The 53,736-nt window shown below is 70.4% G+C and carries 51 protein-coding genes, 1 tRNA gene, 1 rRNA gene and 1 pseudogene (1 of these 54 cut by a window edge); 43 read left to right on the forward strand and 11 right to left on the reverse strand.

What is annotated here, in order from left to right:
* The 7 genes from hisB to scpB form a co-directional block, all read left to right on the forward strand.
* A protein-coding gene (gene hisB, locus ACIPJ2_RS13935) for an imidazoleglycerol-phosphate dehydratase HisB (protein WP_402729305.1) crosses the window boundary here: on the forward strand, positions 1–77 show its 3' portion. The gene continues 526 nt to the left of window position 1, outside the view; only the last 77 of its 603 coding nucleotides appear in the window; its start codon lies beyond the left edge, outside the window; it ends in the stop codon at positions 75–77.
* Positions 74–709, forward strand: coding sequence for an imidazole glycerol phosphate synthase subunit HisH (gene hisH / locus ACIPJ2_RS13940; protein ID WP_281267461.1), 636 nt, complete (start codon positions 74–76; stop codon positions 707–709). Before hisB ends, hisH begins: the two co-directional genes overlap by 4 nt.
* Before the next feature lie 114 nt (positions 710–823).
* Positions 824–1,570, forward strand: coding sequence for a bifunctional 1-(5-phosphoribosyl)-5-((5-phosphoribosylamino)methylideneamino)imidazole-4-carboxamide isomerase/phosphoribosylanthranilate isomerase PriA (gene priA, locus ACIPJ2_RS13945; protein ID WP_402729306.1), 747 nt, complete (start codon positions 824–826; stop codon positions 1,568–1,570).
* A gap of 3 nt (positions 1,571–1,573) precedes the next feature.
* Positions 1,574–2,386, forward strand: a complete 813-nt coding sequence (locus tag ACIPJ2_RS13950) for an SseB family protein (RefSeq protein ID WP_402729307.1) — start codon at positions 1,574–1,576, stop codon at positions 2,384–2,386.
* A gap of 50 nt (positions 2,387–2,436) precedes the next feature.
* Positions 2,437–3,315, forward strand: coding sequence for a ParA family protein (locus ACIPJ2_RS13955; protein ID WP_281267464.1), 879 nt, complete (start codon positions 2,437–2,439; stop codon positions 3,313–3,315).
* On the forward strand, positions 3,299–4,123 hold the full coding sequence (locus tag ACIPJ2_RS13960; RefSeq protein WP_281267465.1) for a ScpA family protein: 825 nt from the start codon (positions 3,299–3,301) through the stop codon (positions 4,121–4,123). The genes ACIPJ2_RS13955 and ACIPJ2_RS13960 overlap by 17 nt, the downstream gene beginning before the upstream one ends.
* Entirely contained in the window at positions 4,113–4,856 is a 744-nt protein-coding gene (scpB, locus tag ACIPJ2_RS13965) for an SMC-Scp complex subunit ScpB (RefSeq protein WP_402729308.1), read from the forward strand. The genes ACIPJ2_RS13960 and scpB overlap by 11 nt, the downstream gene beginning before the upstream one ends.
* Here the strand turns inward: scpB and ACIPJ2_RS13970 are convergent.
* Positions 4,783–5,916 carry a hypothetical protein gene (locus ACIPJ2_RS13970; protein WP_402729309.1) on the reverse strand — a complete coding sequence of 378 codons (1,134 nt, stop codon included), beginning with the start codon at positions 5,914–5,916 and terminating at the stop codon, positions 4,783–4,785. The genes scpB and ACIPJ2_RS13970 overlap by 74 nt on opposite strands.
* A gap of 165 nt (positions 5,917–6,081) precedes the next feature.
* Here ACIPJ2_RS13970 and ACIPJ2_RS13975 point away from each other — a divergent pair, with 165 nt between their 5' ends.
* Positions 6,082–6,855, forward strand: a complete 774-nt coding sequence (locus ACIPJ2_RS13975; RefSeq protein ID WP_281267562.1) for a pseudouridine synthase — start codon at positions 6,082–6,084, stop codon at positions 6,853–6,855.
* A gap of 10 nt (positions 6,856–6,865) precedes the next feature.
* Here the strand turns inward: ACIPJ2_RS13975 and ACIPJ2_RS13980 are convergent, their stop codons facing one another.
* Positions 6,866–8,125 (reverse strand): FAD-dependent oxidoreductase, encoded by a 1,260-nt coding sequence (locus tag ACIPJ2_RS13980; RefSeq protein ID WP_402729310.1) that lies wholly within the window; start codon positions 8,123–8,125, stop codon positions 6,866–6,868.
* A gap of 87 nt (positions 8,126–8,212) precedes the next feature.
* Between ACIPJ2_RS13980 and ACIPJ2_RS13985 the strand changes: the two genes are divergently transcribed.
* The 19 genes and pseudogenes from ACIPJ2_RS13985 to ACIPJ2_RS14075 all read left to right on the forward strand — a co-directional run bounded on the left by ACIPJ2_RS13985 (position 8,213) and on the right by ACIPJ2_RS14075 (position 26,469).
* The gene (locus ACIPJ2_RS13985) at positions 8,213–8,818 is read left to right on the forward strand and encodes a TetR/AcrR family transcriptional regulator (protein WP_402729311.1); all 606 of its coding nucleotides are present in this window, start codon (positions 8,213–8,215) and stop codon (positions 8,816–8,818) included.
* Positions 8,815–9,939 (forward strand): prephenate dehydrogenase, encoded by a 1,125-nt coding sequence (locus ACIPJ2_RS13990; protein WP_402729312.1) that lies wholly within the window; start codon positions 8,815–8,817, stop codon positions 9,937–9,939. Before ACIPJ2_RS13985 ends, ACIPJ2_RS13990 begins: the two co-directional genes overlap by 4 nt.
* A gap of 152 nt (positions 9,940–10,091) precedes the next feature.
* Positions 10,092–10,787 carry a (d)CMP kinase gene (gene cmk / locus ACIPJ2_RS13995; RefSeq protein WP_402729351.1) on the forward strand — a complete coding sequence of 232 codons (696 nt, stop codon included), beginning with the start codon at positions 10,092–10,094 and terminating at the stop codon, positions 10,785–10,787.
* Positions 10,788–10,845: 58 nt separating this feature from the next.
* Entirely contained in the window at positions 10,846–12,372 is a 1,527-nt protein-coding gene (gene der, locus ACIPJ2_RS14000; protein ID WP_402729313.1) for a ribosome biogenesis GTPase Der, read from the forward strand.
* A 40-nt stretch (positions 12,373–12,412) separates the two neighbouring features.
* Positions 12,413–12,958 (forward strand): hypothetical protein, encoded by a 546-nt coding sequence (locus ACIPJ2_RS14005; RefSeq protein WP_402729314.1) that lies wholly within the window; start codon positions 12,413–12,415, stop codon positions 12,956–12,958.
* A 121-nt stretch (positions 12,959–13,079) separates the two neighbouring features.
* Positions 13,080–13,604, forward strand: a complete 525-nt coding sequence (locus ACIPJ2_RS14010; RefSeq protein WP_402729315.1) for a hypothetical protein — start codon at positions 13,080–13,082, stop codon at positions 13,602–13,604.
* Positions 13,605–13,613: 9 nt separating this feature from the next.
* On the forward strand, positions 13,614–13,940 hold the full coding sequence (locus tag ACIPJ2_RS14015) for a hypothetical protein (RefSeq protein WP_402729316.1): 327 nt from the start codon (positions 13,614–13,616) through the stop codon (positions 13,938–13,940).
* 65 nt (positions 13,941–14,005) lie between these two features.
* Positions 14,006–14,881 (forward strand): oxidoreductase, encoded by an 876-nt coding sequence (locus ACIPJ2_RS14020; RefSeq protein WP_402729317.1) that lies wholly within the window; start codon positions 14,006–14,008, stop codon positions 14,879–14,881.
* Between the two features lie 61 nt (positions 14,882–14,942).
* Positions 14,943–19,463: pseudogene (locus tag ACIPJ2_RS14025) on the forward strand (FtsK/SpoIIIE domain-containing protein).
* 2 nt (positions 19,464–19,465) lie between these two features.
* Positions 19,466–19,762: a WXG100 family type VII secretion target gene (locus tag ACIPJ2_RS14030; protein WP_071270879.1), complete on the forward strand. Its 297-nt coding sequence runs from the start codon at positions 19,466–19,468 to the stop codon at positions 19,760–19,762.
* Between the two features lie 74 nt (positions 19,763–19,836).
* The gene (locus ACIPJ2_RS14035; protein ID WP_402729318.1) at positions 19,837–20,127 is read left to right on the forward strand and encodes a hypothetical protein; all 291 of its coding nucleotides are present in this window, start codon (positions 19,837–19,839) and stop codon (positions 20,125–20,127) included.
* Positions 20,124–21,923, forward strand: coding sequence for a WXG100 family type VII secretion target (locus tag ACIPJ2_RS14040; RefSeq protein ID WP_402729319.1), 1,800 nt, complete (start codon positions 20,124–20,126; stop codon positions 21,921–21,923). The genes ACIPJ2_RS14035 and ACIPJ2_RS14040 overlap by 4 nt, the downstream gene beginning before the upstream one ends.
* Positions 21,924–21,985: 62 nt before the next feature.
* Positions 21,986–22,447 carry a hypothetical protein gene (locus tag ACIPJ2_RS14045; RefSeq protein ID WP_402729320.1) on the forward strand — a complete coding sequence of 154 codons (462 nt, stop codon included), beginning with the start codon at positions 21,986–21,988 and terminating at the stop codon, positions 22,445–22,447.
* 339 nt (positions 22,448–22,786) lie between these two features.
* On the forward strand, positions 22,787–23,215 hold the full coding sequence (locus ACIPJ2_RS14050) for a hypothetical protein (RefSeq protein ID WP_402729321.1): 429 nt from the start codon (positions 22,787–22,789) through the stop codon (positions 23,213–23,215).
* 111 nt (positions 23,216–23,326) lie between these two features.
* Entirely contained in the window at positions 23,327–23,833 is a 507-nt protein-coding gene (locus tag ACIPJ2_RS14055; RefSeq protein WP_402729322.1) for a hypothetical protein, read from the forward strand.
* Positions 23,834–24,051: 218 nt separating this feature from the next.
* On the forward strand, positions 24,052–24,411 hold the full coding sequence (locus tag ACIPJ2_RS14060; RefSeq protein WP_402729323.1) for a hypothetical protein: 360 nt from the start codon (positions 24,052–24,054) through the stop codon (positions 24,409–24,411).
* A 69-nt stretch (positions 24,412–24,480) separates the two neighbouring features.
* On the forward strand, positions 24,481–24,969 hold the full coding sequence (locus tag ACIPJ2_RS14065; RefSeq protein ID WP_402729324.1) for a hypothetical protein: 489 nt from the start codon (positions 24,481–24,483) through the stop codon (positions 24,967–24,969).
* Positions 24,970–25,001: 32 nt separating this feature from the next.
* Positions 25,002–25,301, forward strand: coding sequence for a hypothetical protein (locus ACIPJ2_RS14070; RefSeq protein ID WP_402729325.1), 300 nt, complete (start codon positions 25,002–25,004; stop codon positions 25,299–25,301).
* 37 nt (positions 25,302–25,338) lie between these two features.
* Positions 25,339–26,469: a 5-methyltetrahydropteroyltriglutamate--homocysteine S-methyltransferase gene (locus ACIPJ2_RS14075; protein WP_402729326.1), complete on the forward strand. Its 1,131-nt coding sequence runs from the start codon at positions 25,339–25,341 to the stop codon at positions 26,467–26,469.
* A 54-nt stretch (positions 26,470–26,523) separates the two neighbouring features.
* On the opposite strand, the gene ACIPJ2_RS14080 is transcribed toward ACIPJ2_RS14075, so the two are convergent.
* Positions 26,524–28,671 carry a RecQ family ATP-dependent DNA helicase gene (locus ACIPJ2_RS14080; protein ID WP_402729327.1) on the reverse strand — a complete coding sequence of 716 codons (2,148 nt, stop codon included), beginning with the start codon at positions 28,669–28,671 and terminating at the stop codon, positions 26,524–26,526.
* Positions 28,672–28,737: 66 nt separating this feature from the next.
* Positions 28,738–30,210 (reverse strand): hypothetical protein, encoded by a 1,473-nt coding sequence (locus ACIPJ2_RS14085; protein WP_402729328.1) that lies wholly within the window; start codon positions 30,208–30,210, stop codon positions 28,738–28,740.
* Between the two features lie 294 nt (positions 30,211–30,504).
* Between ACIPJ2_RS14085 and ACIPJ2_RS14090 the strand changes: the two genes are divergently transcribed.
* Positions 30,505–30,578 (forward strand) — tRNA-Pro (locus tag ACIPJ2_RS14090).
* A 109-nt stretch (positions 30,579–30,687) separates the two neighbouring features.
* Here ACIPJ2_RS14090 and ACIPJ2_RS14095 read toward each other — a convergent pair.
* Together ACIPJ2_RS14095 and ACIPJ2_RS14100 are read right to left on the reverse strand one after the other, a co-directional pair.
* Positions 30,688–31,368 (reverse strand): response regulator, encoded by a 681-nt coding sequence (locus ACIPJ2_RS14095; RefSeq protein ID WP_402729329.1) that lies wholly within the window; start codon positions 31,366–31,368, stop codon positions 30,688–30,690.
* Complete coding sequence (locus ACIPJ2_RS14100) at positions 31,365–33,023, reverse strand: ATP-binding protein (protein WP_402729330.1); 1,659 nt, start codon at positions 33,021–33,023, stop codon at positions 31,365–31,367. Before ACIPJ2_RS14100 ends, ACIPJ2_RS14095 begins: the two co-directional genes overlap by 4 nt.
* Positions 33,024–33,204: 181 nt before the next feature.
* Here ACIPJ2_RS14100 and ACIPJ2_RS14105 point away from each other — a divergent pair, with 181 nt between their 5' ends.
* Both ACIPJ2_RS14105 and argG read left to right on the forward strand, forming a co-directional pair.
* The gene (locus tag ACIPJ2_RS14105) at positions 33,205–34,629 is read left to right on the forward strand and encodes a cation:dicarboxylate symporter family transporter (RefSeq protein ID WP_402729331.1); all 1,425 of its coding nucleotides are present in this window, start codon (positions 33,205–33,207) and stop codon (positions 34,627–34,629) included.
* 136 nt (positions 34,630–34,765) lie between these two features.
* The gene (argG, locus tag ACIPJ2_RS14110; protein WP_402729332.1) at positions 34,766–36,208 is read left to right on the forward strand and encodes an argininosuccinate synthase; all 1,443 of its coding nucleotides are present in this window, start codon (positions 34,766–34,768) and stop codon (positions 36,206–36,208) included.
* 157 nt (positions 36,209–36,365) lie between these two features.
* Here the strand turns inward: argG and ACIPJ2_RS14115 are convergent, their stop codons facing one another.
* On the reverse strand, positions 36,366–37,067 hold the full coding sequence (locus ACIPJ2_RS14115; protein WP_402729333.1) for an alpha/beta hydrolase: 702 nt from the start codon (positions 37,065–37,067) through the stop codon (positions 36,366–36,368).
* An 18-nt stretch (positions 37,068–37,085) separates the two neighbouring features.
* A complete protein-coding gene (locus ACIPJ2_RS14120; RefSeq protein WP_402729334.1) occupies positions 37,086–38,303 on the reverse strand; it encodes an FAD-dependent monooxygenase in 1,218 nt (405 codons plus the stop codon).
* A 151-nt stretch (positions 38,304–38,454) separates the two neighbouring features.
* Here ACIPJ2_RS14120 and ACIPJ2_RS14125 point away from each other — a divergent pair, with 151 nt between their 5' ends.
* Genes ACIPJ2_RS14125 through ACIPJ2_RS14135 form a run of 3 tightly spaced genes read left to right on the forward strand, consistent with a single transcriptional unit; the run spans position 38,455 to position 40,392 of the window.
* The gene (locus ACIPJ2_RS14125; protein ID WP_402729335.1) at positions 38,455–39,372 is read left to right on the forward strand and encodes a helix-turn-helix domain-containing protein; all 918 of its coding nucleotides are present in this window, start codon (positions 38,455–38,457) and stop codon (positions 39,370–39,372) included.
* The gene (locus tag ACIPJ2_RS14130) at positions 39,329–39,730 is read left to right on the forward strand and encodes a cupin domain-containing protein (protein WP_402729336.1); all 402 of its coding nucleotides are present in this window, start codon (positions 39,329–39,331) and stop codon (positions 39,728–39,730) included. Before ACIPJ2_RS14125 ends, ACIPJ2_RS14130 begins: the two co-directional genes overlap by 44 nt.
* Positions 39,727–40,392, forward strand: coding sequence for an SDR family NAD(P)-dependent oxidoreductase (locus ACIPJ2_RS14135; protein WP_402729337.1), 666 nt, complete (start codon positions 39,727–39,729; stop codon positions 40,390–40,392). Before ACIPJ2_RS14130 ends, ACIPJ2_RS14135 begins: the two co-directional genes overlap by 4 nt.
* Before the next feature lie 43 nt (positions 40,393–40,435).
* Here ACIPJ2_RS14135 and ACIPJ2_RS14140 read toward each other — a convergent pair whose 3' ends face one another.
* Together ACIPJ2_RS14140 and ACIPJ2_RS14145 are read right to left on the reverse strand one after the other, a co-directional pair.
* Complete coding sequence (locus tag ACIPJ2_RS14140; RefSeq protein ID WP_402729338.1) at positions 40,436–41,116, reverse strand: class I SAM-dependent methyltransferase; 681 nt, start codon at positions 41,114–41,116, stop codon at positions 40,436–40,438.
* Between the two features lie 66 nt (positions 41,117–41,182).
* On the reverse strand, positions 41,183–41,929 hold the full coding sequence (locus tag ACIPJ2_RS14145; RefSeq protein WP_281267500.1) for a FadR/GntR family transcriptional regulator: 747 nt from the start codon (positions 41,927–41,929) through the stop codon (positions 41,183–41,185).
* Between the two features lie 161 nt (positions 41,930–42,090).
* On the opposite strand from ACIPJ2_RS14145, the gene ACIPJ2_RS14150 reads away from it, so the two are divergent.
* Genes ACIPJ2_RS14150 through ACIPJ2_RS14175 form a run of 6 tightly spaced genes read left to right on the forward strand, consistent with a single transcriptional unit; the run spans position 42,091 to position 48,232 of the window.
* Positions 42,091–43,485, forward strand: coding sequence for an MFS transporter (locus tag ACIPJ2_RS14150; protein ID WP_402729339.1), 1,395 nt, complete (start codon positions 42,091–42,093; stop codon positions 43,483–43,485).
* Positions 43,482–45,194 carry a dihydroxyacetone kinase family protein gene (locus ACIPJ2_RS14155; RefSeq protein ID WP_402729340.1) on the forward strand — a complete coding sequence of 571 codons (1,713 nt, stop codon included), beginning with the start codon at positions 43,482–43,484 and terminating at the stop codon, positions 45,192–45,194. The genes ACIPJ2_RS14150 and ACIPJ2_RS14155 overlap by 4 nt, the downstream gene beginning before the upstream one ends.
* A 29-nt stretch (positions 45,195–45,223) precedes the next feature.
* On the forward strand, positions 45,224–45,706 hold the full coding sequence (locus tag ACIPJ2_RS14160) for a ribose-5-phosphate isomerase (RefSeq protein ID WP_281267503.1): 483 nt from the start codon (positions 45,224–45,226) through the stop codon (positions 45,704–45,706).
* Positions 45,706–46,494 (forward strand): triose-phosphate isomerase family protein, encoded by a 789-nt coding sequence (locus ACIPJ2_RS14165; protein ID WP_402729341.1) that lies wholly within the window; start codon positions 45,706–45,708, stop codon positions 46,492–46,494. Before ACIPJ2_RS14160 ends, ACIPJ2_RS14165 begins: the two co-directional genes overlap by 1 nt.
* Positions 46,491–47,321, forward strand: a complete 831-nt coding sequence (locus tag ACIPJ2_RS14170; RefSeq protein WP_402729342.1) for a sugar phosphate isomerase/epimerase family protein — start codon at positions 46,491–46,493, stop codon at positions 47,319–47,321. Before ACIPJ2_RS14165 ends, ACIPJ2_RS14170 begins: the two co-directional genes overlap by 4 nt.
* Positions 47,318–48,232: a phosphogluconate dehydrogenase C-terminal domain-containing protein gene (locus tag ACIPJ2_RS14175; protein WP_281267506.1), complete on the forward strand. Its 915-nt coding sequence runs from the start codon at positions 47,318–47,320 to the stop codon at positions 48,230–48,232. Before ACIPJ2_RS14170 ends, ACIPJ2_RS14175 begins: the two co-directional genes overlap by 4 nt.
* Here the strand turns inward: ACIPJ2_RS14175 and ACIPJ2_RS14180 are convergent.
* Positions 48,222–49,784 carry a PLP-dependent aminotransferase family protein gene (locus ACIPJ2_RS14180; protein ID WP_402729343.1) on the reverse strand — a complete coding sequence of 521 codons (1,563 nt, stop codon included), beginning with the start codon at positions 49,782–49,784 and terminating at the stop codon, positions 48,222–48,224. The genes ACIPJ2_RS14175 and ACIPJ2_RS14180 overlap by 11 nt on opposite strands.
* Positions 49,785–49,806: 22 nt before the next feature.
* Here ACIPJ2_RS14180 and ACIPJ2_RS14185 point away from each other — a divergent pair, with 22 nt between their 5' ends.
* The 4 genes from ACIPJ2_RS14185 to ACIPJ2_RS14200 all read left to right on the forward strand — a co-directional run.
* Complete coding sequence (locus ACIPJ2_RS14185) at positions 49,807–50,547, forward strand: pyridoxamine 5'-phosphate oxidase family protein (protein WP_402729344.1); 741 nt, start codon at positions 49,807–49,809, stop codon at positions 50,545–50,547.
* 182 nt (positions 50,548–50,729) lie between these two features.
* Positions 50,730–51,659 (forward strand): NlpC/P60 family protein, encoded by a 930-nt coding sequence (locus ACIPJ2_RS14190; RefSeq protein WP_281267508.1) that lies wholly within the window; start codon positions 50,730–50,732, stop codon positions 51,657–51,659.
* A gap of 41 nt (positions 51,660–51,700) precedes the next feature.
* On the forward strand, positions 51,701–52,933 hold the full coding sequence (rlmN, locus tag ACIPJ2_RS14195; RefSeq protein WP_281267509.1) for a 23S rRNA (adenine(2503)-C(2))-methyltransferase RlmN: 1,233 nt from the start codon (positions 51,701–51,703) through the stop codon (positions 52,931–52,933).
* A 711-nt stretch (positions 52,934–53,644) separates the two neighbouring features.
* Positions 53,645–53,736, forward strand: a 16S ribosomal RNA gene (locus tag ACIPJ2_RS14200); the annotation flags it as partial.

Genomic DNA, 53,736 nt, shown 5'->3' on the forward strand with positions numbered 1-53,736 from the left:
TCGCGCGGGCGATGCGCCGTGCGGTCGAGCTCGACCCGCGCGTCGACGGCATCCCCTCGACCAAGGGCGCACTGTGACCGCGAAGCCGAACGTCGTCGTCCTCGACTACGGGTCGGGGAACGTGCACTCCGCGGCGAAGGCGCTCGAGCGTGCCGGCGCCGAGGTCACGCTGACTGCCGACAAGCGCACGGCGCTCGACGCCGACGGACTGCTCGTCCCCGGCGTGGGCGCGTTCGCGGCCGTCATCGACCAGCTCGAAGGCGTCCAGGGCGGCGAGATCGTCGACCACCGGCTCGCGGGTGGCCGTCCGGTCCTCGGGATATGCGTCGGCATGCAGGTGCTCTTCTCCCGCGGGGTGGAGCGCGGCGCTGATGTCGAAGGCCTCGCGCAGTGGCCCGGCACCGTCGAGCAGCTCGACGCCGAGGTCCTGCCGCACATGGGCTGGAACACGATCGACGCCCCGGCGGACTCCGTGCTGTTCGACGGCCTCCGCGACGAGCGGTTCTACTTCGTGCACTCGTACGGCGTCACCGACTTCCCGCTCGAGGCGTACGGTCCGTTCCGCGCGCCGAAGCTCACGTGGGCCGAGCACGGTCAGCGGTTCATCGCCGCCGTGGAGAACGGGCCCCTCACCGCGACCCAGTTCCACCCCGAGAAGTCCGGCGAGCCGGGCATCCAGATGCTCCGCAACTGGGTGAACTCGCTCTGACCCGCGCCGCCCTGGGTCCGACCACGGTCCAGGTGAGGAGCGTGCCGGACCCGCACCGAGCCTCCCGTCCGGCCATGTGCCGGTACCGCACCCCGCAACGAAACCGACAGGACCATGACCGACCTGACCTCGACCCCGCCCCTCGTCCTGCTGCCCGCCGTCGACGTCGTCGACGGCCAGGCGGTCCGCCTGACCCAGGGCGAAGCCGGCAGTGAGACCTCGTACGGTGACCCGGTGAGCGCTGCCCGGACCTGGCGCGAGCAGGGTGCCGAGTGGATCCACCTGGTGGACCTGGACGCGGCGTTCGGTCGCGGCGACAACCGCAAGGTGATCGCGCACGCGATCAAGGAGGTCCACGGCGTCTCGGTCGAGCTCTCCGGTGGCATCCGCGACGACGCGTCGCTCGAAGCCGCGCTCGCGACCGGCGCTGCACGCGTCAACCTCGGGACCGCCGCGCTCGAGAACCCCGCGTGGGCCGCGCGGGTGATCGGGGAGTACGGCGAGCAGATCGCGGTCGGGCTCGACGTCCGTGGCACCACCCTGGCCAGCCGCGGTTGGACCGAGGACGCCGGCGACCTGTGGGAGGTCCTCGACCGCCTCGAGGACGCCGGGTGTGCCCGCTACGTCGTGACGGACGTCACGAAGGACGGCACGCTGCAGGGGCCGAACGTCGAGCTGCTGCGCCAGGTCTGCGACCGTACGGACCAGCCCGTCGTGGCGTCCGGCGGCATCTCGACCCTCGACGACCTCGTCGCGCTGCGAGAACTCGTGCCGCACGGACTCGAGGGCGCGATCATCGGCAAGGCCCTGTACTCCGGCGCGTTCACGCTGCCGGCCGCGCTCGACATCGCGTCGGAGTAGCGGATGGTGGGCATCTCGAACGGGCGCGGCGGCGGGCCGGAGGACGGGGCGACACCCCACGACCACGCGGCGGACTCCGCCGGGTTCCCGTGGGCCGGTCGGACGTTCGACAGCCACGACGACGCGTTCGCCGACGACGACGGACTCGCCGACCCGGCCGTGCTCGCCGCGATCGCCGCGCTGCCCGCAGGCTCGTCGCAGGCCGACGTCGTCTCCGCGTTGCGAACGGCTCGCCTGCTGATCCCGCTGGTAGCCGAGGCCGGCGAGGTCGGGGAGACCCCGGACGGCCGGCTCGTCGACAAGACGCAGGAGCTCTCGATCGTCACCGTCGCCGGGCCGGACGGCCGAACCGTCATGCCCGCGTTCACCTCGGTGGCGGCGATGCGGGCCTGGGATGCCACGGCACGGCCGATCCCGGTCGAGTCCCGCCGGGTCGCGATGGCCGCCGCGAGCGAGGACACGCAGCTCGTGGTGCTCGACCCGACGTCAGCGAGCGAGTTCGTCCTCCGTCGGCCGGCGGTCTGGGCGATCGGGCAGGACCTGCCGTGGACACCGTGCTTCGAGGACCCGGGTGTCGCGGCCGCCTTCGCCGCCTCGGTGGACGGCGAGCAGAGCGTCGCCCGCGTCGAGCTCGAGCCGGGCGACCCGCTCGGCCGCTTCGCCGGCCCGGAACTGACCGTGGGGCTGGCACTGCACCCGGGGCTCGACCGCGCGCAGGTCGGTGAGCTCGTCGGGCGTCTGCAGCAGCGGTGGGCGGGCGACCCCGTCATCGCGGAGCGGGTCGACAGCATGCGAGTCGCGTTGCGGGCGGCCTGAGCCCGGCGGTGCGGCCCGGCTCCGGTCGCCCGCGCTTGTACGATGGCCCGGTGAGCACCAACCCGACGACACAGCCCGGCACCGGCGAGACCACGTACGGTCCGACCGGCCGGCCCGTTCGGGAGTTCCCCGTTCCGGAGGAACTCGATGGTCACGGGCCCGCACGCATCATCGCCCTCTGCAACCAGAAGGGCGGCGTCGGCAAGACCACGACGTCGATCAACCTCGGTGCCGCGCTGGCGGAGTACGGCCGCAAGGTCCTCGCCGTCGACTTCGACCCGCAGGGTGCCCTGTCCGCAGGGCTCGGTGTCCGCACGCACGACATCCCCACCGTGTACGACCTGCTGATGGGCTCCATCAAGGACCCGAACCAGGTCATCCAGCCGACGAACACGCCGTACCTCGACGTCATCCCGGCGAACATCGACCTGTCCGCGGCCGAGGTCCACCTCGTCAACGAGGTCGCCCGGGAGCAGATCCTCGCGAGCGTCCTGCGCAAGGTCGCGGGGGACTACGACGTCATCCTCGTCGACTGCCAGCCCTCGCTCGGCCTGCTCACCGTCAACGCCCTCACCGCCGCGCACGGCGTGCTGATCCCGCTGGAGTGCGAGTTCTTCGCCCTCCGCGGTGTCGCGCTGCTCATCGAGACGATCGACAAGGTGCGCGACCGGCTGAACCCCGCCCTGAAGCTCGACGGCATCCTCGCCACCATGTACGACTCGCGGACGCTGCACTCGCGCGAGGTCATGGAACGCGTCGTCGACACCTTCGACGAGAGCGTGCTCGACACGGTGATCGGCCGCACCGTGAAGTTCCCGGACGCCACGGTGTCGGCCCGCCCGATCACCCAGACCGCTCCGGACCACGCTGCGGCGCACGCCTACCGGCAGCTCGCACGAGAGCTCGTCCAGCGTGGCGCCGTCGCCTGACGCCACCGACGGGTCGGGCTTCCGCGTCCGGCTGCGGAACTTCGACGGCCCGTTCGACCTGCTGCTGTCGCTCATCACGAAGCACGAGCTGGACATCACCGAGGTGTCCCTCGGCGTCGTCACGGGGGAGTTCATCGCTTACGTCCGGCTGGCGGAGTCCGCGGACGAGCTCGACGAGGCGAGCGAGTTCCTCGTCGTCGCCGCGACCCTGCTCGACCTGAAGATCGCCGGGCTGCTGCCCCAGGGCGAGCTCGTCGACGCCGAGGACGTCGCACTCCTCGAAGCGCGTGACCTCCTCTTCGCCCGACTCCTGCAGTACCGGGCGTTCAAACAGGCCGCCGACTGGTTCGGTGCGCGCTGGAACACCGAGTCGCGCCGGCACGTCCGCAGCGTCCGGCTCGAGGAACGCTTCCGCGCCCGCACGCCGGAGCTCGTGTGGACGCTGTCGGTGCAGGACTTCGCGGCACTCGCCGCGCTGGCGTTCGCTCCGCGGGAGATCCCGACCGTCGGCCTCGACCACCTGCACGCGCCGCTGGTCAGCATCCGGGAGCAGGCAGCCGTCGTCGTCTCGATCCTCCGCACGCGCGCCGGATCGGGCGATCCGGACGTCTCGTTCCGGGAACTGGTCGCCGGCGTCGACATGACGGGTATCGTGGTGGCTCGCTTCCTCGCGATCCTCGAGCTCTACCGGAACGCGTCGATCACCTTCGAGCAGGACGAACCGCTCGGGGAGCTCACCCTGCGGTGGACCGCGGAGCACTGGACCGACGAGAGCCTCGCCAATCTTGGAGCCGACTATGACGGATGACGTCCACGACGTCTCGAGTGCCGAACCCGGCGGTGCGGACGAGGTCGCCGACGCCCGGGCGATCGAGCAGTCGATCCGTTCCGGTGCCGCCGGTGCGCCCGTGTCGGACGCGCCGGTCGGGTCCGATGCACCGGTCGGATCCGATGTGCCGGTGCGGTCCGACGCGCCGGTCGACCGGCAGCTCGAGGCGATCCTGATGATCGCGGACGAACCACAGTCCCTCGTGTCCCTCGGAGCGGCCGTGGGCGCGCCAGTCCCCGTCGTCCGCCAGGCCATCGAGCGCCTCGTTGCGGACTTCGACGGCGTCGACGGCACCGTCCGCCGCGGGTTCGAACTGCGCGAGGTCGGCGGTGGTTGGCGCTTCTACGTCCGAGCCGACCTGGACGCCGTCGTCGAACAGTTCGTCGAGGCCGAGCGCCCGTCGCGGTTGTCGCAGGCCGCGCTCGAGACGCTGGCCGTCGTCGCCTACAAGCAACCGATCACCCGCTCCCAGATCGCTTCGATCCGGGCCGTCAACGTCGACGGGGTCGTCAGGACGCTGGTGGCCCGCGGGCTCATCGAGGAGTCGTTCACCGACTCCGAGACCGGTGCCATCAACTACGTCACGTCCGGGTTGCTCCTGCAGCAGCTCGGCATCAACTCGCTCGACGAACTCCCGCTCATCTCGCCCCTCCTGGAGGACGGCGCCGACGGCTTCGAGCAGAACGAAGGGATCCCCGATGGCCGCGTATGAGGACGGACGACACGGCGGCGCCGGTCGCGGGGGTGCGGGTCGCGGAGACGCCGGCCGCTCCGGCGGTGGACGTACTGGAGGCTCGGGTCGCCCGGGCGGGTCGGGTCGCGACGGGGACCGGTACTCCGGTCGTCCCGGTGGTGCGGACCGCGGGTACGGCGACCGTTCCGGCGGTCGCTCGGGTGCGCCGGGCCAGCGCGACGACCGTGGGTACGGCCGCCGCGACGACGACCGCGGAGCGCCTCGCCGGGACGACCGTGCTGGTGACCGTGGGTACGGCCGTCGTGACGACGACCGTGGGTACCGTCCGCGTCAGGATGACCGCGGGGCGCCCCGGCGGGACGACCGTGGTGGTCCGCATCGCGATGACCGTGGCGCTGCGGGCGGTGGGTACGGCCGTCGTGACGACGATCGTGGGTACCGTCCGCGTCAGGACGACCGTGGCGGTCCGCGCCGTGATGACCGTGGCGCTGGGAGCGGTGGGTACGGCCGCCGTGACGACGATCGTGGGTACCGTCCGCGTCAGGATGACCGAGGTGGTCCGCGCCGCGATGACCGTGGTGGTCCCCGTCGGGACGACCGTGGTGGTCCGCGTCGCGATGACCGTGGCGCTGCGGGCGGTGGGTACGGCCGTCGTGACGACGATCGTGGGTACCGTCCGCGTCAGGACGACCGTGGTGGTCCGCGCCGCGATGACCGTGGCGCCGGTGACCGTGCGTACGGCCGCCGTGACGACGATCGCGCGTACCGTCCGCGTCAGGACGACCGTGGTGGACCCGGTCGTGACGACCGCGGTGCCTCCCGTCGTGACGACCGCGGGTACGGCCGTCGAGACGACCGGCCCCAGGGCGGTCGTGACGATCGACCGCAGGGCGGCCGCGACGACCGCGGGTACGGCCGTCGCGACGACGACCGCCGCGGCGCGCCGACCGGAGACCGTCGGACGGATCGCCCTCGGTGGAGCAACGCCGACCGTGACCAGCGCGACCAGCGCAATCGCCGGGACGACCGCGGCCGCGATCGCCGCGAAGACGACGGGCAGGCCAGCCGCGTCTGGCACAACGGTCGACGCTACGTCGGCGGGACCGCGACCGTCCGGAACCGTGCGACGACGCCACGACCAGCGGGGGAGCGCGACGCCGCGGGGACCCCGGTGGAGGGCACGCCGGAACGCCCGATCATCCCCGAGTGGGACGCAGCCGAGGGTGCGTCGACGCCGGCCGACCTGCAGCCGGACGGTGAGCGCCTCCAGAAGGTCATCGCTGCGGCCGGTGTCGCGTCGCGACGGGTCGCCGAGAACCTGATCGCCGAGGGGCGTGTCACCGTGAACGGTGCCGTCGTCGAGGCTCTCGGGCGTCGGGTCGACCCGGAGACGGACGCGATCGCGGTCGACGGTGTGCCCGTGCAGGTCGACACCTCGCGCCGCTACGTCCTGCTGAACAAGCCGACGGGCGTCGTGTCGAGCATGCTCGACGAACGCGGCCGTGCTGACCTGTCGCAGTTCGTCGAGAAGTTCGAGGAGCGCCTGTTCAACGTCGGGCGACTCGACGCCGAGACCTCGGGCCTGCTGCTGCTCACGAACGACGGTGCACTCGCCCACGTGCTCGCGCACCCCTCGTTCGGCGTGACCAAGACCTACATCGCGAAGGTCGCCGGCAACGTCAACCCCGCCACGGTCCAGCTGCTGCTCGACGGCATCGACCTGGAGGACGGCCCGATCGCCGCCGACAAGGTCCGCCTGCTCGAGTCGTCGCGCGGGGAGTCCCTGGTCGAACTGACGCTGCACTCGGGCCGCAACCGCATCGTCCGCCGCATGTTCGATGCGGTCGGTCACCCGGTCAACGAGCTGGTCCGCCGCTCGTTCGGGCCGCTGCACCTGGGGAGCCTGCCGAGTGGCCGGACCCGCGAGCTGAGCAACGTCGAGCTCGGCAAGTTGCTCGGCATCGCGCGCGGTGCGAGTGCGCCGACGGGGCCGGACTCCGCGGAGACCAGCGACTGATCGCCGGGGCTCAAGAACGCTGCGCCGCACGGTAGGCCTCGGCCCCCGCGCGCCAGCGTTCCGCCTCGACGTCGAAGTCCGGCACGTCGTCGAGATCAGGGCCGCCGGCGGCGAAGTGCTCGACGATCGCCTCGTTCGCACTCCGTCCGATCGATGCACCGCGGTCGATCACGACGCGCTCGGCGGAACGGATCGCCCGGTCCACGTCGGTGCCGTCCCGGAGCGCACCGACGATCGCCCGAGCCAGCTCGGCCGCGTCGAGCAGTGCGAGGTTCACCCCGTTGCCCCCGAACGGCGACATGACGTGGGCGGCGTCGCCGAGCAGGGTCACCCCGGCCACGTGGCGCCACTCCGTCGGCGTCGGGAGCGCCATGATCGGGCGGTTCGCGAGCGAGCCCTCGCTGTCGACGACCACGCGGAGCAGCTCGGGGGAGAAGTCCCGGAACCGCACCAGCAGCTCGTCACGCACCCGCTCGGTGTCCGTCGCCTGCGTGGCGTTCGCGTCGAGCGCCGGGCTCTCGGCCAGCACACCGCCGCGCCCGTCCGCCGTGCCGAGGCCGGCCGCGGCGAGCCAGTCGAGGTCCACGCGCATCCCCAGGTAGCCCCGGACCACGTCGTCGCTGTTGCGCTGCAGGACCATCGTCCGACCGTCACCGTTCGCCCAGAGGTGCCCGTCGCCGACGAGTCGGGCGATCTCCGGGTGTGCCGTGGAGACCGCCGTGAAGAGGACCTCGACGAAGCTGACGCCGGTGTAGTGGGGGAGCGTGTCCGTCAGTGCCGCCCGGACCCGTGACCACGCGCCGTCGGCACCGATGACGAGGTCCGCGCGTTCGACGGCGCCGTCCGCGAAGACGAGCTCGTGCGGCGGACCCGGCACGACCTCGGTCAGCTTCCGGCCCCACCGGATGGTCCCGGGCGCCAGCGACTCGGCGAGCATCGTCCGGAGCTGGGCACGGTCGATCTCGGGCGCAGCGAACTCGTCCGGTGACGCGACGTGCTCCATCAGCAGGGTGCCGTCCGGGGCGACCATGCGCTTCGACTGCCCCTCCGGCCGAGCGAGGGCGGCGAACTCGTCGACGAGCCCGGCGTCCTCGATCGCGATCTGGCCGCTATCGGCATGCAGGTCGAGCGTGCCGCCCTGGTTCCTGGACGCGAGCGACGCGTCGGCGTCGTACACGGTGACCCGCAGCCCTGCGAGCTGCAGCACCCGGGCGCTGAGCAGTCCACCCGGACCGGCTCCGATGATCGCGATGCTCGGTTGGTCGTCCATGGTCCATCCCTTCCTCGTTGCCGAACGATCGTTCGGTCAGCACGACGATAGCTACCGAACGATCGTTCGGCAAGTAGGATGGCGACCATGAGCAACGCGACCTCGACCCGCCGCCCCGGCAGCGAGACGCGCGCGGAGATCCTCCGCGTCGCGCTGGAGCTCTTCACCAGCCGCGGGTACGAAGGCACCTCCATCCGAGACATCGCCGAGGCGCTCGGCGTCACGAAGTCGTCGCTCTACTACCACTTCGCCAGCAAGGAGGCGATCATCCGTGCGCTGCTGGACGATCGCCGCGGTGAGCTCGACGCCCTGCTCGCCTGGATCGACGAGCAGCCGCCGGGCCCGGACCTGCTGCGCCGGACCGCCCTGCGCTGGGTCGACTCGACCTCGCCCGGCCGGATCCGCGGGATGCGGTTCGCGCACGCCAACCGGCCGATGATGCAGAAGTTCGCGGACGAGGGCGGCGACATCCGTTCGTGGTTCGACGAGGTCGTCGATCGGCTCGTCCCGGCGGAGGCCCCCTGGACCGAGCGGCTCCGCGCGCGCATGGCGTTCGACACCGTGAGTGCGGCACTGTTCGCCGCGCTGGGAACCCGCGCGTCGGAGGAAGAGGTCCTCGCGACCGCCCGTGCCGCGACGATCGCACTCACCGATCCGGAACGACCGGGACCGGTCGGTAGGGTTGCCAGGTGACCCAGACGCCCCACCCCGGCACGACACCGGAGCCCGACCGCCGGCTCCGCGGACCCGTGCGCGTGGTCGGCGCCGGCCTGCTCGGCGCATCGATCGGCCTCGGTCTCCGGCAGAAGGGCGTGGAGGTCATCCTCGACGACGTCTCACCAGCAGCGCTCGCGCTCGCCGTGGACTACGGCGCCGGCCGTCGCCCGGCCGACGGGGATGCTCCCGAACTCGTCGTCGTCGCGGTCCCGCCGGACGTCACCGCACAGGTCGTCGAGCGGGAGCTCACCGCCTACCCCGACGCGGTCGTCACCGACGTGGCGAGCGTGAAGTCGGTGCCGCTCGAGCGTCTCCGTGCCGCCGGCGCCGACGTCACGCGGTACGTCGGGTCGCACCCGATGGCCGGTCGGGAGCGCAGCGGCCCGACCGCGGCGCGCGCCGACCTGTTCATCGGTCGCCCGTGGGTGATCGCCGGCCACGACGACATCACGCACCGCCGGGCGGCCGTGGTCGAAGCCCTCGCCCTCGACCTCGAGGCGACGGTCGTCCCGATGGAGCCCGAGCCGCACGACCAGGCCGTGGCGATCATGTCGCACGTCCCGCAACTCGTCTCGACGCTGATGGCGTCCCGACTCCGCAGCGCTCCCGAGTCGGCGCTCGGACTGGCCGGCGGAGGCGTCCGCGACGTCACCCGGGTCGCGGCGAGCGATCCAGGGCTCTGGGTCCAGATCATCGGGGCGAACGCGGCGCACATCCGGCCGGTCCTGAGCGACCTGCGGGACGAGCTGACGAAGGTCATCGATGCCCTCGCCGACCCCGACGCACCCGGTGCTCCGCGCACGATCGCCGAGACCATGGCGTCGGGGAACCGCGGCGTCGAGCGACTCCCGGGCAAGCACGGCACCACCAAGCGCTTCGCCCAGGTCGTCGTCCTGGTGGACGACCGACCCGGGCAGATCGCCGAACTCCTCACGACCATCGGCGAGATCGGCATCAACCTCGAGGACATGCGCCTCGAGCACTCACCCGGAGCACCGATCGGCATCGTCGAGGCGTCGGTCGTGCCCGAGCAGGAACAGCGACTCGTCGACGAACTCGAGAGCCGCGGATGGAGGATCGCAGCAGCATGGGCCTGAACGACCAGAACGAGTCCGGCGTGACCGGTGGGCCCGACGGCCCCGACACCGGGCTCCCCACGCCCGTCGATCAGCCCGGCCCGGTGACCGGTGGCGACATCGGCGGCGCCGACGGCCAGGGCAGTGGCGAACCGGGCCTGACCCGCGACCCGATGCCGGCCGGTCTCGCGGACGGCGCGTACGTCGCGAAGTTCGTGATCGCGGTGGACGGTCCGGCCGGCAGCGGCAAGTCCAGCGTCTCCCGGGCAGCCGCTCGCGCGCTCGGGTTCGGCTACCAGGACACCGGCGCCGCCTACCGCGCGCTGGCGTGGCACGCCCTGCAGCAGGAGGTCGACCTCGACGACGCCGCGGCGATCCTGACGAGCTGGGACACGTTCGACTACGAGATCGGCACCGACCCGGACGCGTACTTCGTCCGCGTGGCAGGCACCGACGTGACCGATGCGATCCGCACCCCGGAGGTGACGGCGGCGGTGGCGCACATCGCGAAGCTCCCCGACGTCCGGAAGCGCCTCGTGCAGCTGTTCCGGAACGTGATGCGCAAGACCGATGCGAAGGGGATCATCACCGAGGGGCGGGACATCACGACGGTGGTCGCGCCCGACGCCGACGTCCGGATCCTCCTGACCGCCGACGAGCAGGTTAGAATGGCCCGACGCTCGGCGGAGGTCACGACCCAGTCGGCCGCCGAGACCTCGGCTGCACTCGCCCGACGTGACGCAGCCGATGCGAAGGTCGTCGACTTCATGAACGCCGCAGACGGCGTGACGACGCTCGACTCCACCGATCTCGACTTCGACCAGACCGTGCAGGCGGTCGTCGACCTGGCCCGCGCGGCCGGACACTGACACCGGCCCGACGGGCCCGAACACACGCGGCCGACCGGCCGCCGGCAAGGAACCCACCATGGCGCAGCTGGACAACGGACCAGAGCACGACGACTTCCCGGAGTACGACGACGCCCTCGGCGAGCGTCTTGCGGGCCTCGACGAGTCGGAAGCGGAGCAGCGGGCGACCGCACTCCGCGCCGGCCTCGAGGACTACGACCTCGACGAGGAAGACGTCGCGCTCCTCGACTCCGCGCAGTTCGGCGAGGACGGCGTCGCGTACCTGCCGGCACTCCCGGTGCTCGCGATCGTCGGTCGTCCGAACGTCGGCAAGTCCGCGCTCGTGAACCGCATCATCGGTCGCCGCGAAGCCGTCGTGCAGGACGTCCCCGGCGTCACGCGCGACCGTGTGAGCTACAAGGCCGAGTGGAACGACAAGCGGTTCACCCTGGTGGACACCGGCGGGTGGGAGCCCGACGCGAAGGGCATCAACGCCTCGGTCGCGCTCCAGGCAGAAGTCGCGATCGACCTCGCCGACGCCGTGCTGTTCGTCGTCGACGTCACGGTCGGCATCACCGCGACCGACGAGCACGTCGTGAAGATGCTGCGCGGCACCGACAAGCCGGTGATCGTCGTGGCGAACAAGTCCGACGACGACCGCCGCGACCTCGACGCCTACGAGCTCTGGAACCTCGGGCTCGGCGAGCCGCACCCGGTCTCCGCACTCCACGGTCGTGGCGTCGCGGACCTCCTCGACCTCATCATCACCACCCTCCCCGACGTCTCGGCGGTCTCGAAGCAGGAGATCGGCGGCCCGCGTCGCGTGGCGATCCTCGGACGCCCGAACGTCGGCAAGAGCTCGCTGCTCAACAAGGCGGCCGGTGAAGAGCGCGTCGTCGTGAACGAGCTCGCCGGCACCACCCGCGACCCCGTGGACGAGCAGGTCGAGCTCGGCGGCCGTGTCTGGCGCTTCGTCGACACCGCCGGCATCCGCAAGCGCGTGCACCTCCAGCAGGGCGCGGACTTCTACGCCTCGCTCCGCACGACGGCCGCGCTCGAGAAGGCCGAGGTCGCCGTGGTCGTCCTCGACGTCACCGAGCCGGTGTCCGTCCAGGACCTCCGCATCATCGACCTCGTGCTCGAGTCCGGTCGCGCACTGGTCCTCGCGTACAACAAGTGGGACCTGCTCGACGACGAGCGTCGTCGGTACCTCGAGCGTGAGATCGAACAGGACCTCGCGCACGTGGCCTGGGCGCCGCGCGTGAACATCTCGGCCCGCACCGGCCGGCACCTCGAGAAGCTCGTCCCGGCCCTCGAGACCGCGCTCGAGTCGTGGGACACCCGCATCCCGACGGGCAAGGTCAACGCCTTCATCGCCGAGCTCGTCCAGGAGCACCCGCACCCCGTCCGTGGCGGACGCCAGCCGCGCATCCTCTTCGGCACCCAGGCCGCGAGCCAGCCGCCGACGTTCGTGCTCTTCACGACCCAGTTCCTCGACCCGCAGTACCGCCGGTTCATCACCAGGCGTCTGCGCGAGGTCTGGGGCTTCGCTGGAACGCCGATCACCGTGAACATGCGCGTCCGCGAGCGCCGGAAGCGCACCTGATCCCTCCCCGGAACGGCATGCACGGGCGTAGGCTCCGTGCATGTCACCCGGGCACGGGCCCACGCCGAACGGCTGGGCAGCGATCGGCGCGGCCGGCGTGATCGTCGCCGCGGCGGTCTTCTTCTGGCTGCTCGCTCCGGCCCCGACGGCGCACACGGCCGTCGAGCGTGCGCCGACGAACGTCGTCGCGACCGTGCCACCGCACCAGGAGCCCTGGTACCGCACCGGGCTGCCGGTGGATGGTGACATCATCCCGATCGGCGTCAACACGACGGGCCACGTCACGGTGACGAGGTCGGGCGAGCGTGCGCTGCGCGTCACGATCACGGACTTCCGGACCGACCTCGCGACCGCAGACGTCCGGGTGCAGCTGACCGGCGGCGACGTGGTGGGCACCGGGCAGGAAGCACGATGGGTCCCGGACGGTGACCCCGTCGAGGTCGGCACGATCCCGCACGGCGCGACGTCCGCGGTCATCGACCTGCGCGTCCCGCAGATCCTGCCGCCCCAGGTGCACTCGCTCGTGATCCTCGACTGGAACACGACCACCATCCTGGGTGGTGCCGAGCTGCTGCCAGCCGGCTGATGCCGTGGACCCGGCCACGCGGGTCGCGCGGGGTGCGCGCCGGTCGCGTTCCGAGCCTCCCGGCTGGTCGGACGGGAGGCTCGTGGCACGTGATCCGCGCCGGATACGGCACCATGGACGGGTGACGCAGCAATCCATCGCGGACCGGGCCGACCGGCTCTGGTGTCGTCTCCGGCTCGACCGCCTGGCCGGCGGCCGACAGGCCGACTACGTGATCCGTGAGGACATGCTCGCGCACCCCGCGACCGTGCGGTCGTTCCGGTGGATCCGCTGGTTGCTCGTCGCCGAGACGGTGGTGGGTCTCGCCGCGATCGTCGTGGCGATCCTGCTCACGCGGGCCGGCGAGACGATCCCGTGGGCCGTGTGGTTCCGGGCGACCGTGGTGCTCCTCATCACGCTGACGCTGTACGTGTTCGCCTGGCGTGCGCAGCTCGGGTACTACTGGGCGTACCAGCGGCTGCGGTTGTTCAGCAGGATCTTCCCGATCGTGACGCTCATCATCGCGGCGATCCCCGGGCTCTACCCGTTCTGGATGGTGATCGAGCAGATCGTCTTCTCGGTGTTCATGATCGGCATCGGTGACGTGCTCACATCCGACCACATGCGCTCGGCCTTCCCGAAGCCCGCGAAGCGTGCGGCTCCGTAGGATCGCGTCATGACGATGTTCGGCGGGGTGCGGTTCGACCCGGAGGACCTGCCCCGGTTCGCCGGTGACCTGTTCGACCACGTGGCTGCGGGCGGGACGGCCCCCGATGTGGACGGCGCACCGTTCGCCGACGCGGTCGGGGTCCTCGCCGGGTCCGGTGGCGGTGCGGTCGACACCGACGTGTTCGACGCGGCGGAGTTGCTCGGGTACCTGCTCGCCGTGGTCCACGCGGAGACGTCGTTGCCCGACGCCGTGTTCGTCGAGCCTGTGGACGCCCGCGAGCGGCGTTCTCGTGTGGAGGAAGCGGTTCGCCGGATCGTCGGGTACCGCTCCTAGGACCCCGGGTCCCAGGGACCATCGGGGCCTGTCACCGATCCCGGTCCAGGAGGATCGTGGACGACATGACGAACACCACCCTCCCCGGCGGCACGTACCGTCTCGCCGACGACCTCGAACTCACCCGTGTCGGGTACGGCGCGATGCAGCTGGCCGGACCCGGGGCGTTCGGCCCGCCCGCCGACCACGACGAGGCGATCCGTGTGCTGCGCGAGGTCGTCGAGCTCGGCATCACGCACATCGACACGTCGGACTACTACGGTCCGTTCGTGACGAACGGCCTCATCCGCGAGGCGCTCGCGCCCTACCCGGACGACCTGCGCATCGTGACGAAGGTCGGCGCCCGACGCGACGACCAGGGTGGGTGGCCCGAGGCGCGGGAACCGCACGAGCTCGTCGAGCAGGTACACGACAACCTCCGGAACCTCGGCGTCGAGCGACTCGACGTGGTGAACCTGCGCATGGGTGGCATGGAAGGCCCACAGCCCGGATCGATCGCTCCCCAGTTCGAGGCGCTCGCCGAGCTCCAGCAGCAGGGGCTCATCAACCACCTGGGGCTCTCGACGGTGAACGCCGAACAGCTCGCGGAGGCGCAGGGCATCGCACCGGTCGTGTGCGTGCAGAACCTGTACAACGTCGCGCACCGTGAGGACGACCCCTTCGTCGACCTCACCGCTGCCCAGGGGATCGCCTTCGTGCCGTACTTCCCGCTCGGCGGGTTCTCGCCGATCCAGTCGGGGGCGCTCGATGCGGTCGCAGCCCGTCTCGAGGTGTCGCGCCTGACCGTCGCGCTGTCGTGGCTGCTGCAGCGGTCGCCGAACATGCTCCTGATCCCGGGGACGTCGTCGGTCGCGCACCTGCGCGACAACGTCGCGTCGGCGGGCTTCGCGCTGCCGGCCGACGCGGTGGCTGAGCTGGACGCGATCGGCACCGCCGCGTAGACGCGCCGCTCGTCGCGCCGCCTCCCTAAGATGGTCGCGGGGGTGACGTGTGAAACTCAAGATGACCATCGGCGGCACGGCCGGGGGCGATCGCGACGTCGTCGTGACGGCGGACGTGACCGCGACGATCGGGAGCCTCGCGAACCGGTTGGCGACCGGCAGTCCGGCCGGGGTGCACCCGCTCACGCTGCGCGTGCAGTTCCCGGACCGTCCGCAGGCGCGGCTCCTCAACCCGTCGGCGACGGTGCACGAGTCCTCGCTGCGGTCCGGCTGCCGGGTGGAGGTCGTGCCGGTCACCGAGCGGCGGCGTGGGGACGACGTGGAGGACGCACCCGCCGCCGTCGTGCAGGTGCTCGCCGGTCCGGAGGCCGGACACGAGTACACGCTCTCGCGCGGCGTGAACCTCATCGGACGCGACGCGATGGCGCAGGTGTACCTCGCCGGGGACGACGAGGTCTCCCGCCGCCACGCGTCGGTCACGGTCGGCGAGACGATCGAGGTCGTCGACCTCAACTCGGCGAACGGCGTCTCCGTCGACGGTCGGCTCGTCGCACGGGCCTTCGTCGAGCCGTCGTCCGAGGTGCAGGTGGGGGAGTCCCGGCTCCGCATCGTGCCGCTCGCGTCCAGTGGACTCCCGACGCTCCCCGGCGCCACCGAGACACCGTCGGAGTTCTCGCGGTCCCCGCGGGTGGACCCGGCGTACCGGGGCCGGTCGTTCACGCTGCCGGAGATCCCCGTCCCCGGCGAGAAGCCACGGCTCCCGATCATCGCGATCATCGCGCCGATCGTGCTGGGCGCCGTGCTGTTCCTCGTCACGAAGCAGCCGTACACGCTCATCTTCATCGCGCTGTCCCCGGTGATCATGATCGGGACGTGGATCGACCAGCGCGTGCAGGTCAAGCGGCGGAAGCGCGACGAACGGCAGCGCTTCGAGGACTCGCTCGCGGACGTCCGCTCGCGGCTCGCGGCGGAGCGGGCGCGCGAGATCGACGCCCGGGTGGCCGAATCGCCCGCTCCCGCCGTCGTGACGGCGGCGATGCGGACGCGGTCCGAGCTGCTGTGGACGCGCAAACCCGAGCACACCACCTTCCTCGAGGTCCGGTTCGGCGCAGGGACCCAGCCGTCGCGCGCATCGATCACGCTGCCGTCGAAGAACACCGGCAGCGTCGACGACTGGAACCGCGCAGAAGCACTCGCCGACGAGTACGCCACCGTCGGTCCCGTCCCGGTCATCGAGACGTTCGAACGAGCCGGTGCGATCGGCGTCGCCGGGACCGGGCTCGCCGCCGACGATGTCGCCCGTTCGCTCGTCGTGCAGCTCGTCGGCCTGCACAGCCCGGCCGACCTCGTCGTCACGGCCTTCGCCGGCGGCACCACGACCGAACAGTGGGGGTGGTTGAAGTGGCTGCCGCACGTCGACTCCGCGTACAGCCCGCTCCGCTCCGGCGGGCTCGTCAGCGACTTCGCGGGCGCGTCGACGCTGCTCGCGGAACTCGAGGGGCTCGTCGCCACCCGTCGTGACGCCGGCGCGGGTCGCGGCGAGCAGGTGCGGTCGCGTCTGGACGAGGGGCACGCGCTCGACGAGGAGCACGGCGAATCCGTCGACCGGCTGCCGGCGACCCCCGCGGTGCTCGTCATCGTCACCGCGGAGGCCCCGGCCGACCGGGCTCGACTGGTGGCGCTCGCCGAGGAGGGCGCGGACTTCGGCGTCTTCGTGCTGTGGCTCGCCCCGACGCAGCAGGCGCTACCGGTGGTGTGCCGGACGTACATCTCCCTCGACCGCTCCACCGGGACCGCGACCGTCGGGTTCGTGCGGTCCGGCCAGGCGGTCGTGCTCGACGAGCTCGACCGCGTCGACGTGATCGAGGCCGCGACCGTCGCCAGGGCCATCGCACCCGTCCAGGACACCGGTGCCCGCGTGCTCGACGAGACCGACCTGCCGCACAGCGTCGCGTTCGTCGACCTGTACGAGGGCGACCTCGCCGGCGACCCGGTGGCCGTCGTCAGCCGCTGGGCGAAGAACGACAGCATCACCGCGGACTGGGTGCCTGGAGCCGGTCGCGAAGCCGGCGGGATCCGGGCGGTCATCGGGCAGGGGCCGAGCGAGCCGCTCGCGCTCGACCTCCGCATCCAGGGTCCGCACGCGCTCGTCGGCGGGACCACCGGTTCCGGCAAGAGCGAGTTCCTGCAGACGTGGATCATGGGGATCGCGGCCGAGTAGGCGCCGGACCGCGTGACGTTCCTGCTCGTCGACTACAAGGGCGGTGCGGCGTTCGCCGAGTGCGTCGGGCTGCCGCACACCGTCGGACTCGTCACCGACCTCAACCCGCACCTGGTCCGCCGCGCGCTGACGTCGTTGCGTGCGGAGCTGCGGTACCGCGAGCACCTGCTCAACGAGCGGGGTGCGAAGGACCTCGTCACGCTCGAGCAGCGCGGCGATCCTGCGGCTCCGCCGTCGCTCGTGATCGTCATCGACGAGTTCGCCGCCCTCGCCTCCGAGATCCCCGAGTTCATCGACGGGGTCATCGACGTCGCACAGCGTGGTCGTTCGCTGGGGCTCCACCTCGTGATGGCCACGCAGCGGCCGAGCGGGGTCATCAAGGACTCCCTGCGCGCGAACACGAACCTCCGCATCGCCCTGCGCGTCGCCGACGAGGTGGACAGCGCCGACGTCCTCGGTGTGCCCGACGCGGCGTGGTTCGATCCGGGCACCCCCGGCCGCGCTGCGGCGAAGACCGGACCGGGGCGTGTCCTGGACTTCCAGACGGCGTACCTCGGTGGACGGTCGGACGACGTCGTGCACGAGCCCGACATCGACGTGCAGGACTTCCCGTTCGGGCCGGGCACGATGTGGCCGAGTGCCGCACGCGCTCCGCGGGACACCGCTCGCGCGAAGGACATCGAGCGGCTCGCCGGCACCATCGCGGCCGCGGCGGATCGACGCTCGCTCGCGATCCCGCGGAAGCCGTGGCTCGACCAGCTCGGCGAGAGCGTCGACCTCGGCGCGGTCGGGCGATCCGACGGAGCGTCGCTCGTCATCGGCACGCTCGACGTCCCGGAACACCAGCAGCAGACCGCCTACGCCGTCGACCTCGACGTCGTCGGCAACGTCGCCGTCCTCGGGACCGGTGGCTCCGGCAAGTCCACGGTGCTCCGCGCCGTCGCCATCGCGGCGTCCTCGGTGGCCGACGAGCACCCCGTGCAGGTCTACGGACTCGACTTCGGCGGCGGCGGGCTCTCGATGCTCGACGCCCTGCCCACCGTCGGGTCCGTGATCAGCGGGCCGGACGACGAACGCATCACGCGCCTCCTGGTCGATCTGGAGGCGACCATCTCGGACCGTTCGCGGCGGTTCGCAGCGGCCCGAGCCTCCTCCCTGACCGAGTACCGGGCCGTCACCGGCGAGGCGGAGCCGCGCATCCTGGTGCTCGTCGACGGGATGGGCGCGTTCCGGAACGAGTACGAGTTCCGACCGGGCACGCTGCAGCTGTTCGACCAGGTGCTCGCGATCGCCTCCACCGGGCGGGCGCTCGGCGTGCACCTCGTGATGTCGGCCGACCGTGTCGGGGCCTTCCCCACGAACCTGCAGGCGAACATCGGCGAACGGATCGTGCTGCGGCTCGCGAGCGACATCGAGTACAACGCGGCCGACGTGGCCGCGGACGTGCTCGAGGACGCCGTCCCCGGGCGTGGACTCGTGGGATCGCACGAGGTGCAGATCGCCGTCCCGAGCGGCTCTGCCGATCTCGTCGTGCAGGCCGCTTCGGTGGAGTCCCTGGCCGGTTCCCTGGTGGCGCGCGGCGTCCCGGCGACACCGGCGGTCCGACGGCTGCCCGCCTCCGTCGGGATCTCCTCGCTTCCCGTGTCGGTCGATGGACGTCCGACGATCGGTGTGGCCGACGACACGCTGTCGGCCGTCGGCATCCCCACCGACGGGCTGTTCGTCGTCACCGGGCCGTTCGGGTCCGGACGGAGCACGACGATGCGAACGCTCATCGGGTCGGTCACGGCGACGTACCCGGACCGTCCCGCGTACCTCGTCGTCGGGCGTCGGAGCGCGCTCCGGGACGCCACTGACTGGGCCGCGGTCGCGAGTGACTCCGACTCGGCCGACGCGCTTGCCAGCCAGCTGGCGTCGTCGCTCGAAGCAGGAGGGACGATCGACCCGTCGCCGTTCATCGTGATCGAGAACGTCGGCGACTTCGAGGGGCTGCCAGCCGAGTCGCAGGTCGCGCGGTTGATCAAGGCCGCTCGACGCGCAGGGGTGTTCGTCCTCGCGGAGGCCGACACCGTCACCGCGCCGAGCGCCTGGCAGCTGTTCGGGGAGCTCAAGACCGCCCGCGCGGGCATCGCCCTGCAGCCGGAGGAGACGGACGGGCTGACGTTGTTCCGGACCGCCTTCCCGCGCTGCACGCGGTCGGACTTCCCGCTCGGGCGGGGGTTCATGGTCGACTCCGGGCGGGTCACCCGGGTGCAGGTCGCGTTGCCTGTTTCCCATCGCATGGGTGAGGAATTCTCCTCCTCTGGTAGCGTGCCAGATGTCGCCGGAGGGGCTGGCGACGAAAACCGAACGAGGGGATGACCATGCCGAACATCAACGTGTCCTACCAGGAGCTCAACGGCAACGCGGACCGGCTGCTTGCTGGTCGCGACGAGATCAACGCGACGCTGTCGAAGCTGCAGGCGCAGATCGCATCGCTGACGCAGGCGGGGTTCCAGACGGACCGGTCGTCGGGGGCGTACAACGACGCGTACCAGCGCTTCACCTCCGGTGCGCAGAACACCATCGGTGGGCTGAACGACCTGGCGCAGTTCCTGCGCACCACGGCGACCACGCTGGGTGACGTGGACCAGCAGCTGGCGTCGAAGCTGGGTCGCTGAGCCGGTCCGATCACAACGACACGGTCGGTACCGCTGGGGCGGTGCCGACCGTGGATTCGTCACGGGGGTGACAGGTGAGCGGAGAGCTCAAGGTCGTCTACGCCGCACTGGATGCGGCGTCGGCGAAGGTGACGGCTGCGGCCGATGACATCCAGATCGGCTCACGAATCCGGCAGGGGGCCGGAAATGCCGAACTGGGATCGGACGCCGTGGCGTCGGCGCTGTCGAACGCGACGGCGCAGCAGGTGCAGCGGTCGGATCTCGTCGCGGAGAACGTGCGAGTTGCGGCAAAGTTCCCGCTGCAGGCCAAGCAGTCCTACCAGGCACAGGACTCTGCGCTGGCCGGAGCGGCGGCGAAGCAGTGACCTGGACACACGATGATCCGAGCCAGGGCAGTCCGGCCGCGATCCAGGGGCTGGCGCAGCTCCGGAGCGCGCGTGCGGGCAAGATCCGCGACGCTCAGCAGTCGCTGCAGGGTGTGGGGTCGGGTTCTGGGGCAGAGTGGAAGGCGATGAGCCAGACCGCGTTCGCCTCGAAGCTGTCCGCGGATGCTGCGGACATCGAGTTGCTCGCGACGGGACTCGAGGCGCAGGCATCCGCTCTGAAGACGTACGCTGGGCAACTGTCCCAGTTGCAGGACCGGCAGCGGGTGCTTGAGCAGCAGCGGTCCAGCGTGCAGATGGACCTCGGTCTCGCGAAGATGAAGCTCAGCATGTCGAATTCCGAGCTGCCGGCACTGCTCAAGGCGGAGACGCCCGATCCCGATGCGACGGCAGCTGCGAAGCGGAAGTCCGCTGCCGCACAGACTGCGGTCGATGATGCGCAGGCAAAGTCCCGCGCGATCGACGCGCAGTGGGAGCAGTTGGTCGCGGATCGGCGGTCGATGGACTCGACTTGTGTTGCTGCGCTACAGTCCAGAGCGGTACTTGGTGGGCTGTCTCAACTGGGCGCCACAACGGCTTCGTCTATTGCTCCCGACGCACTCCTCGGGATACTCGTCGGCCTCTCGACGACTGACCTCAACGTGATGTTGCGACTGTGCCCCGACCTTGCCAAGCGAATTGCCGAGGCGAGCCCTGAGGCAGTGGCCAAATGGTGGTCTGCGCTGGGGGACTCTTCTGCACCGAACGATTTCACCGATGCGCAGCAGTGGTTCATCGCGAGTATGCCGGCCGCGATGGGCGCACTCGATGGACTTGCGCCAGCGGCGCGAGTCGCGGCGAACAAGCTCAACGCTGAACGCCGTCTCAAGGACGATGAAGCCCGACTCGCCGCGATCAACACCTCGATCGCTTTGCTGAGTGGTCACTTGGACACGAGTTCGCTGGTGAAGGAGCGCGACCAGTTGAACGCGGAGATCGGCTACCTGCGAGACGCCACAACTGAGCCGCCGCGCGTGCAGCTGTACCTGTATGACCCCGACAAATCCCGCATCATCGAGATGATCGGCACGTTCGGCCCTGAAACCACGAACGTCGTGACGTACACGCCCGGCACGTTTGCAGACCTCAACGGGTTCTATTCCGGGCAGACTCAAGCCATGGCGCAGTGGTTGGCGTCCCGCCACGCAGACACCGTCGCGTTCGTCTACAAGGACGGCTTGTACCCGGGTGAGACGAATCCGAAGAGCACGATGAACCTCCTCCGCATCGGGGAAGCTAACGATCCGTCCGTCGCTCGCGATGCCGGTCAACGGCTCGCGGACTTCCAGCGTGGATTGAACGCGGGAAGTGACATCGCGCGCGACGCTCGGGCGGCCGCTATCGGACACAGTTGGGGCCTCGCCAACGTCACCTCCTCCGAGGTCGAGGGGGCGCACTACGATACGGTGGTGTCTCTCGCTGGGGCAGGCATGCCTTCGCAATGGGAACCGAGTCCGACGACAAAGTACGTCCATGAGGGTTATCCCGATCTTCTTCTGGAGGCGCAGCTGACCGGAAAGGTCTGGGACGGTCGCATACCGCTCCTCGACGGATCCTTCGAGATTCATATGCATCAGGGACCAAAATCTGTTGTAGATACCCACTCGGTGTTCGGAATTGAAGTGAAGACCCTTGATCAACAAGCGTTGCTGGACAATCACAATCTTGTTGCCGAAGCATCCAAGAACAACCGTGAAGTATTGAACGAGATCAATCAAACCATTTATGGAGATCGGTGAGCCTCGTGAAAACATTCGCGCTTGCTGTCGCAACCGTTCTCCTCCTGACTGGATGTGCCCGAATGAACCCAGACGAAAATCCGGCGCCCGCGGAATCATCCAGCGCCGCGAGCCCAAATACTGAGCAGACGATCAAGGACCGCAAGGCTCAAACTCAGGCGATCGAACGCCAGATCGCCGAGAGCATTCCGGGTCACGGGGATATTCGCCAGTCCTCGAATGGGGCCCTCTTCACTTGCGCTGGGGGAGATCGCCAGTGGGTCGGAGGGGCCGATGTGGTCGTCCAGGGAAAGGTCGACATGGAATCGATCGTCGAGGCTCTCCTCAAGCAGTGGAGCGATCACAATGGGTACGCGGCGAGCCGCGGGTCCGACTCAGCGGGTGTTCCGAGTGTTGAGATCGTTGGCGACGAGGGCGAGGGATATCTCGTCGCTCAGGGCGCAAAGGGGGACGAAGTCGCGCTCACGTCCTCGTCGCGATGCTTCTCAGTGCCGAACGGGTTCAGCGGCGCTGGCTCCTGGTAGCACGCCGCTGGAAGGTTCTGAGGATCGGAGCTCGTGGACGACGTGCGCCACAGCCCGTACAGGTCGGTCCAGAGCACCGAGCAGAAAATGGCGGCAGACAAAGGGGTAACGCAGCGGGCCAGAAGGAGCTGATCAGGACAACCCTTCGGTGAAGTCGTCATCGGACGTCGGGCAGTTTCTCGGGGGCAAGGGCAATCAGACCTGGGTCGATGACTGGGAAGTGGAACGAAAGCAGTGAAAGTACCTCGGGCCGCAATCGCGGTCGTCGCGGCCCTCAGCCTCGCCTGCGTGATGACGGCTGCTGGCTGCAGCCGAAGTGACCCGGGAGGCGAACCGACGATGACAACTTCCTCAACGGCCCAGGTCGGCGAATCACTCGATGTTGCGCGAGCGCAACTCGCTGAGCTGGCCGGTCTGTCCAAGGCGACCATCAAGGTCAACAAGACTGCCTCAGGGTTGCAGACGAATCGGCGGATCTGGTTCGAAGCAACGAGCAGCGCGACGTCCGCGGACGAGCAGGCGAAGCAGATTGAGCAGCTCCTAGAGCTCGGTTGGTCCATCAATGACGTCGATGCGAACAGTGGCGTCAGTGTGCGGCTGCATACATCGCCGCAGGTGGTCGTCGGCGACCTCCTCGACTCGTCGTGGACGGACCTCGAGTACCGATCATCGCCCGAGAGCTTCAAGGAACTCGTCGTCGTCCCGCGCTCGTCGCTCGAAGCAAAGCTGGGAGCATGGCCGGGCGACGTCCCCGACCTCAGTTCGTGAAGCTGCGCGCCTCGTTGATTGACACCGGGCTTCCTACCCAGGGTAAGAAAGTGCCGACCTCGATGTCCGTAAGAGAGGTGTCTGTTCGTGTTCGCTGACCGAAGACGCGCTGTGCGCACTCCCGTCACGATTGTGGTGATTGCGACCACGCTGACGGGCTGCCTCGCGACGACTGCTGGGTACTCGATGATGGCGTCTGCTCTACCCGACGACCCGGTCGCTCGCATCGATGCCGCCAAATCCGCTTCGCAGTCAGCCGAGCAACTCGTCGCGGGCTTTGTGCCGACGAAAGACGTGAAGAGCCTCCGCCAGACGCGCACCGGCAGCTTGCTGACTTGTTCTTCCGGAAAGCAATGGTCCGGTGACACGACGGTGGGTCTCGTCAGTAGACAGGACGGTTCCCGGCTCGTCGATGAGATGTCGCGGCGTGCCGAGGATAGCGGGTTCGATGTAGAGCAAGACAAGACTCGTTCGGGTACCCCGCGGGTAACTCTGACCGCGGACTCCGGCGTCTCCCTGCTTGTTGGGGTGTGGAACGACGAGACGGTGGTTAACATCGACTCGTTTTCGATGTGTTTCTCGCTTCCAGACGACTTCCTGCCAGAACCTAGTTATTGACCGTGATCAACCGCACTAATCCGAGGAGCGCATTGAATTCAGCTCCTTCTGTTCGACATCGACGCCTCGCGTGCATCGGTGCGGCGATCGTTGTCCTGGGGTCTGTCGGAGGGTGCAGCACAATGGAGACACAGGGTCCGACGCCGACGAGTTCAACTCAGTCGTCGCACGGGCGTGCGGGCCAGTCTCTCGAAGCCGCGCGTGGACAGCTTCGAGCCATGTCCGGCCTGACTGACACATCCGTCGACATCGATGAGACGGTGTCGGGGCTGAACACGCACCACCAGGTGCTTGTGACTGCGGCGGTCGACGATCCCGCACAGCTCCCGACGGTGATCAACACGTTGGCGCAACTCGGCTGGTCGGTGAACGACCACGAGCCGGACGCCGGCATCTTCGTCAGGTTGCGACTCTCGCCACAGCCCGTGATCGGAGATATTGCAAAGGAGGAGGGGTGGACCGATGCTGCCTATGCCACGTCGACGGATCGGTTGAAGCAACTGGTGCTCCTGCCGGAAAGCGCGGTCGAGAAGCGCTTCGGAGAATGGCCGGGCTCCGCGCCAGACGCTTCCGGCTGACAGTCTCGACCGTGCAATCGAGTCGGTGCGCACCGTGAGGCCGGCTGCGCTCGTCGGGGAGAGCGATTGATGCGGATCGTCAAGGCAGTCGGCGTCGCATTCGTTGTGGGTGCCCTCGCCGGATGCGCTGCGAACGCTGCGGATCAAGGCGACCCGATGGAACGCCTCGCCGCTGCGAAGCAGTTGACGCAGCGTTCCGAGCGTGCGGCCATAGAACTTCTCCCGAAGGGGGATGTGATCGACATCGAGCAGCTGTCCGAGGGGTCGTTCCTCCGGTGCTCTGGTGGATACGTGTGGAGCGGGAACATCAGAGCGTCCTTGCGTGACGGCATGGATGGTGAGGGTGCACAGGAGAAGCTGGCCGTCCGCGCCGAGGAACGCGGTGATGACGTGCGGGAGGACGAACTGCTGTCGGGGCGCCGTCGATACACGATCACGACGGATGCCGGCGTTCAGATGCTGCTCACCGTGTGGGACCACGGCACCGTGCTGGACATCGACTCGGCCTCACCCTGCATCCGTCTCCCCGATGACTTCAAGCGACCTCGCACCTACTGAGGGGCGGGACGACAACCGCTACGCTGCCGAAGATGGGGACGGAACGGAGCGCTGGCGCTGATCGCAAGAGATGGCGCCATCTCTGGTGGACACTCCCGATCGCGACCGTCGTCGCCTTCCCTCCGTGGGTGCTCGCCGCGTTCGAGTGGGGAGGATTCGGCAGCCGTGAAGTGCTTCCCGCCGTCGCTGCGATCGTCGTCGTCGCCCTTGTGTACTTCGGCGCCGTCACCATCCCGACGAAGCTGACGGCCCGGTCCGGCACCGTCGGCGCTCTCGTCGGGGTCGCTGCAGCCGCGATCGGCGCGCTCGTCATCGTGCTCATCACCCCATGAGCGCAGCGCCGCAGGAGACCGTCGATAGCATCGACTGATGACCTCGCAGCGACCGCCGTACCGTGCCGACATCGTCGGCAGCTTCCTCCGCCCCGCCAGCGTGAAGGACGCCCGTCAGCGTGCTGCCGCGGGCACGATCGACCCGATCGAGCTGCAGTCGGTGGAGGACGAGGCAATTCGCGGCCTGATCGACTCCGAGGTCGAGGCCGGGCTCCAGCTCGCGACCGACGGTGAGTTCCGCCGTGCCTGGTGGCACCTCGACTTCTGGGGTGGCCTGAACGGCGTGGAGGTCGTCGAACTCGACCACGGCATCGCGTTCCAGGGGGTCGAGACCACCCCGAAGGGCATGCGGGTCACCGGCCCGGTGTCCTTCCCAGCCGATCACCCGTTCCTCGCGCACGCCGCGTTCGTGGTCGCCGAGGCATCGCGGCGTGGTGTGACGGCGAAGATGACGATCCCGTCGCCGACCGTGTTCGACTTCCGGCTCGACGCCGACCAGATCCGCACGGACCACTACGCCGACCGCGATGCGATCACCGACGACCTCGTGCAGGCATACCGTGACGCGATCGCCGCGTTCTACGACGCCGGCGTCCGTTACCTGCAGCTCGACGACACGGCGTGGGCGTACGCCTGCTCCGATGTGGAGATGGAGAAGGCACGGGCTCGGGGGATCGAGACCGACGGCATCGCGGAGCGGTTCGCCACGATCATCCGGCGGGTCCTCGACGGTCGGCCCGACGACCTGGTCGTGACGACGCACGTGTGTCGCGGGAACTTCCGGTCGACGTGGATCGCGTCGGGCGGGTACGAGCCGGTGGCGGAGCAGATGCTTGGGCACACGGGCTACGACGGGTTCTTCCTGGAGTACGACAGCGACCGCGCGGGTGGGTTCGAGCCGCTGCGGTTCCTGCCGAAGGGCGACCAGGTCGTCGTCCTCGGGCTGATCACCTCGAAGTCGGGGGAGCTCGAGGACCCGGCCGTCATCGAACGTCGGATCGCTGAGGCCGCTGAGTTCGCGCCGCTCGAGCAGCTGTCGCTGAGCCCGCAGTGCGGCTTCGCGTCGACCGAGGAGGGCAACGTCCTGACCGAGGACGAGCAGTGGGCGAAGGTCCGTTCCGTGGTCGAGATCGCGGACCGGGTGTGGTCAACCGCAGCGCGAGCCTAGCCAGGGCGCAGGGCAGCAAGACACCTGCCGGCCCGCACAGCGGTGGCACGCCCGTTATGCGACGGTAGCGAGCGCGAACGGCAACACGGCCGACGCACCGGCACGCCGCAGCTCCCGCCCGGCGACGGTCATCGTCCAACGGCTGTCGACGAGGTCGTCCACGAGCAGCACCGGTCCTTGGTGCGATTGCAGCGCCGAAGACAGAGCAGGCCCGACCGTGAAGCTGTCCCACACGCCGGCGAGCCGGTAGGCGCTGTTCGTCGCACCATCGCCCCGCTGGGTCCCACCGGTGCGGTCGAGGGTCCCGAGGAACTCGAGCTTCCCGATCGACGACAGTGCCTGCGCGAGCGACGAGACGAGCTGCGGCCGGGACTGCGACGACATCGCCACGACACCGGTCGGCCGGGTCTCCCACGGCCAGTCCTTGAGCGCCCGGATGCAGCCGTCGAGGAGTTCGCGCGAGACCGGTGCGTCGGCGACCCCGGACGCGAAGAGCGCGCGCAGCGGACCACCCCAGCCGAGATCGGTCAGACGGGCGACGGCGCGACCGGGTGCGACGACCTCGTCGGCGGCGAGCTTGCCGCGCACGGGCACGTTCAGCGCGGACATGCCCGAGGGCCACTGCGCGCGGGGAGCTATCTCGACGCCGACCTGGTCGAGTGCCGAGGCCGCGCCGGTCGCTGCCCGCTCAGGGACGTCAGCCGGGTACCAGGCGCCCGCACAGTTGTCGCATCGGCCGCAGGGTTCTGCCGATGGGTCGTCGAGGTCCTGCTGCAGCAGCTGCATGCGGCAAGCGGAGGTCGACTCGTAGTCGAGCATCGATCTGGCCTCGGCCGCACGGGCGGCGGCGACGCGTTCGTAGCGCGCGGCGTCGTACTCCCACGGCTGCCCGGTCGAGACCCATCCTCCGGTCACGCGACGAACGGCGCCGTCGACGTCGAGGACCTTGAGCAGGAGCTCGAGGGTGGACCGCTTGATGTCGACGAGCCCTTCGAGTGCGACCGTCGACATCGCCGAGTCGGTCGACAGCGCGCCGAGGACCGCGGAGGCGCGGGCTTCGGTCGGCATCGAGGCGCTGGCGAAGTACTTCCAGATCTCCTGGTCTTCGTACCCGGGGAGCAGGAGCACGTCGGCGTTGTCCGTCGCACGGCCGGCACGACCGATCTGCTGGTAGTAGGCGACGGGGGAGGACGGCGCCCCGACGTGCACGACGAAACCGAGGTCCGGTTTGTCGAACCCCATGCCGAGGGCGCTGGTGGCGACGAGGGCCTTCAGCTCGTTGCCCTTCAGCTGCTGTTCCAGCTGCTCGCGCTCGTCGGTGTCGGTGCGCCCGGTGTACGCACGGACGGCGTACCCGCTCTCTCGCAGGAGCCGCGCGATGTCCTCTGCCGCGGAGACGGTCAGCGTGTAGATGATGCCGCTGCCCGGCAGCTCACCGAGGTGCGCCAGGAGCCACCCGAGCCGGGCTCGGGCATCGGGGAGCGTGAGGACCCCGAGACGCAGGGAAGCGCGAGCCAACGACCCGCGGATCGTGAACACCGGATCGGCTGGACCCGCGGTGAGCTGCTCGGCGACGTCCTCGACCACGCGCTCGTTCGCGGTCGCGGTGGTCGCCAGCACGGGCACGCCGTGCGGCAGGGACCGGATGAGCTCGGCGAGGCGCCGGTAGTCCGGCCGGAAGTCGTGGCCCCAATCCGAGATGCAGTGCGCTTCGTCGACGACGAGCATGCCCATCCGGGCGATCAGCGTCGGCAGCTGTTCGTCGCGGAACTTCGGGTTGTTCAGCCGCTCGGGGGAGACGAGCAGGACGTCCACCTCGTCACGGGCGAGCGCGGCCTGCGTGTCGGACCACTCGTGGGCGTTCGCGGAGTTGATCGACACGGCCCGGACACCCGCTCGGGCAGCGGCAGCGACCTGGTCGCGCATCAGGGCCAGCAGCGGTGACACGAGCACCGTCGGGCCCCCGCCGCGACGCCGCAGGAGCAGGGTCGCGAGGAAGTACACCGCGGACTTGCCCCACCCGGTGCGCTGGACGACGAGTGCGCGTTGCCGGTGTTCGACCAGGGCCGAGATCGCTTCGAGCTGGCCGGGGTGGAAGACGGCGTCGGGACGCCCGGTGAGCGCAGCGAGCGCTGCCTGCGCCTCGGCAGCGATGTCTGCAGAAGGCGAGGCGTTCGGCGGGGCTGCAACGGGGGTGTCCATGGCCCCATGCTGTCAGGACCGACCGACGAAACGCAGGCCGAGCCTCCAGGCTGTGGAGAACGCGCGCTACTGATACGTGACCAGCGACGGCGTCGGCGCCACCTCCTGCATGGTCTGCGCAGGCGTCAGCATCGGCTTGTCCTCGTCGTAGAAGTTCTTCCAGCCCCAGTGCGTGCCTGCGGGTGCGTCGGCGTGCAGCGCCTTCCACGTCGCCTGCTTGTCCGGCTGCGATCCCTGCCCGTCGGCGTGGATGAGCAGGTCGAGCTCGGGGTGCGACTCCAGCGACGAGCGGTCCTGGATCATCGACAGCCGGAACTGGTGCAGGACGAGTGCCTTCGGCGGCAACCCCTCCGACCGGACGAGCTGCGCGAGCCAGTCCGAGACCTGGTTCACCTCCGAGGCGTTCACGCTCCCGATCTGCTGCAGGGGCACCTGGTCCGCCGTCAGCCGCCACTCCGGGTCGAGCGCCAGCCACACACCGGGCTGCTTCAGGAGCGACTCGTACCGCTTCGCCTGGGACAGGAAGTCCGCGCGGCCGGGCTGGAGATCGATGATCACGGGCATGCCGGCATCGTGGGCGGCGTCGACGTAGGGCTCCAGCGTCGAGACGGGGAGCTCGGTCGAGTAGTCCCCGTCGGCACCGGCGTCACCGGCCGCGACGGTGGCGATGACCTCGAACGCGGGGGTCACGGGCTCGTCGGACACGTCGTCGTACGACGCCGCGAGCTGCTTCGCGCGCGCGACCGACGCCGCCGGGTCCTGCTCGCCGAGTACCCCGAGGGCCGGGGCTCCTGGTGCGCCGTACATCGCGACGTACCGGTGCCCGTCGAACGGGCGCTGCCCGCCGTGCGGCAGCTGGAAGCCGCTCTCCGCAGCGCGGACCGTCCACGTCGGGTCGCTCAGCCCACCGAACGAGGACCCGACGAACAGCGTCGGCGCATCGCGGTGGTCGTGGAGCGCGGTCACGACGTCGGGTGCTGCAGCCGGATCCGTCACGCCGTCCGGCATGGTGACCACGCGTGCTCCAGCCGCCTTCGCGGTCGCCACCGGGGCAGCGTCGGCCGTCTCGTCCGCCACCACGACGGTCGCCGGCCGGGAGGACCGGGTCGACTCCGGCGCGTCGCCTTCCACCGGCGCGGATCGCCGCTGGGCGTCGGTGTCGATCCGGACGTCGCCCTCGGCCTGGTACCAGGTGACGCCGAGGCGGTCGAGTTCGCGGGCGACGGTCTGTTCCTGCTTCGTGCTGGTCAGGAGTAGGGGGACGTGCGCTTTCGTCGCAGCATCGGCCGCGGTCTCGATGGCACTGTCGTTCCCGGCTGGCGCGACGACGGCGCCGGGTGCGGTGGCGAAGAGCGCCCGACTCGCCCGGATCGACCGTTCGACGGGATCCTGTTCGTCCGCGACGGACACGGTGTCGGGGGAGGCCTTCGTCAGCGTCGGCCGGTCGTCGTGAGCTTCGGCCTTCGTGCATCCGGCGGCGCCGAGCACGAGGCCGGCTGCCGCGAGTGCGACGAGGGCACGGGCGGTACGGGAACGCATCGGGCCACCCTACGAGCCGGGTGCTGGGCGTCGCATGTCCGGGGTGGGGTCGCTCTGGTGCTCTCTCGGGGGTCGCGTGGGCGCTGGCTCGGTGGCGCGCGAGATCGAGTGCGCGGACGTGGGGGCTCCAGCACCGGGAGGTCCCCGTTCCTGCGCACTCGATGCTCGGACGCGGGACCGGAACGGGACGTGGCGCGGCAGGGGTCCGGCGTCCGCTATGCTGGTCGGGCTGCTCCGCGCTCGGTCGGGTGCGAGTGGCGGAGTCCTCCGGGACTCCGGGTCCGCAAGGGCTCGCGGGCTGTGGCGCAGCTTGGTAGCGCACTTGACTGGGGGTCAAGGGGTCGCAGGTTCAAATCCTGTCAGCCCGACCGAATCGAACGAGTCCGTGTAGGACTCGACCGTCACGAGAGGCCCACAGCCAACTGGTTGTGGGCCTTTCTTCGTGATCCTGCCGCGCCCGGCCACGGAACGGACACGTCACCGCAGCCAGCGGTACTCGTACTCCGGTCGACCGGGCCCGCTGTACCGCACGTCCTTGTCCACCTGACCGACCGTCTTCAGGTGTTCGAGGTAGCGACGCGCAGTCACGCGCGACGTGCCGGTCTCCCTGGCGACCTCGGTGGCGGAGGCCCCGCTGGTCGACCGCATCAGGACCGCTCTGATCGATTCGAGCGTGTCGCTGGAGATGCCCTTCTCCAGATCCGGACGCGTCACCGGACGCAGGGCGCGGAGTCGCTCGTCGATGTCCGTCTGGCTGAGCGACCGACGGTCCTCGAAGCCCAGCCTGAAGTCGCGGTAGGTGGCCATCCGTTCGGCGAAGGTCCGGAAGCTGAACGGCTTGACAAGGTACTGCACGATGCCGAGCGCGATCGCGTTCTTCACTCCTCTGGCGTCGTTCGCGGCCGTCACCGCGATCACGTCGATGGCGGAACCGGCACTCCGGAGCGCCCGGAGGAGCTGGAGACCGTGCGCGTCGGGCAGATCGAGGTCCAGCAGGACGAGGTCCGGCCGATCGGCGGTCACCGCGGCGAGCATCGCCCGGCCGGTGGGGACCGACCCGACGAGCTCGAACCCGTCGAGCCGAGCCAGGTAGGCAGCATGCGCCTCCGCGGTGAGCGGCTCGTCCTCGACGATGAGGACACGGATCGGTGCCGTCACGATCGGCACCGATCCGTGGGGAACTCGACCACGAACGCGCTCCCGGCGGGACCCGTGGTCACAGTCATGTGAGCGCCGATCCGGTCGAGCGCGGACCGCACCAGGCCGAGTCCGATCCCTCGTCCCTCCGGGCCGGAGGCCTTCGTTGACCAGCCGTGCTCGGAGGCGACCTCGATGTCGGTGATGCCCGTGCCGTCGTCCCGGACGACGAGGCGGACGGCGTCGTCGTCGGAGGTCACGGCGACCGAGACCCGTCCCTTCCCGGAACCCGCTCGACGCTCGGCGGCTGCGTCCACCGCGTTGTCCACGAGGTTGCCGAGGACGGTCATCACGTCACCAGCAGATCCCTGCACCGCTGTGCGGAGCCCCGTGGTGTCCGCCGTCAGCAGGACTCCGCGCTCGTGGGCCTGCGCTCGTTTGCCTCGGAGCACCGCCGAGAGCACCTCGGGTTGGACCGCGGAGCGCATCTCGGGCTGGACCGCCGAGCCGTCGGCGTCGGGACGCCCGGGCGATTCGATCGGCGCCGAGCGGTCTGCGCTCCGGTCGATCTCGTCCGAGGCGAAGCGGATCGCTTCACCGAACCGCTCGAGCTCGAGGAGCGCGACGATCGTGTGCAGTCGGTTCGCGAACTCGTGGGTCTGGGACCGGAGGGCGTCGGTGAGCGTCCGCGTTGCCGCGAGCTCGCCGGACAGGTGCAGCAGCTCGGTGTGGTCGCGGAGCGTCACGACGGTGCCGAGAGGCTTCGACGACGTCCGGGAGAACGCCATCTCCTGGTTGACGACGAGGACTCGGTCACCAGTCTCGTACGTCTCGTCGACGGCGCGGTCGCCGGACGCGAGCAGCGTCCGGAGGCCGTCGGAGAGCACGATCGAGTCGAGTGGGACCGGCGTCTGAGGGTCGGTCGGCGCAGGCAGGTCGAGGAGGTCCGCCGCTCGGTCGTTGTACAGCACGATGGTTCCGGAACCGTCGAGCACGACCAGTCCTTCGTGGACCGAGTGCAGGACTCCTTCGTACGAGGCGAACACGCGTGCGAGTTCCTCGGGTCCTCGGCCGGCGGTGACGCGGTCGAGGTACCGGCTCAGCAGCCAGGAGAACAGCGCGGAGACACCGATGACGGCCAGTGCCAGCGCGACGACCGACACCAGCCGGGGTACCAGCGCGGTCGCGATGTTCGCGACGGTCACGCCTGCTGACACGAGGCCGACGACGTGGCCTTCCGCGTCGGTGATCGGGGTCACGGCCCGGACGGAGGGGCCGAGTGTGCCGGCGGACGTCTCCGTGAAGGTCTCGCCTCGGAGCGCCGGTGCGATCGTGCCGCGGAACGGTCGTCCGATCTGGGATCGGTCCGGGTGGGTCCACCGAGTGCGATCGGGAGCCATGATCGTGATGAAGTCGGTGTGGGTCCGGCGCATGACGTCGAGGGCGTACGGCTCGAGCTCGGCCGAGGGATCGCGTGTGGTCGCCTGCTCGACCACGAACGGGTTCCTGGCGATCGTCACCGCGATCACGCTGCTCTGATGGGCCGCGGCCGCCTCGAGCTCCGACCGCGCGGACGCCCAGGCCCACACAGATCCCACCCCGACGCCGACGACCACGAAGAGCAGTTGCAGCGTGAACAGCCGCCGAGCGATGCTCCATCGACTCGATGTCGTCATCCACCCCTCCTCGCTCCGTCGCGGGACCCCATTCTGCGGCATCTCGATTCGGCGTGGTCGGACCGTGAACGCAATGAACGTAACCGACCCGAGCCGCGCATCGGGGACCAGGGTGTCCATGGTCGCCGAGAACGGGCCGACCGGAGCGACGGAGCTCCGGTCCTGATGACGAGGGAGTCTCATGGCATCGACGCAGCCGTCCACCGCACGTCCCGCACGGCGGAGGGGCCTCGACCGCTCGCACTGGCTCTACATCGCGGTGATCGCCGCGGTCGCCGCCGGTGTCGCGGTGGGGCTCGCCGCTCCGGACTTCGCCGTCGGCCTGAAGCCGATCGGTGACGGGTTCATCGCGCTCATCAAGATGATGATCGCTCCCGTGATCTTCTGCACGATCGTCCTCGGCGTCGGCTCGATCGCCAAGGCGGCGACCGTCGGCAAGGTCGGCGGGCTGGCGCTCGGATACTTCATCGTCATGTCGACGTTCGCGCTGGCGATCGGCCTGCTGGTCGGCAACCTCATCCACCCCGGCGACCACCTCGACATGTCGAATGCGACGTACGAGGTGTCCGGCGGGTCGACGGAGGACGCATCGTCGACGAGCGGTTTCCTGCTCGGGATCATCCCCACGACGCTGGTGTCGTCGTTGACGAGCGGCAGCATCCTGCAGACCCTCTTCGTGGCCCTGCTCGTCGGCTTCGCGCTCCAGGCCATGGGGCCGAAGGGAGCGCCGATCCTCACCGGGATCCGGCACATCCAGGCGCTGGTCTTCCGCATCCTCGCGATGGTGATGTGGGTCGCTCCCGTCGGCGCGTTCGGAGCCATCGCCGCCGTCGTCGGCGCGACCGGTGTCGCAGCGCTCGTGGCACTGGGGACACTCATGGTGGCGTTCTACATCACCTGCATCGTCTTCGTCGTGGGCGTGCTCGGGGTCCTGCTCCGCGTGGTCACCGGCGTGAACATCTTCCGTTTGATGAAGTACCTCGGTCGCGAGTACCTGTTGATCGTCTCCACGTCCTCCAGCGAGGTGAGCCTGCCGCGGCTCATCGCGAAGATGGAGCACCTCGGCGTCTCGAAGCCCGTCGTCGGCGTCACGGTCCCCACCGGCTACTCGTTCAACCTCGACGGCACCGCGATCTACCTCACGATGTCGGCGCTGTTCATCGCCAACGCGCTCGGGAAGCCCCTCGACCTCGCCGAGCAGGTCTCCCTGCTGGTCTTCATGGTCATCGCGTCGAAGGGCGCGGCCGGCGTGACCGGAGCCGGCCTGGCGACCCTCGCGGGTGGCTTGCAGGCGCACCGCCCGGACTTGGTGAACGGCGTCGGTCTGATCGTCGGTATCGACCGGTTCATGTCCGAGGCCAGGGCGCTCACGAACTTCACCGGCAACGCGGTCGCCACGGTCTTGATCGGCACCTGGACCCGGCAGATCGACACGGCACAGGTCGAGCGGGTCCTCGCCGGGTCGTCGCCGTTCGACGAGCGGACGATGTCCGCCGACGGGCACGGCGACGCGTCGGGACACCCGTCCACCGAGCGCATCTCCACCGACGCGGTCCGGACGATCGTCGACCCGGAACGCGCCGACGCATCGTCGGACCGGCGCTGACGTCCGGCCGTCATCTCTCTGACGGGAGGCACGGTGCCGGCTGGCACCGTGCCTCCCGTCCGCCTGCTCGTCGGGTTCTCCACAACCGTCCACCCGGACGGCCGGGCACCGTGCCCCGTCCCCTACGATTGTCAGCGTGTCCAAGGTCCTGAGCAGTCTCCCCGTCGGCGAACGAGTCGGCATCGCGTTCTCCGGAGGTCTCGACACCTCCTGTGCCGTTGCCTGGATGCGTGAGAAGGGCGCGGTGCCCTGCACGTACACGGCCGACATCGGCCAGTACGACGAGCCGGACATCGACGCCGTGCCCGGTCGCGCCCACGAGTACGGCGCGGAGATCGCCCGGCTCGTCGACGCGAAGAGCGCCCTCGTCGAAGAAGGCCTCGTCGCCCTGCAGACCGGCGCCTTCCACATCCGCTCCGGCGGCAAGACGTACTTCAACACGACGCCCCTCGGTCGCGCCGTGACGGGCACGATGCTCGTTCGCGCGATGAAGGAAGACGGCGTCGACATCTGGGGCGACGGCTCCACCTACAAGGGCAACGACATCGAGCGGTTCTACCGCTACGGCCTGATGGCGAACCCGCGTCTGCGCGTCTACAAGCCGTGGCTCGACTCCGAGTTCGTCGAGGAGCTCGGCGGCCGCAAGGAGATGAGCGAGTGGCTCGTTGCGCGGGGCTTCCCGTACCGTGACTCCACCGAGAAGGCGTACTCCACGGACGCCAACATCTGGGGCGCCACGCACGAGGCCAAGAGCCTCGAAGAGCTCTCCAGCGGCCTGGACATCGTCGAGCCGATCATGGGTGTCGCCGCCTGGCGTGACGACGTCGAGGTCGCGACCGAGGTCGTCTCCGTCCGCTTCGAGGCCGGTCGTCCCGTCGCGATCAACGGGGTGGAGTACGCCGACGCCGTCGCACTCGTCTACGAAGCGAACGCCATCGGTGGCCGCCACGGCCTCGGCGCGTCCGACCAGATCGAGAACCGCATCATCGAGGCGAAGAGCCGCGGCATCTACGAGGCCCCCGGCATGGCGCTGCTCCACATCGCCTACGAGCGCCTGCTCAACGCGATCCACAACGAGGACACCGTCGCGTCGTACCACAACGAGGGCCGCCGCCTCGGCCGCCTGATGTACGAGGGCCGTTGGCTCGACCCGCAGTCGCTCATGCTCCGCGAGTCGCTGCAGCGCTGGGTCGCCTCCGCCGTCACCGGTGAGGTCACCCTGCGTCTCCGTCGCGGCGACGACTACACGATCCTCGACACCACCGGCCCGGCGCTGTCGTACCACCCCGACAAGCTCTCGATGGAGCGCGTCGGCGACGCCGCGTTCGGCCCGGACGACCGCATCGGCCAGCTCACGATGCGGAACCTCGACATCGCGGACTCTCGTGCGCGCCTCGAGCAGTACGCGGCCGCCGGGCTCATCGGCGGGGCGACGGGCGAGCTCGTCGGCGAGCTCGAAGCCGGCGAGTCCGAGGAGATCCTCGGTGGCGCCGTCGTGACCTCCGACGCGGACGACGCGCTCGGCCGTGCGACGGACGCCGCGTCCGAAGGCGCGGCCTTCGACGCCGGCACCGACTGATCGGAACCAAGCCACAGACGGACTGGAGGCTCGGTGCCAGCTGGCACCGAGCCTCCAGTCCGTCTGTGGTGGCGACCCGGGCCGCATCGCACCCCGTCACGCACGTCGCGCCCCGTCGTGAGCGGGCGCGATGTCCACACGGGGGTGCGACCCGGCGTCAGGACAGCACCGACTCCACCACGTCGGCGACGATGTCGGGTCGGGTGATGAACGGGTGGTGCCCGGTCGGGACGTCGACAGCGCGTGTCGCGCGTGCCGCGTGCGAGCGCTGGAGCGCGACGGTGGTGCTGCGGTCGTCGGTGCACACCAGGTACGTGGAATCGACGCCCTGCCAGCCAGCAGCGCTCGTCGGGGTGACGAACGCGGCAGCGGTCTGGGTGGTCACGCGCTCCCAGGCTGCGCGTTGCACGGACTCGTCGGCGTCCTGCAGGAACCGCGCGCCGAACGAGGCGGCGTCGTAGCCCGTGACCCCGAGGGTGCCGTCCCCGGCGTCGCCGATCGACACGGGGTCCGGTTCGTCGGCCATGATCGCGCCCTGCGCCTGCCCGACGTCGGGCAGGTACGACGACACGTACAGCAGGTGCCGGACGGCCGGGTGGGATCCTGCCTCCGCGATGACGGTGCCGCCGTAGGAGTGCCCGACGACGATCGCCTCGTCCACCTCGTCGAGTGCTGCGCGGAGTGCTGCGGCATCGGCGACGAGGCCACCGGCGGGGCGGCCGGACGCGGTCTCACCGCATGACGGGAGTTCGACGGCCCGACTGTTGATCCCGGTCCGTTCGAACAGCAGGTCGGCGGTCGGCTGCCACCACCAGGCACCGTCTCGGACCAGGGCGCCGTGCACGAAGATGAGTTCCATGGTGCCGACGCTACGACCTCAGCGCTCCAGGTGGGCGTAGTCGGGCAGGTCGATGCGGTCGGCAGGCGGGGTGAACAGTCGCCCGGCGACCTTGCCGACGAGGGGGCTCGACCCCGCGCGGACGGCGAGCCCGAACAGCGCGACGCCGGCCCGCGACTTCGGGTTGGCGACGCGTGGTGTGCCCGGCGGGAGCTGCTGCGCCTGGTCGACGTACGGCCGCATGATCCGCTCGTACCCGCGGAAGGCGTCCCGGTGGTCGACGTGCGCGGCGAGCTCCCCGGCGAGGACGTACGCCCCGGTGATCGCGAGACTCGTGCCCATGCCGCTGACCGGCGAGGCGCAGTACGCGGCGTCCCCCACGAGTGCGACGCGGCCGGACGTCCACCGGGGTGCCCGGACCTGGCCGATGGACTCGGAGTACAGGTCGTCGGCGACGTCGAACCCGTCGAGGACCCGCTGCGCTTCCCAACCGGCGTCGGCGAAGCGCTCGCGGAGGCGGGCGCGCTGGGCGTCGACGTCCCGGAGCTCGGCACCGGCCTGCTCGCGCGTGCGGTCCGTGAGGAACGACATCGCCGCGCGGATCGTGCCGCGCGCGTCGGGGCGCAGCGTGACGGACCGTCCGCCCGGAGCGCTGTACCACCGCCACCAGTCGTCGTCGGCGGCCGTGCGGGGGATCGTCGCGTACGTGGTCTCGAGGCCGAGGGACCGGATCGTCGGCTCCGTGCCGAAGACGAGTCGCCGCGTGGACGACCCGATCCCGTCGGCCGCCACCACCAGGTCGAAGTGCTCGGACGGTGCGTACTCGAACTCCACGCGGACGGCGTCGGCGCCCTCGTCGTCGTGGATCGCGGTGAGGCGGTCGCCGTAGCGGTACTCGGTGTCGGCGGTGGTCTGCGCGACGAGGAGCGCGGCGAGGTCGCCGCGCAGGACCTCGAGTTCGGCGGTCGCGCCACCGGAGTCCGTCGTACCGGCGGGGAACTCGGCGATGACGCGGCCGCTCGGTCCGATGAAGCGGGTGCCGATTTCGCCGGTCGTGGCGCGACGGATGTCGTCCTCGATGCCCATCCGGCGCGTGACCTCGCGGCCGGCACCCCGCACGTCGACGTTCTGCCCGCCGGTGCGGAGCGCTGGTGCGCGCTCGACGACGGTCGTCTCGTACCCGTACCGGTGCAGCCAGTACGCCAGGGCGGGACCGGCGATGCTCGCGCCGGAGATGAGGACGCGTCCGCGGGTCATGGTGCTCCTTCTCGCAGGGTGGGGTGGGCCGGTCGGGCTGGTGGGCCGGTCGGGCTCTCCGATTCAACCGGAGCGAGCCTGCACGCCGCCGGGCTTGGGGTGTACCACCAGGGCGTTCCACGTCCGGGCTGCGGCTCGTACCGTGGTGGGCATGTCGAACAAGGACGACGTCAAGGAGTTCCTGACCTCCCGTCGTGCACGGGTGACCCCCGAGCAGGTCGAGCTCCCCGGCGGCCCCGGCCGTCGGGTGCCCGGTCTCCGGCGGACCGAGGTCGCGATGCTCGCGGGCATGAGCGTCGAGTACTACGCGCGTCTCGAGCGCGGGGACCTCTCCGGGGTGTCCGACGTCGTGCTCGCGTCCCTCGCCGACGCGCTGCTGCTCGACGACGCGGAGCGGGAGCACCTCTTCGACCTCGCGCGAGCGGCCAACGCGTCCCCGGTGCGGCGCCGTCGACGCCAGCCTGCGCAGTCGGTGCGCTCAAGCATGCAGTGGGCGCTCGACGGCTTCACCGCCGGTCCCGCGTTCGTCCGGAACGGTCGGATGGACGTCCTCGCGGAGAACCAGCTGTTCCGCGGCCTGTACTGGGACATGTACGCGCAGCCCGAACGTCCGGTGAACCTCGCCCGGTTCACGTTCCTGCACCGCGACCTCGCCGAGCGGTTCTACCCGAGCTGGACGACGGCCGCGGACATCAACGTCGGGATCCTCCGCACCGAGGCCGGCCGGAACCCCGACGACCGCGCACTGCAGGACCTCATCGGCGAGCTGTCCACGCGGAGCGACGAGTTCCGGACCCGCTGGGGTGCCCATGACGTCCGGCACCACGCGAACGGCAGCAAGCACTTCCACCACCCGGTCGTCGGCGATCTCGACCTCGTCTACGAGGCCATGGAGCCGATGGGCGACCCCGGACTGAACTTCCTCGTGTACTCGGCCGAGCCCGGCTCGCCGACCGAGGACTCCCTCCGGTTGCTCGCGAGCTGGGTGGCGACGCAGGAAGACGAAGCACGACAGAAGGAGCGCCATGCAGATCGAACCCAAGCAGCCCACGACCAAGAACCCGCCTGAGCAGTTCGTCGGCGACGTCTACCTCGACCCGATCGCCGGGCCGAAGGAGGCGGGTCAGACGATGACCGTCGCCAAGGTCCGCTTCATGCCGGGTGCCCACACCGCGTGGCACTCGCACGCCGAGGGGCAGACGCTCCACGTCACCGAGGGTGTCGCCCTGATGGGCACGCGTGACGGCGGCGTCATCGAGGTCCTCCCCGGGCAGACGGTCTACACGCCCGCCGGCGAGGAGCACTGGCACGGCGCGACGCCGGACGACTCCATGGAGCACCTCGCGATGCCCGACCTCGCGGACGACCCCGCGACCACCACGACCTGGCTCGAGCACGTCAGCGACGAGGAGTACCACCGCCCATGAGCACCATCGCCATCATCGGAGCAGGAAAGGGCCTCGGCATGGCCGTCGCCCGGCGATTCGGACGCGAGGGCTTCTCCGTCGCGCTGATCGCCCGCAACCGGCAGCGCGTCGACACCCTCGTCGAGACCCTCGGCGACGAGGGGATCACCGCAGCCGGCTACACGGCTGACGTCCGCGACCAGGACGCCCTCCGCACCGCGCTCGTCCGTGCGAGCGAGGACCTCGGCCTGATCGAGGTCCTGCAGTACAGCCCGCTGCCGGCGAAGGAGTTCATGCGCCCGGTCCTCGAGACCGTCGCCGACGACCTGGTCGGCCCGGTGGAGTTCTCGATCTACGGCCCCGTCACCGCGGCCCACCAGGTCATCCCCGGGATGCGGGCGCTCGGCCGCGGCACGATGCTGTTCGTCAACGGCGGGAGCGCGGTCCGCCCCGGTGCCCGGGTGACCGGGACGTCCGTGGCGTTCGCGGGGGAGAGCGCCTACGCGCAGCTCCTGCACGACGCCCTCGCCGACGAGGGCATCCACGTCGGCCAGGTGATCATCCCGTTCGGGATCGACGACGGGGATCCGTCGCACTCGGGGGAGTCCGTCGCCGAGCGCCTCTGGTCGATGCACGCCGAGCGCGGCGACTTCCGCGTCTACGCGGAGCCCATGCCCGACTGAGTCGACGGTGACGACGGCGGCGGCAGTGCCGCCGCTGTCGTCGTCACCGCCGCCGGACGAGCACCACGCTGTCGAGGAGGTCGTGCACGGTCCCGTCGTCGCGCTGCACCGACCGCGGTCGTGTCTCCGCAGCGACGACGTCCCACCCTTCGGGCGCGAGCGCGAGGGCGTCGAGGTCGTCCGACGGCGTCGGGAAGCGGTGTCCGTGGAACTCCTCGGGGACGCCGCCAGGGGGTGCGGCGTGCGCGGTCACGAGCAGGTGCCCACCGGGTGCGACGAAGCGGGTGGCCCGGTGCAGGATCGCGTCGCGGGGGATCTCGACCGGCCAGGACTGCAGGAAGGACGCCGTGACGAGGTCGAAGGGCTCTTCGGTGTCCCAGACGGCGAGGTCGGCGGCGACGAAGGTCGTACGGTCCCCGAGCCCGGCAGCCTCCGCCGCAGCGCGTCCGCGGTCGGTTGCCGTCGCCGACAGATCGACGCCGGTCGCCGCCCACCCCTGCGCCGCGAGCCAGAGGACATCGCCGCCTTCACCGCACCCGAGGTCGAGCGCCCGCAGGTCCCGCGGATCCCGTCCGTGCCGCGGCGAGACGTGCCGTTCCACCGTGTCGGCGAGTACCGCGTTGACCCGGCCGGACCACATGCGGTCCTGGTCGGCGTAGCGGGCTTCCCAGTACGTCGCCGGGTCGGGAGACGCGTCTGCGGGGATGTCGTGGTGCTCGTCCATCGTCCGATCCAGCCACACGCCCCGCTCGGCGGGCAAGCCCCGTTGCCGGATCGGCAAGGACCGGTGCTACTCCGTGGGGACCGGGTCGGCGTGCTCGATGCGGGCGCTCGCCGTGGCCATGTGCTCGTCCATCGCACGCTGGGTCGCAGCGACGTCTCGCGAACGCATCGCGTCGAAGACCGCACGGTGCTCGCGGTACGCGGCCTCGGTCGCCTCTCGTGTGGTCACCCGGCGGCCGACCCACACGCTGAGCATCGAACGGAGGCTCTGCAACAGGTCGGCGAGCACGTCGTTGCCGCCGGCCCGGGCGAGCAGGATGTGGAAGCGGACGTCGGCCTCGATGAAGGCGGTCGGATCGTCGAGCGCAGCGTCCTGCTGGTCGAGGGTCGCGCCGAGTGCGTCGAGTTCCTCGTCTGTCGCGCGCTGCACGGCCAGGATCGCCGCCGTCCGTTCGAGCGACGAGCGGATCTCCAGGAGTTCCCGCGTCCGGTTGGACGCGAGCATCAGGCCCCAGGACAGCGTCGTGGGGAGGAGGTCCGACGTGCCACCGCGCAGGTACGTGCCCGATCCCGGACGGATCTGCACGATGCCGAGGATCTCGAGTGCCGCGAGCGCCTCACGGACGGCCGAACGACCGACCCCGAGCTGCTCGGCGAGGATGCGCTCGGACGGGAGGCGCGACCCGGGGGCGAGGTCGCCGGCGGTCAGCAACGAGACGAGCTGGCGGGCGACCTCCGAGGCGGGCGAACCCGTCGGCACGGACTCGAGCTCGAGTCGCATGTTGAGCGGGTCGTTCTCGCTGAACGCGGGCATGGGGAGATCGTACCGTTCGGTCAACTGGTCAACCGGTTGACAAATACGAGAAGTGCGATGCACACTGTCCTGGGCGCGCCGAAGCGCCCCGAACTCGTTCCGGAACCCGCACGCGCAGCAGCGCCGGACGAGGTCGACCACCCCATCGAGCAGGAGTCATCGTGGACATCCCCGCCACGCGAGGTATCCCCACCTCCGTCGTCGAGAAGACGACCATCCGCAAGATCGCCATCCGCATCGTGCCGTTCGTGGCGCTGATGTTCTTCATCAACTTCCTCGACCGCACCGCGATCTCCTTCGCGGCGCCGAACGGCATGGAGGCGGACCTCGGTCTGACCGCCGCGCAGTTCGGGTTCGCCTCCGGTGTGTTCTTCATCGGCTACCTCGTGCTCGAGGTGCCGTCCAACCTCGCCCTGCACAAGTTCGGCGCGCGGATCTGGCTCGCCCGAATCATGATCACGTGGGGCATCGTCTCGCTGCTGTTCACGTGGGTGCAGAACTACCCGCAGCTCGTCGGCCTGCGCTTCCTGCTCGGCATCGCGGAGGCCGGGTTCTTCCCCGGCGCGATCCTGTTCCTGTCGACGTGGGTACCCGCACGCCACCGCGGCAAGATGCTCGCGCTGTTCTACCTCGCGCAGCCGCTGACGAGCGTCATCGGCTCCCCGCTCGCCGGCTGGCTGATGACCCACGAGGGACTGCTCGGCGGACTCGCCGGCTGGCGCTTCATGTTCCTCTGCGTGTCGATCCCCGCGATCATCGTCGGCATCCTGTGCCTCTTCGTCCTCAAGGACAAGCCGTCCCAGGCCAAGTGGCTCGACGAGGACGAGAAGGTCTGGCTCGAGACCGCGCTCGCCAAGGACGCCCAGGGCAAGAGCGACGGCCACGGCAAGGGTGGTCTGCGCGCCGCGTTCGGCAACGGCCGCGTCTGGATGCTGGCGTTCGTCTACTTTGGCTTCATCTACGGGCTCTACGCGCTGAGCTTCTTCCTGCCGACGATCATCGACGGCTTCCAGGAGCAGTTCGGCACGTCGTTCGACCTGTTCCAGAAGGGGCTCATCACCGCCATCCCGTACGTGCCCGCCGCGGTCGTCCTGTACTTCTGGTCGCGTGACGCCTTCCGCCGCGGCGTGAAGGTCTGGCACATCGCGCTGCCCGCGCTCGTCGGCGGCCTCAGCATCCCGGTGGCGCTCTACATGAACTCCCCGGCGGCCACCGTCGCGGTCATCGCGATCACCGCGTGCTCGATCTTCGCCGCGCTGCCGAACTTCTGGACGGTGCCGACGCAGTTCCTGTCCGGTGCCGCAGCGGCTGCCGGCGTCGCGCTCATCAACACCGTCGGCAACCTCGGTGGGTTCGCGGCGCCGTACATCACGGGCGCGGTCAGCGAGTGGACCGGCGGGTACCAGATCCCGATGTTCATCGTCGGCTTCTTCATGATCCTGTCGAGCGTGCTCATGGTGATCGTGTCCCGACAGCACCGCGGCGCTGGCGACGCCGGCTCCGCACCGACGACGACCGACGCCGAGCGCGCGGTCACCACGGAGGCAGACGCATGACCCGGTTGTTCAACGATCCGGCGGACTTCGCGGACGAGATGGTGGACGGGTTCGTCGCGGCGAACCGGGCGTGGGTGCGGAAGGTGCACGGTGGGGTCGCCCGGTCCACTGCGAGCCCGGACGGCACGGTCGCCCTGGTGATCGGTGGTGGCAGTGGCCACTATCCGGCGTTCGGTGGGCTCGTGGGACACGGGTTGGCGGCGGGTGCGGCGATGGGGAACCTGTTCGCCAGTCCGAGTGCGCAGCAGGTCACCGCGGTCGCCCGCGCAAGCCAGCACGGTGGTGGGGTGCTGCTGTCCTACGGCAACTACGCCGGCGACGTGCTCAACTTCGACGCAGCCGAACGGGCGCTGACGGAGCTGGGCATCGACGTCCGCACGGTGCGGGTCACGGACGACGTCGCGTCGGCGCCGGCGGGCGAGGCGCACAAGCGGCGGGGGATCGCGGGGGACCTGTGCGTGTTCAAGGTCGCCGGTGCCGCCGCCGAACAGGGCAAGAGCCTGGACGAGGTCGCGGAACTCGCGGAGCGAGCCAACCACCGCACGCGCAGTTTCGGTGTCGCTTTCACCGGGTGCAGCCTGCCGGGTGCGGAGGAGCCGTTGTTCACCGTCGCGGAGGGGCGGATGGCGATCGGGATGGGCATCCACGGTGAGCGGGGAATCGACGAAGCCGACGTCCCCACCGCCGACGGCCTCGCCGAGCTCCTCACCGACCGGCTCCTCAACGAGCGTCCCGAGGGTGCCGGTGACCGGGTCGTCCCGATCCTGAACGGCCTCGGGAGTGTGAAGTACGAGGAGCTGTTCGTGGTGTTCAACGCCGTGCAGCAGCGCCTCACCGATGCGGGCATCACGATCGTGGAGCCCGAGGTCGGGGAGCTCGTCACGTCGTTCGACATGGCCGGGGTGTCGTTGACGCTGTTCTGGCCGGACGCGGAACTCGAAGCGCTCTGGGCGGCACCGGCGAACGCGCCCGCGTTCCGGAAGGGCGCTGCGGTCGCGCAGGAGCGTCTCCCCGAAGACGTCCTCACCGCCGGTGCGCAGGTCCAGGTCACCCCCGGCACCCCCGAATCCCAGGAGTCCGCCCGCGTCATCGCCGAAGCGATCACCGCGATCCGCGCGACCATCGACCGCCATGCCGACGAGCTGGGTCGGATCGACGCGGTCGCCGGGGACGGCGACCACGGCATCGGCATGCAGCGCGGCTCCACCGCCGCCGACGCGGCAGCGCGCGACGCCGCCGAACGCGGCGCGGGCGTCGGCACGGTCCTCGCGATCGCGGGGGACGCGTGGTCGGACAAGGCCGGTGGCACGTCCGGTGCGATCTGGGGTGCCGCCCTGGAGGCTCTGGGTCGCGTCATCGGGGACCGGGAACGTCCCACAGCGGGGACCGTCCAGCGCGCGGTGCACGCCGCGACCGACGCGGTCCTCGCCTTCGGCGCGGTCGTGGGCGACAAGACCATGGTCGACGCCCTCGTCCCCTTCGACGACGTCCTCACCACCCGCATCGCCGCCGGCGACGACCTGACCACCGCCTGGTCCGAGGCATCGGCGGCTGCCACCAGCGCTGCCGACGCGACCGCGTCCCTCCTGCCCCGCATGGGCCGGGCGCGCACCCACGGTGAGGACGCCGTCGGCACACCCGACGCCGGCGCGATCTCGTTCGCCCTCATCACCGCAGCGGTCCTGTCGACGATCTCCGTCCCGGCCTGACCCGCACGCACCCCCTGAAAGGCATCACCATGAGCACGCAGTTCCGTCTGGTCGTCGGTTCCGACGACGCCGGGTTCGACTACAAGGAGATCATCAAGGCCGACCTGGCGAAGGACCCGCGCGTCGCGTCGGTCGTCGACGTGGGCGTCGACGCGGACGGGCACACCGCCTACCCGCACGTCGCCGTCGACGCGGCCCGCATGGTCGCGAACGGCGACGCAGACCGGGCGATCCTGATCTGCGGCACCGGGCTCGGTGTGGCGATCGCGGCGAACAAGGTCCCCGGGATCCGTGCCGTGACCGCGCACGACTCGTTCTCGGTCGAGCGGTCGATCCTGTCGAACGACGCGCAGGTGCTCTGCATGGGGCAGCGCGTCGTCGGGGTCGAGGTCGCCCGCCGGATGGCGAAGGAGTGGCTCGGCTACGAGTTCGACCAGACCTCCGCCAGCGCCGAGAAGGTCGCCGCGATCTGTTCGTACGACGGCTCGGCTCCGGTCGGCACGGACGCCTGATGACGGCCACGGCAGCGCCCCGACTCACGATCGGGGTGTCACTGAAGATGTACTTCGGCCACGCCCGGACGCTCGAGTGGGCGTCCACCGTGGCCGACATCGCCCGCGAGCACCCCGCCGTCACGAGCGGCGCCGTCGACCTGTTCGTGATCCCCACGTTCCCGGCGCTCGTCCCGGTCCGGTCGGTCCTCGAGGGCACACCGGTGCTCCTCGGCGCCCAGGACCTGGCGTGGGCGGACGAGGGTGCGTTCACCGGCGAGGTCTCCGGGCGTGAGCTCGCGGAGATCGGCGTCGACCTCGTGGAGATCGCGCACGCGGAGCGCCGCAGTCTGTTCCACGAGACGGACGACGACATCGCCGGGAAGGTCCACGCTGCCTTCCGCAACCACCTGCGTCCCCTGATCTGCGTCGGGGAGACGACCCGAGCCTCCCGTCCGGAAGCGATCTCGGACGTGACGGCGCAGCTCGACCGGTTCGTCTCGACGGCCGTCGCCGACGGCATCGCCGGCCCGGTGATCGCGGCGTACGAGCCGGTCTGGGCCATCGGCGCGCCGCAGCCGGCGCCGGACGACCACATCGCCGAGGTGCTCGCAGGCATCGAGGCGCACCTCGCGACCCGGCCGGAACTGGCCGGGAGCGTCGTGATCTACGGCGGAAGTGCCGGACCCGGCCTGCTCACCCGGGGGCGGGGCGGCATCGGAGGACTGTTCCTCGGCCGCTTCGCGCACGACCCCGAGGCGATCAGGACGATCCTGGACGAAGCGCAGGCCCTGGCGGTGACCGCATGACGTCGCTGCTCGGGCTCTCCACGTACGCCTACTTCTGGCGGATGTCCGACCGTGTGCCGTCGCCGATGTCGCTCGACGACGCGATGCGGGACGCGGCGGCCCACGGGGTCGACCTCTTCCAGATCTGCGACCACCTGCCGCTCGACACCGCGTCGGACGAGCGTCTGGCTGCCATCCGCTCGCTCGCCGGCGAGCTCGGGCTCGTGCTCGAGGTGGGGACCAGGGGGACCGCACCGGACCACCTCGCGCGGTACCTGCACATCGCGGTGGCGCTCGGCGCGACGCTCGTCCGCTCGATGTGGAGTTCCGGCGACGACCTGCCGTCCGGCGACGAGACCGAACGCCGGCTGCGTGCGGCGCTGCCCGCGTACGAAGCCGCTGGCGTGACGCTCGCCCTCGAGACGTACGAGGTCGTGCCGACCGCGGACCTCGTCGCCGTCGTCACAGCGGTCGCGTCCCCGGCCCTCGGGATCTGCCTGGACCCGGCGAACACCGTCGCGAACCTGGAACACCCGTCCGACGTCGTCGCCGCGTGCGCCCCGCACACCCGGAACTGGCACGTCAAGGACGCCGACTTCACCCGCTCGCCGGGATGGGTCGGGTTCCAGTACACCGGCGTCCCGATCGGCACCGGACGCATCGACCACGTGGCCGTCCGGGACGCGATCGACCCGCACGGCCGGGACATCAACCGGGTCATCGAGTTCTGGCTCCCGTGGCAGGACGCCACCGTGGGCGCAGACGGCGATCCAGCACAGACCACCACGCGCGTCGAGGCGGCGTGGACCGAACACACCATCGAGTACACCAGGAGCAAGGAATCATGACCGACACCGCCATCAGCCACACCATCGCAGCAGGCTCCGGCACCGCCGACGTCACCGTCGCCGTGATCGGTGCCGGCGGCAAGATGGGCACTCGCGTCTCGAACAACTTCGCGAAGAGCGAGTACACGACGCTCTACAGCGAGGCCTCGCCTGCGGGTCAGGAGCGCATCGAGGCCCTCGGCCGATCGATCACCGACAGCCTCGAGGCCGCGAAGGCCGCCGACGTGGTCGTCCTCGCCGTCCCGGACGTCCTGCTCGGCACGATCTCCGAGCAGCTCGTGCCGGTCATGCGGCCCGGAGCGACGATCCTGACGCTCGACCCCGCCGCCGCGTACGCCGGGCTGCTCGCGAAGCGCGAGGACATCCACTACGCCGTTGCGCACCCTTGCCACCCGTCGGTGTTCCTCGAGCGCACCACCAAGGAGGAGTGGGACGACACCTTCGGTGGCATCGCCGCCCCGCAGGAGGTCATCGCTGCGTTCGACGCGTCCGAGTCCCTCGGTGACGAGGGCGACGCCGCCAAGGCCGTCGCCGAAGCCGTCATCACGACCATGTACGCGCCCGTCATCCAGGTGCACTGGGTCACCGTCAAGCAGCTCGCCGTCCTGGAGCCGACCCTCGTCGAGACGATCGCCTGCATGATCGGCGACTTCCTCAACGACGCCCTCGAGGAGACCGTCACCGGTGTCGGGGTTCCCCGTGAGGCCGCCCGCGCGATGCTCTACGGCCACACCTGGATCGCGCTGACGAACGGGCTCCGCGGCTCGAACCCGTTCTCGGATGCCTGCCACATCGCGATGGGCTACGGCCGCGACAAGCTCATCAAGGAGGACTGGAAGCAGGTCTTCGACGACAGCGAGCTCGACAGCGTCATCGCGAAGATGCTCAAGATCGACGCCGTCAAGCGCTGACGCCGTCCGCTGGCGCCGTCCGCTGACGCCGTCGCTGACCGCGGCGGCGCGGGCGGCCGGCCCTGAGCTCCTCGAGCAACGCATCGACGGCGTGCTCGAGCGCCGGGAGCGCCACCGCGCCGTACCCGAGCACGACCCCGTTGCCGGCCGACCCCCGCGTCACCTCGTAGTCCGCGAGCTCCGCCACGAGGACCCCGCGCGACGCCAGCCGGGCGACGACGTCGGCGGCGGCGGGGTGACCCGGCCACGAGACCACCGCGTGCAGCCCGCCGTTCAGGGCCCGAGCCTCCAGTCCGGTCGTGCCGGACGCACCGGCCAGCCGCGCCGCGATCAGCTCCCGTCGGTGCGCGTAGTCGCGCCGCACCCGCCCCAGGTGTCGGCGGAAGGCCCCGGTCCTGAGCAGGTGCGCGACCGCCGCCTGCACGGGCTCCGCGACGACCGCACCACGCGCGACGCGTGCCGCGACGACGGCTTCGGCGACCACGGCGTCTGCTGCCCGGTCGTGGTCGGGCAGCACGACGTACGCGCAGCGCAGCCGCGGGTCGAAGGTCTTCGAGAACCCACCGACGTGCAGGACCGACGCGTCGAGCGCGGCGAGGGCCGGGACGGGCTGCCCGCGGTGCCGGAACTCGGAGTCGTAGTCGTCCTCGACGACGAGCGTTCCCGTGTCGGCGGCCCAGGCGAGCAGACGCTGCCGGCCCGCGACCGGCATCACCGAGCCGAGCGGGTACTGGTGGGTGGGCGTGACCATGACGGCGTCCACGGCCGTGTCGGCCAGGTGTGACAGCGAGATGCCGTCCGGCCCGACGGGAACCGGCACGACGATCCCGCCCGCACTCGCGATCGCACGGTGTCCGGAGCGGTAGCCGGGGTCCTCGACGGCGACGCGCGGTGGGCGGCCGAGCGCGTTGCGGAGTGCCTCGGTCACGAGCGACACCGCGTCGGAGGTCCCGGCGGCGACGACCACCCGCGACGGGTCGGGGGCGAACCCGCGGCTCAGCCCGAGCTGCACGGCGATCTGCTCCCGGAGTGCCGGGAGGCCGAGCGGGTCGGACATGGTGTTCCGGAGTGGCTGGTCCGCCGCCGCACGCCAGGCGGCGCGCCAGTCCCGCGCGGAGATCGCGGTGACGGCAGGGATCCCGGGGCGTGCGTCGACGACGCCGGCCTCCGGAGCCCGCGCTGCCCCGGCGGCCCGCGCTGCCCCGGCGGCCCGCGCAGCCCCGGCGGCCCGCACAGCCCCGATCGCCCGCGCGCCCCCGTCCGCGGACGGGTTCGTGCCCGCGCCCGGGGCCGGGTCCACCGACGCGACGACCCGCGCCGCCGCCCCGTGCCTGGTCCGGATGTACCCCTCGCCGTCGAGCTGCTCGTACGCCGCGACCACCGTCCCGCGGGCGACCCCGAGCTCGGCAGCGAGCACCCGCGTCGAGGGCAGGGCGTCCCCGGCGCGGAGCGTCCCGTCGTGCACCATGCCGCGCACCCGGGCGACGACGCCGGCGGTCTTCCCGAACTGGTCCATCGCACTCGATCCGATCTGGACTACTGACTGGTCCACTCCCGAACCTAGCGTGATCGCCATGACCAGCACCCCCGCCGTCCCCTCGATGTCCGTCCGCCGGAAGCGCGACCGCCAGGCCACCGATCCCGAAGCCCTCCGCGAGGTCCTCGCCGAGGCGTTCGTCGCCCACGTCGGCCTGGTCCGCGACGGCCACCCGATCGTGCTGCCGTTCCTCTGCGGCGTCGGCGACCTCGGCGCAGGGCCCGTCCTGCTGCTGCACGGGTCGACCGGGGGCGGCCTGTTCCTCGACGCCGGCGCCGATGGTGTGCCGGTCGCCGCGACCGTGACGCACCTCGACGGCATCGTCTTCGCCCGCTCGACCTTCGACAGCTCGGCGAACTACCGGAGCGCGATGATCGCCGGCCGCGCGACCGTCGTGCCCGCCGAGCTCCGCGCCGAGGCACTGTGGCAGGTCAGCGACCACCTCATGCCCGGCCGCCGTGACGAGGTGCGCGAGATGGCCGCCAAGGAGGTCAGGCAGACCCAGGTCCTGCAGGTCCCGCTCGAGCACGCGAGCGTCAAGATCCGGTTCGCCGGCGTCGGCGAGGACCCCGCTGACGGCGAGGACCACGGCGTCTGGGCGGGCGTCCTGCCGGTCGCGCTGCGCGCGGGAGCCCCGATCGCGGGGGACATCTCGGGGGACGCACCGGTCGACGCGTCGGTCCTCGGGCTGGCGGCGCGCCTCGACGACGTCGCGGCCGAACGGGAGGCCCGACTCGCCGCCGTCATGCGGCCGACGGTCGACGAGCCGGTCGCCTGAGGAATCTGGGAGACCGGGCGGTTCCTGTGACGGCCCGCAGGGACTCGCCGGTCTTCCCCAGCCGGGATCAGGTTCGTGACCAATACGTTATCTTCCCGAGTCGCCGTTCCCGACGGCGCGATCGCACCGCTGCGACCGTGCCCGCGCACCACTGCTCGACGGCTCGAGACCCGGAAGGAACCATGGGACGCCACGCCCTGCCCGCAGCAGCCGACGACCGTCAGCCCGCGCCGCCCGCTCTTCCGACCTCCCGTGCCCGCGGTCGACGATCGGCATCCGGTCCCGTCGCGGCCCGTTCCACCTACGTCGAACACGCGAAGCCCGCCAGGGTGATCGCACTCCGGCAGGCGTCCTCGGTACGGCCGGTCGCCGTGGCCCAGCCGGCCGGCGCCGCCTTCGTGTCCCGCTCCGGCGCGCTCCGCGCGGAACGTGCGCTCGATCCCCGGCACGTGCGTCGTGCGACGAACGCCAAGCGTGCCGCGATCCTGCTGGCGCCGGCGCTCGCGTTCACCTCGGCGCTCACCCTGTCGATGCCGGCGAACGCCGCGACGCCGGACGTCACCGCGGCGCAGACCGTGTCCGCCGCCGAGCCGCTCCAGAACTACACCGTGGCGCACGACGTCCAGGTGCCGATCACCACGACCGACGGCATGAGCGCGACGACCACGACCGTCGTCTCGTACCCGACGCTCGTGACGCGCTTCGGCGTGACCACGGCGCAGGCGCAGGCCGCACTGTCCACGGCGCTCTCCGCGGGCGGCGATCGGGCGACGATCCTGTCGACGGCGCTGCAGTACCTGGGCGACCCGTACGTCGAGGGCGGGGCGAGCCACTCGGGCATCGACTGCTCCGGGCTGACGATGGTGGCGTACCAGGCGGTCGGCATCCAGCTGGCGCACTACGTCCCGACCCAGGACGCGGCCGCGACGACGATCCCGGAGTCCGAGGCGAAGCCCGGCGACATGGTCGTGTACGACAACGAGGACCACGTCGGCCTCTACCTCGGCGAGGGTCTCGTGCTGCAGGCACCGCACCCCGGCGAGGTCGTCGACATCGTCCCGATGTACGCCGCCGCGCACCACTTCGCCCGCCTGTTGCCCGCCGGTTCCTGACCGGACGCCGGCGCGTGCCACGCGTCCCGTAAGCTGGAGTGATGGCCGCCGACACCCGAACCCCGTTCGAAGAGCAGCGCTCTGCTCGCCCGCAGGTGCGTCCGCGCACCGAGGGCTGGACCCAGGCCACCGACGGCGAGGGCCGTCCGCTCCTGCAGTTCGCGTCGCCCAAGCGTGGCAAGCCGCCGGAGCACCTCGCCGACCTGTCGGTGGAGGAACGCGAGGCCAAGGTGGTCGAGCTCGGGCTTCCGAAGTTCCGCGCCAAGCAGCTGTCGACGCACTACTTCACGCACTACTCGTCCGACCCGTCGACGATGACCGACCTGCCCGCCGCCCAGCGGGAGCAGCTCGTCGCCGGGATGCTCCCGCCGCTCCTCACCGAGACGAGGCGTCTCGCGACGGACAAGGGCGACACGATCAAGTTCCTCTGGAAGCTGCACGACGGCGCCCTCGTCGAGTCGGTGCTCATGCGCTACCCGGGGCGCATCACGCTCTGCGTCTCGTCCCAGGCTGGCTGCGGGATGAACTGCCCGTTCTGCGCGACTGGACAACAGGGCCTGACGCGCAACATGTCCACGGCCGAGATCATCGAGCAGATCGTCCGGGCGAACGCGGCCATCGCCGCGGGAGAGCTCGGGGGAGACCCGCGCAAGGGCGGCAAGGACCGCGTCGATGCCGAGCGCGTGACGAACATCGTGTTCATGGGCATGGGGGAGCCCCTGGCGAACTACAAGCGGGTGATGGACGCCGTCCGGACGATGGTCGCGCCACAGCCGCACGGCCTCGGCATGAGCGCTCGCGGCATCACGGTGTCGACCGTCGGGCTCGTCCCCGCGATCAACAAGCTCGCCGACGAGAACATCCCGATCACCTTCGCGCTGTCGCTCCACGCGCCGGACGACGAGCTCCGCGACGAGCTCATCCCGGTCAACTCGCGGTGGAAGGCCGACGAGGCCATCGACGCCGCCCACAACTACTACGTCAAGACCGGGCGACGGGTCTCGATCGAGTACGCGCTCATCAAGGACATGAACGACCACGCCTGGCGAGCCGACCTGCTCGCCGAGAAGCTCAACAAGCGCGGCAAGGGATGGGTGCACGTCAACCCGATCCCGCTCAACCCGACGCCCGGATCGGTGTGGACCTCGTCGGAGGTCCACGTGCAGGACGAGTTCGTCCGCCGACTGAACGCCGCCGGCATCCCGACGACCCTCCGCGACACCCGGGGCAAGGAGATCGACGGGGCCTGCGGGCAGCTCGCCGCTGCCGAGTAGTCGGCTGTTCCACCTCGAGGGGCACAGTGCATCCGCGCACTGTGCCCCTCGTCGTCCCGGGGCTTCCCTCGTCGTTCGGGGGACTCCGCGTCGCGCCGCGCCGATCGAGTGCGCAGACGTGGCGACCCGGAGTCCCTGCACGTCGCACCATCCGCGCTCTCGATCGGGCTCGCGCCGGCCGCGGGAATCGAGTGCGCAGACGATGCGCGTCCGGGGCCAGACTGGCCGCCACTTCTGCGCACTCGGGCCGATCGCGGCGCCTGGCCATGGGCGGCCGGTCGCGCGACACGCCCGGGGGGAGCGACGGTTGGCGGGCCCCCCGGGGCGTGTGTAGAGTAATCACTCGTTGCCGCTGAGGCGGAGAACGGAACGGCCGAGACGGACACCAGGGTGCAAGCCCCGGAAGTCGCAGTCCGGACGGGTTCCCGCTCTGGCAACCACCCCCGCAGAAGCCGAAGCGATTCGGCGTGCTCGGGGAACAAGAACGAATGCCTCTCTGGCGGAACCTCTTTCGGGGTCGAGCGGGGAGTGCGTCTGGTCCTTGAGAACTCAACAGCGTGCACATTGTCAATGCCAATTTATTGACCCCGTACTCGGCCGGTTTTGCTGGTCGAGTCGGAGACAATTCCTTTTGGATTGAAGATTGTCAGTAGACAGTCAACAGTCAAGATCAACTCGGCCTGACGCTTTCGGGTGTTGGGTCTGTAATTTTTTACGGAGAGTTTGATCCTGGCTCAGGACGAACGCTGGCGGCGTGCTTAACACATGCAAGTCGAACGATGATGCCCAGCTTGCTGGGTGGA

The sequence above is a fragment of the Curtobacterium sp. NPDC090217 genome (assembly GCF_044746705.1).
Classification (GTDB): Bacteria; Actinomycetota; Actinomycetes; order Actinomycetales; family Microbacteriaceae; genus Curtobacterium.

What these genes read in the sequence shown, in the direction of transcription:
- priA (WP_402729306.1), top strand. Translation starts at nt 824, where the DNA reads ATGACCGACCTGACCTCGACCCCGCCCCTCGTCCTGCTGCCCGCCGTC.
- ACIPJ2_RS13950 (WP_402729307.1), top strand. Translation starts at nt 1,574, where the DNA reads ATGGTGGGCATCTCGAACGGGCGCGGCGGCGGGCCGGAGGACGGGGCG.
- scpB (WP_402729308.1), top strand. Translation starts at nt 4,113, where the DNA reads ATGACGGATGACGTCCACGACGTCTCGAGTGCCGAACCCGGCGGTGCG.
- ACIPJ2_RS13980 (WP_402729310.1), bottom strand. Translation starts at nt 8,125, where the DNA reads ATGGACGACCAACCGAGCATCGCGATCATCGGAGCCGGTCCGGGTGGA.
- ACIPJ2_RS13985 (WP_402729311.1), top strand. Translation starts at nt 8,213, where the DNA reads ATGAGCAACGCGACCTCGACCCGCCGCCCCGGCAGCGAGACGCGCGCG.
- cmk (WP_402729351.1), top strand. Translation starts at nt 10,092, where the DNA reads ATGCCGGCCGGTCTCGCGGACGGCGCGTACGTCGCGAAGTTCGTGATC.
- der (WP_402729313.1), top strand. Translation starts at nt 10,846, where the DNA reads ATGGCGCAGCTGGACAACGGACCAGAGCACGACGACTTCCCGGAGTAC.
- ACIPJ2_RS14005 (WP_402729314.1), top strand. Translation starts at nt 12,413, where the DNA reads ATGTCACCCGGGCACGGGCCCACGCCGAACGGCTGGGCAGCGATCGGC.
- ACIPJ2_RS14015 (WP_402729316.1), top strand. Translation starts at nt 13,614, where the DNA reads ATGACGATGTTCGGCGGGGTGCGGTTCGACCCGGAGGACCTGCCCCGG.
- ACIPJ2_RS14020 (WP_402729317.1), top strand. Translation starts at nt 14,006, where the DNA reads ATGACGAACACCACCCTCCCCGGCGGCACGTACCGTCTCGCCGACGAC.
- ACIPJ2_RS14030 (WP_071270879.1), top strand. Translation starts at nt 19,466, where the DNA reads ATGCCGAACATCAACGTGTCCTACCAGGAGCTCAACGGCAACGCGGAC.
- ACIPJ2_RS14045 (WP_402729320.1), top strand. Translation starts at nt 21,986, where the DNA reads ATGAACCCAGACGAAAATCCGGCGCCCGCGGAATCATCCAGCGCCGCG.
- ACIPJ2_RS14050 (WP_402729321.1), top strand. Translation starts at nt 22,787, where the DNA reads ATGACAACTTCCTCAACGGCCCAGGTCGGCGAATCACTCGATGTTGCG.
- ACIPJ2_RS14060 (WP_402729323.1), top strand. Translation starts at nt 24,052, where the DNA reads ATGTCCGGCCTGACTGACACATCCGTCGACATCGATGAGACGGTGTCG.
- ACIPJ2_RS14065 (WP_402729324.1), top strand. Translation starts at nt 24,481, where the DNA reads ATGCGGATCGTCAAGGCAGTCGGCGTCGCATTCGTTGTGGGTGCCCTC.
- ACIPJ2_RS14070 (WP_402729325.1), top strand. Translation starts at nt 25,002, where the DNA reads ATGGGGACGGAACGGAGCGCTGGCGCTGATCGCAAGAGATGGCGCCAT.
- ACIPJ2_RS14075 (WP_402729326.1), top strand. Translation starts at nt 25,339, where the DNA reads ATGACCTCGCAGCGACCGCCGTACCGTGCCGACATCGTCGGCAGCTTC.
- ACIPJ2_RS14080 (WP_402729327.1), bottom strand. Translation starts at nt 28,671, where the DNA reads ATGGACACCCCCGTTGCAGCCCCGCCGAACGCCTCGCCTTCTGCAGAC.
- ACIPJ2_RS14085 (WP_402729328.1), bottom strand. Translation starts at nt 30,210, where the DNA reads ATGCGTTCCCGTACCGCCCGTGCCCTCGTCGCACTCGCGGCAGCCGGC.
- ACIPJ2_RS14100 (WP_402729330.1), bottom strand. Translation starts at nt 33,023, where the DNA reads ATGACGACATCGAGTCGATGGAGCATCGCTCGGCGGCTGTTCACGCTG.
- ACIPJ2_RS14105 (WP_402729331.1), top strand. Translation starts at nt 33,205, where the DNA reads ATGGCATCGACGCAGCCGTCCACCGCACGTCCCGCACGGCGGAGGGGC.
- ACIPJ2_RS14115 (WP_402729333.1), bottom strand. Translation starts at nt 37,067, where the DNA reads ATGGAACTCATCTTCGTGCACGGCGCCCTGGTCCGAGACGGTGCCTGG.
- ACIPJ2_RS14120 (WP_402729334.1), bottom strand. Translation starts at nt 38,303, where the DNA reads ATGACCCGCGGACGCGTCCTCATCTCCGGCGCGAGCATCGCCGGTCCC.
- ACIPJ2_RS14125 (WP_402729335.1), top strand. Translation starts at nt 38,455, where the DNA reads ATGTCGAACAAGGACGACGTCAAGGAGTTCCTGACCTCCCGTCGTGCA.
- ACIPJ2_RS14130 (WP_402729336.1), top strand. Translation starts at nt 39,329, where the DNA reads ATGCAGATCGAACCCAAGCAGCCCACGACCAAGAACCCGCCTGAGCAG.
- ACIPJ2_RS14135 (WP_402729337.1), top strand. Translation starts at nt 39,727, where the DNA reads ATGAGCACCATCGCCATCATCGGAGCAGGAAAGGGCCTCGGCATGGCC.
- ACIPJ2_RS14140 (WP_402729338.1), bottom strand. Translation starts at nt 41,116, where the DNA reads ATGGACGAGCACCACGACATCCCCGCAGACGCGTCTCCCGACCCGGCG.
- ACIPJ2_RS14145 (WP_281267500.1), bottom strand. Translation starts at nt 41,929, where the DNA reads ATGCCCGCGTTCAGCGAGAACGACCCGCTCAACATGCGACTCGAGCTC.
- ACIPJ2_RS14155 (WP_402729340.1), top strand. Translation starts at nt 43,482, where the DNA reads ATGACCCGGTTGTTCAACGATCCGGCGGACTTCGCGGACGAGATGGTG.
- ACIPJ2_RS14160 (WP_281267503.1), top strand. Translation starts at nt 45,224, where the DNA reads ATGAGCACGCAGTTCCGTCTGGTCGTCGGTTCCGACGACGCCGGGTTC.
- ACIPJ2_RS14165 (WP_402729341.1), top strand. Translation starts at nt 45,706, where the DNA reads ATGACGGCCACGGCAGCGCCCCGACTCACGATCGGGGTGTCACTGAAG.
- ACIPJ2_RS14170 (WP_402729342.1), top strand. Translation starts at nt 46,491, where the DNA reads ATGACGTCGCTGCTCGGGCTCTCCACGTACGCCTACTTCTGGCGGATG.
- ACIPJ2_RS14175 (WP_281267506.1), top strand. Translation starts at nt 47,318, where the DNA reads ATGACCGACACCGCCATCAGCCACACCATCGCAGCAGGCTCCGGCACC.
- ACIPJ2_RS14185 (WP_402729344.1), top strand. Translation starts at nt 49,807, where the DNA reads ATGACCAGCACCCCCGCCGTCCCCTCGATGTCCGTCCGCCGGAAGCGC.
- ACIPJ2_RS14190 (WP_281267508.1), top strand. Translation starts at nt 50,730, where the DNA reads ATGGGACGCCACGCCCTGCCCGCAGCAGCCGACGACCGTCAGCCCGCG.
- rlmN (WP_281267509.1), top strand. Translation starts at nt 51,701, where the DNA reads ATGGCCGCCGACACCCGAACCCCGTTCGAAGAGCAGCGCTCTGCTCGC.